Genomic DNA, 57,671 nt, shown 5'->3' on the forward strand with positions numbered 1-57,671 from the left:
CCAGTTTGTTCCAAAAGAATCATGTAACCAACGAAATCCTGGTGGATGTTGTTTATTGTAGACACTATCGTAGCTTTTGCCATGATCTTTATAAGACCACATTTTTTTCCACAGGCTCTCATCATTAGTGGTAACCATTCCACCTTCGCCACCCGTAGTCATAATTTTATCTTGGCAAAATGACCAAGCAGCAATGTGGCCGATAGAACCTGCAGGTTTACCTTTATATTTAGCACCATGCGCTTGAGCACAATCTTCTATGACATATAAACCCTTTTCAGATGCTAGTTGCATAATTGGATCCATATCACACATCCAACCAGCCAAATGAACACAAATGATCGCCTTCGTATTTGGTGTTAATACAGCTTCTATTGTTCGTCTTGAAATATTCTGTGAATCTAACTCAACATCAGCAAAAATTGGATTCGCTCCAGCTGTAACAATCGAACTTGCTGAAGCTAAGAAAGTACGTGAAGTTACAATCACATCATCGCCAGCACCAATTTGTAATGCTTTCAATGCAACATCAAGTGCAACAGTCCCATTTGCTAGAGCAACAGCATATTTTGTATCAGAAAAAGATGCAAATTCCTTTTCAAATTCACGGCATTCTTGCCCTGTCCAATAATTTACTTTATTAGAAAGTAAGACATTTTTAATCGCGTCTGCTTCTTTCTCTGTAAAGCTTGGCCATGGTTCAAATGCTGTGTTTAACATACTCTGATCTCTTTATATTGCGAATAAAATCTATTTTTTCTCTAAAATTCGTGCAGGATTTCCAACGACTGTGGCACCCGCTGGAACACTTTTTGTAACAACAGCTCCCATACCGACCACCGCACCTTTTCCAATCACTAGAGGTTTATTTGGTGTACCTTGCTTAATGACAGCACCAGCACCAATATAAGCATGGTCTTCAATGTGAACATTACCATTACATTTTACACTAGGTGCAAAAGTTACGAAGTCACCAATAATGCAATCATGTTCAACATAGCTATACAGATTCGCATGAAAGCATTTTCCAATTTTAATATTTGAAGTGATCGTAACAAAAGGGCTTAATGCAGCACCATCCCCAATTTTAACTTGATCCATAAATACAGTATTGTCAGCATGAACGGACCATAATTTGATACGATCAATTGATAGCTGATTTGCAATTTTTTCTCTTATATGGCTATTTGCAATCGCAATAAGTACATATTTATTGGAGAAAGGTAATGCCCTGAAAGCTTGATAGTTTACAGCCAAATGACCATTAATTAATTGAGCATCTTGTAAACTATCATCAATAAAATAAAGATCTGCTTGAATACCTAAACGCTGCAAATGTTGCCGAGCTATGGGCATCAAGCTACGACCGCAACCAGAGGCACCATAAATTGCGAAAATACTACTGTTCATCACTTCTTTCCAAGTTCGAACCAGTAAATTTTGTCATTGTTGCTTCACCAGCTTCATTAATATCATCTTTAGCAATCACCTTTTTGACGGTTTTGAACATAATTTTGAAATCTAACCAGACTGATTGATTTTCTACATACCAAGTATCAAGTTTGAATTTCTCATCCCAGCTAATCGCATTCCGACCATTGACTTGTGCATGACCAGTCATACCAGGACGAAGATTGTGTCGTTTCGCTTGTTCAGTATTATAAAGTGGTAAATATTCCATGAGTAATGGACGAGGTCCCACAATACTCATATCACCTTTAATAACATTCCATAACTCAGGCATTTCATCCAGACTTGTTGAGCGTAACATTTTTCCAAAAGCGGTTAAACGTTCGTTATCAGGTAATGGATTCCCTTGTATATCAACTGCATCTTTCATCGTCCTAAATTTAATCATTTCAAAAGGTATCCCATTTAACCCTGGACGTACCTGACGGAAAAGAACTGGAGATCCTAGATTTTTTTTCACTTTATAAGCTACAAAAATATATAAAGGAGATAGAATTACTAATGCAATTGATGCAATCACAATATCAAGTAAACGCTTTATCATTTTTTCTACCTTCAAATGCTTTAACAGCAATTTGATTTACTGAAATAGCATAAATTAATATTAAAAAAATCGGATACCATACTAAGGGTAATCGAAGAATGGATGAAGGCACCCAAACTAACCACGAAAATAAAAGAATAGTAAAAAAATAGAATGTCTTTTGACTAGTATCTAATTTACTAAATACGATAAAGTGACATGACTTAAGAAGAAATGCTAAAAATATAATCAAAGCAAAAAAACCAAATGCCAAATAAATTTCGATAAAAAAACTGTGTGGATTGGTATAACCTAAAGAATAGCTTAAAGGATATTCCTTGAAATATTCTTCATAATTTCTTGGTCCATGACCCAGCCATAACATTTTAAAATTTTCAGCAAATTTTTGATATATTTCCGTTCTGTAGCCAACTGAGTTATCTTCATCTAACGAAAACAGAGCTAATTGGAATCTTTCAACAGAACGTTCTAACCAAGAAAATCCTGATAAAAAGTTTAACAAAGGAATTAATAAAGTTTTATTAAATATAAAAATGCTGAAAAAACTAAAAATAGAAACATAACCTATTTTCATCAGCTTACCTGAGTTTAAAAAGAGTGTTAATAAAACAGTTAACAAATATCCCAATAATGCAGCACGGGAAGCACTAACAAAAATAACAACTCCTAAAAACATTAAAAGCATGTAACCAAACATTCGAATTTTAGTGCGGTTTTCATTTATTATATAGAAAAAACTTATTGCAGCACACAAAGATGTAGATACAACAGCTTGGTCATTTGTATTAAAGAAAAAACCTTTAAAAGCACCCTCAGACACTTCCAATTGATCATTACCATTAACCAATTGAATACCCAATAAAACTTCTGAAAAGAAACCTATCATAATCAAGAATGATAGTACAAAAATAATCAGCCTTATTTTTACAATAGTGTTTTGACGTGTATACAAACCAGTAAAAAGAAAAAGAAAAAGAAAAAAAGAGAAAAAACAGACATCAATAAAAGCTGAAAAAGAAAAATTTAGAACTAATGATAAAAATGCAAAAGAAATTAATAGTAAAAAATAAACTAAAAAGCTCCATTGAACTCGTTCAAGTTTATATAGAAACATCAAGCTTAAATTCAATAAAAGATAAAAAGGCATTAAGCCCGTATCTAATCGTGGTAATGAAAAAATGGTCGATATAGAGGGCGAAATGATTAGTGAAATTAAACCAAACCATAAAAAAAATCCAAATATATTGTCTTTCTTAATATTCATAGTTTAAGACTCTAAAAGAAGTCTATTGATTAATTTTAGAATGCATTTATAAGAAGTTTTACGAAAGAATTTTTCTTCTGCAATTTTTTTATTAATGCTTGACATATTTTCTAAGACACCCATGTTTTCAGCCAAAAATAATAAGTTATCAGCTAAATTATTATGATCATTTGATAGATAGTTCCTCCCCCCTCCCAAAGCAAGTAACATTTTAACTTCTTGATCTTCTTGGCAACTTAAAATTGGTAACCCACAACAAAAATAATCAGAAAGTTTATTTGTAATAGTTGCCGCAGATTGAGCTTTTATAGCATTTAATGCTACATCAGAAGTACATAATATATCCATAGCTTCTTGATACGGTTTTGTTCCCAAAAACTCTACATGATCTCCCAACTGAGTATTTAAGTTTCTTAATTGGCTTTCATTAGGCCCTGTTCCAATAAACTGTATTTTTACTTGTTCATGACACAAAGGAGCAGCTTTTATAACTGTCTCTAAATCATAACTTCCAGCCATAGTACCGATGTAGGTAGCTACTAATTTATCAGAATGATTTTTTTTATTGTGATTAATATAGTGTAATTTATTAGCGCCAATAAAAATAACTTTTTTATGATCTATTGGTAAGTTATTTACATCAGCCCTTTCTAAATAAGTTTTAGAAACAGCAACTAAAGCATCTGCATAAGCATAAGTTTTATTTGCATAATTACTAATAGGAGAAATTAAGATACGACCTAATAAACTACTTAACATTGGAATAGGACCAGTTATTGCTTCTGGCCAGACATCCTGTACATCAATAATAAATTTATAGCCGCGTTGTGTTTTAAGTTTACCAATTATGTTATTTGTTTTTATCAAAGGGTAAGCTGAATAAACAAGATCTATTTTTTTACTGTATGAGGAAAAAAAATTTATAAAGTTATTACAAAAAATTTTATGACTATAAAGTCGTGCAAAACTAACATTTGTATTATACCCAGGTTCATCAATTAGCACTACCTTTACTCCGTCAATAATAGGAGTGTTTTTTCGTTGTTGTTTTAATATATGACAAAACCGACTAGTTACCAATGTAACATCATATTCTAAGCTTAACAATTGAGCAATACTAATAAACCGATTATCACCTGGTTCCTTAGGAAATGTTACGTATGGTGCTACTAATAAAATATTCTTTTTAACCAACATTTTTAAAACCTTTCAGTAAATTTCTTACTAAAAAAAGATCAGATTTCCTAGGTAACAAATTATAAAAAACAGATTCATTTGTTAACCTATTAAAAGCATAGGCTCTCAACAGTAAGTCTGATATATATGCTATAGATGTTGCTATAGCAGCTCCTTTAAAACCCAATTTAGTGATTAATATAACACTTAGAACAATATTAATAGTTAAAACAAAAATTGCATTATTCAAATTAATATTAGCAAATCCTCTAGCTGCCAAATCATTTGCTAAAACTCTTGATGGTGTCCATGCTAAAATCCCAGGCAACAACAATAATGCAATACTTACCGAACTGATATATTTAACACCGAAAAGAATTTTAACAAAAAAAGGTAATAAAATCACAAAAAATAAGGAAATTAATGCAGTAAAAATAAATGTAAGACGAGCAACATTAAGTGTTAATAATGCTGTTGACCCATCTTTTTCATCATTAAGTTGATGTGATAACTTTGGCAATAAAATAGTACTAACAGCTTGCGAGGGTAGCCAAAGTTTCTCAACCAATTGTAATCCAACAGTATAAATACCAACGAAATATGGGTTAGTAAAGTAGCCTAATAAAAATAAAGTAGATCTATAGTTTAAAAGAGTAACTATATTACTTAAATGAGATTGTAAACTGTATGCTCCAAATTTTTTTAAGAACTCTTTCACTGCATAAATTTCTATTTTAATATATTTAAATATACAAAAAATTAAAAATAAAAAACCAATATAGTTTGCAACAGTATAGGCATACAAAACCATATAAATATCTGAAGAAAAGATAACAAGAAGGGCTATTACTAACAGCATAATTAATGGCTGAACAATACACAAAAAATTAAAAATATTAAATTTTTGAGTTGCTTGAAATAAAGAAGGCAATACAGTAAAAAAAAGTAATGGAGGAATTGAAAGAATGGATAAATATATTAAATCAATAGGCACATTAGGGAAAAACTTCTCACCAAAAAAATAAATGACTATATAGCTAAATATAACACTAAAAACAGAAATCAAACCCAATAAAAGCAAATTCACATAAAGCGCTTGATTTTCATTTATTTTTTTCCGACCAATCCCATATATATTTGCACTTTGAAGGCCAAAGCTTAGTATTTGTGATAATAATGTAGGCAATAAAATTGCTAATGTATATTGCCCCATACTTGTTACACCTAATATTCTAGAAAGAATTATCAAGGTGGCTATTTGCAATATGCCAGCTAAAATCTGGCGAATAAAAGTTGTCGAAATCAATCTCAGCATTTAATTATGCCTTTTCCATACAAACTTGATAAATTTTTAGGATTCTTTCAGAAAAAGCTTTTTCGGAAAAACGCTCTAGACATCGACTTCTAATTTTTTCTTGATTAAAAATTTCAGCATTAGCCAGAATATTCTCCATTCCTTCAACCAAAGCATTTACATTATTAACATCAACTAAATATCCATCTTTTGAAGTTAATATTGACTCTGGTCCTCCACATTTTGTAGAGATCACAGGTATACCCTGCGATAATGCTTCAATTACTACAACTCCAAAAGTTTCCACATGACTAGAGACGACATAAAATCGACTTTCTCTCATTAAGTTTTTAACTTGATCACGTTCTAATTGACCCAAAAAGATAACTTTTTCTCTTAAGTTCAGATTAACAGCTAACTCAATTAAACTTTCCTTTTCTGGACCATCACCACCTATAACTAGATTAGTATTTGGATACTTTTTTACAAATATTGAAAAAGCCTGTAATAGTAAATCAAAACCTTTATTATGATGTAATCTAGCCACTGCACAGAAAGTATAAACCTTTTGAGTATTATCACTATCTACTTGAACAAATCGTTGATCTAATAGGTTTGGACAGAAATTCCATTTAGAGTCTATAAATTTTTGTTCCAATAAATCACATAAAGACTGGCTTACTGCTAGGCAAACAGCAGCATTTCTAACAACTTTACTAAATATATCAAATTGCCATTTGCTAATTAAATCTCTGGCAAATGTAGAACTATGTTCTGTTATGCAGTAGGGAATTTGATATTTTTTAGAAATTTCTAAAGCCAGTGGCCCAGCAAAGAAGATGCTTTGAACATGTAGGACATCAGGACGTCCATAAATTTCTATATACTTTTTAAAAAGTTTTAGTCCTGCATTAACCCAACGTCTCAAATCTAAATAAGGTATTTTAGGAAACCAAAATACGTCATGCTTTGAATAAGTGACTACTTTTTCATCTTGCCATATTTGAGTCTTATAGCTACCTTTAATTGCCTTTATGCCTAATCTTAAGGACCTAAATTGTGGTGAAATCACGCCAACTTGGTGACCTAATTTTGAAATGACATGCGCTTGCTCTCTAAAAAAACAACCGTTTAAATCATTTTCATCTAATGGATACCAAGAAGGGAGATATAAGACATGCATTCATAGTCCCTCATACAAAGAAATTAATTTCTTCGCATAATTTTCTGGATCACATTCTTTTACGATTAGACGATATGCATTATCAACTTGTTGTTGTGTTTCGCAATTATTATCAATGGTATCCATAATTGCAGTGACCATAGCTTTAATATTTCTAGGTTCTACCAAATTCCCAGTCTGACCATTAATAACTATCTCGCCTATCGCTGCGGCATCAAATGCGCAAACTGGCGTTTTTGTTAACATCGCTTCAACAATGGCATTCGAAACGCCAGCACCACCATCACCGTCGATAACAATAGGACTGACAAACACATCAATATTTTGCATAAATGCTTCAACGTCCGTAACATTACCGAAGAATGTTACTTTTCCATTAATTCCTAATGTTAAAGCCAACTTTTCTAATTCATGCCGATACGGACCATCGCCGCCGATAATAAATTCGATCTGTTGAGATGATCGATCAAATTTCAAAAGGTCTTCAGCTATTTTCAGGAAAAGATCAACGCAACGGTCTTCTCTTAAAGCGGATAGAGTTCCTATTGTAGTCTTTTCTCTAGACAATTTAGGCCTTGGCGCAGTTTCTGGATTTAATCGATATGCATTATAAACATATGATGTGTGATGTGGATTAAAACCATATTTTAAAAGTTTTTCTTGCTCCAACTTACAATTACCTAACCCTCTTACTCCCATCTTGTTGAAAAGTGGTACGACAGATTCGTAGGTTGAATGATTTAGCCCTCTAGAAGTCCAAAAGATTTTTAGGTTTTTATTCCTAGATAGCTTTTTAGCTAACCATATTAGTGGTATTGGTCTAGCCATCTGCGCATGTATAACATCAATCTTGTTTCTATTAATGACGGCAATCAATCTTATTAAATATTGAATTAATTTAAAGGGATTTTTTGTATGAGCTTCTGCATGGACTTGTTCAACATTCAGTTTTGCTACTGAATCAGATAGCGGACCCTGTTTTCCAAAAACACAAATACTTTGCACATAAGGTTGCAGCTCTTTAGCGGTAATATAAGTGGCAATCTCGGTACCACCAACCTTACCCATATCACTCGCCAAGAGAATATTGTATTTTTTATCCATAACACGTTACCCTTTTAATAACGCAGTAACAATTTTTTCTTGTGCGTCTAAAGATAAATAAGGATGCATAGGCAAACTCATTACTCTTTCTGCAATCGCATCACCTACAGGTAACCATACATTTGTATCAGCAACTGCTGGTTGTTTATTCAATGGAATTGGATAATGTACAGCTGTTGGAACACCTTGTTCTTGTAATTCTTTTTGGACTTCTGCTCGATTATCGACCTGAATCGTATATTGTGCCCATGCGCTGGTATTATACGGCTCTAGGTATGGCGTGGTGTGAACACCAGCTTGATTAAATAACTGATTATAGGTTTCAGCTACTTTTTGACGTGCCTGCATTTCATCATCCAAAATTTCTAATTTTGGCAATAAAATTGCTGCTTGAATTGTATCTAAACGGCTATTAACGCCAACTCGAATATGGTGATAACGACGATCTTGTCCATGGCGAGCAATTTGTCGAATGACTTTAGCTAACTCCTCGTCATTAGTGAAAATTGCACCACCATCGCCATAACAACCTAATGGTTTACTTGGGAAAAAACTAGTACAAGCAACTGTGCTTAAATTACAGCTTTTACGCCCTTTATAAGTTGCACCAAAACTTTGTGCAGCATCTTCAATAACAGGAATTCCATACTTTGCAGCAATCGCATTAATGGCATCAAAATCTGCACACTGACCATATAAACTCACAGGAATAATGGCCTTAGTTCGCGGTGTAATTGCTGCTTCTAGTTTTTCGACATCTAAGTTATAAGTTTTAGGATTTACATCAACATAAACTGGCTTAGCACCTAATAATGCGACCGTTTCTGCTGTTGCAATATAAGTAAAACCTGGAGTAATTACTTCATCACCTGGTCCAATACCAAATGCCATTTGTGCGATTTGCAGAGCATCTGTCCCATTCGCACAAGTAATACAGTATTTTACGCCAACATAAGCAGCTAACTTTTCTTCTAATTCCGCAACTTCTGGCCCTAAAATATACTGACCATGGGTCAATACACTTTGAATACCTGCATCGATCTTATCTTTAATTCGATTTTGCTGTGCTTTTAAATCAATAAAGTCAATCATATTAACTCTGCTTTGTTAATGTCGTTCCATCGAGTTGATAAACTGCTCCTGTATGAGAACAGGTTACTTGTACCTGTCCTTGTAAAGGAAGATCAAGCTGCTCACCAAATTCACTCATCCAACCAATCTGTTTAGCCGGCACCCCTACCATTAAAGCATAGGCAGGCACATCTTTATTTACGACTGCACCAGCTCCAACAAATGCATAAGCACCAATGGTAACACCACAAACAATAGTACAGTTTGCGCCTAATGTGGCACCCTTTTTCACCAGTGTGTCACGATATTGATCTTTGCGTTCTATCAAAGAGCGCGGATTATATACATTGGTAAAAACCATGCTTGGACCACAAAACACACCCTCTTCCAGAACGACATTATCGTAAACCGACACATTGTTTTGAACTTTACAGTGATCGCCAATGACAACGCGGTTACCCACAAATACGTTTTGCCCTAAAGACACGCCTTTACCGATTTTGGCACCACCACATACATGAACAAAATGCCAAACACGTGAATCTTCACCAATTTGTGCACCATCATCAACTATGGCAGTTTCATGCTGATAAAAGCTCATGCCTTTTTCACCTTTGCCAATAATGGGTGTGGATTTGACGGGTTCTCAACAATTGGTGAAACGCGAATCACTTCAACTGTTTCAATCGCAGCACGGTTTTCTTCAATACCGTAGCCTTTACCTTCTAAGACACGCTGATAGCTTTGTGTATGTAGATCGGTGAAACCACCAGAGAATTCAAGCTCTTCATTTTCAATCGTGATACTACGGTAAGTCAGTTTTTCACCTTGCACTGCATTTTCTGGTAAATTATTTGCATCAATTGACAAGAACCAACGTACACGCGCACGCTCATACTCTAAATAACCAGAAGCTGTTTTTTCATCACGGAAATGCACTTCATTTTTAACGATTTTGCCAAAAATAAAATGAAGCATGTCATAGAAATGCACACCAATATTGGTGGCTACACCACCTGATTTATTGTCTACTCCCTTCCATGATTTTAAATACCATTTCCCACGGGAAGTCAGGTAAGTTAGGTCAACATCAAATACTTTATCTGCTGGCGCAGCTTGAACTTTATCACGCAATGCAATAATTGATGGGTGTAAACGTAGTTGTAAAATCGAGTTTACCTTGGCACCATATTGTTTTTCATATTCAGACAGCATATTTAAATCTTCTGAATTCAGCACCAATGGCTTTTCACAAATGACCTCAATGCCATTTTTCAAAGCATATTTCATATGAGGTGCATGTAAATAGTTTGGTGAGCAGATTGCAACATAATCTAGCTTTTCACCTTTTAATTTTTGGTCTTCTACATACGCTTCAAATTCTTCAAACTCAGTGAAGAACTCAGCCTCAGGAAAATGACTATCCATAATTCCTACAGAGTCATTCACATCCATAGCAACAGTTAAAGTATTGCCTGTTTCTTTAATCGCTTTAAGATGACGTGGTGCGATATATCCTGCTGCGCCAATAAGAGCAAATTTTTTCATCATTTCACTTCTTTTCAATTTCTAAATTATAGACGGAATACTGTAAAACCATGTTCAGCTATGATTGTACGATTAAATAGGCCTTTAACATCCGCAAGAACAGGCTTATCGCTGCGCACATATGTTTTTAGTTCGGCAGCAGACAAGTTACGGAATTCATTATGTCCAACAGCGACAACAAGTGCATCGACAGGGTGTTCAGCATTAACAAGCCCCAACTCAATACCATACTCGTGCCTCACTTCCTCAGCATCAGCCCATGGGTCGGACACAACCACTTGAGCCCCCCAAGCCTCAAACTCTTTAATTAAGTCTGCAACTTTACTATTACGGATATCAGGGCAATTTTCTTTAAAAGTTACCCCTAGCACCCCAACTTTTGCACGAGGGACATCGATACCATTTTGAAGCATTTTCTTAATAGTATTACGTGCAACATAACGTGCCATGTTGTCATTGATACGGCGACCAGCCAGAATCACTTGTGGGTGATAACCCACCTCTTCCGCTTTATGTGTTAAATAGTATGGATCAACACCAATACAATGCCCACCGACTAAACCTGGGCGAAATGGCAAAAAGTTCCATTTACTTCCAGCTGCTTCAAGTACATCGATAGTATCGATACCCAAACGGTCAAAAATCACTGAAAGCTCATTGACCAAAGCGATATTTAAATCACGCTGTGTATTTTCAATTACTTTTGCTGCTTCTGCGACTTTGATACTAGATGCTTTATGAGTACCTGCCGTAATAATACTAGCGTAGACGGCATCAACAGTATCCGCAATTTCTGGCGTACTGCCACTGGTTATTTTTTTAATCTTGGTTAAAGTATTAACTTTATCCCCAGGATTTATACGTTCAGGGCTATAACCTGCAAAGAAATCTTGATTAAATTTTAAACCCGATATTTTCTCTAAAATTGGAATACAAACTTCTTCTGTTGCACCAGGGTAAACTGTTGATTCATAAACGACGATATCACCTTTTTTTAAGGCTTGACCTACTGTTTCACTCGCTTTTTTCAAAGGTGTTAAATCTGGACGATTTACTTGATCAACTGGCGTTGGAACTGTAACAATAAAAAAATTAGCTTCTTTTAAATCATGTAAATTCGCACTAAAGTTAAGCTGATATGCTTTTTTAAGGTCATCTGATGAGACTTCTAAAGTATGGTCCTCTCCACGCTTCAGCTCATCAATACGACTATGATTAATATCAAATCCAATAACTGAACTTTTTTTCCCAAACTCGACAGCTAACGGTAAACCCACATATCCCAAACCAATAATTGCTATTTTTAATTCGGCAAGTTTCATAAAATTAGCCTTAATCCCTACAATGTATTTAAAATTCAAATGAAAGAAATAGAAACCATCAATTTTTCTGGGCACAATATAGCAGAGTTTTGCTCGACACTATAACGAAATTGTATAACGTATTTTTCTTTTTAAACGGTTTCACTCATAAATTCTACTAAAATACAATATTATCAATAATTAACAAAATCGCTTGTCCAGTCAGATAAACTTAACATACAAAGCTAAACGATTAATCGGTGATTTTTTAGGATTTTTGAGCTAGAATTGGCAAAATTCTAAGTCTAAACACAGATGATTGTGTCTAAGCTGATATAAATTTTATAAATATTCAAGGGTAAATTGTGAAGCATTATCAATTATTTTCCATCCTTGCGATTAGCTTAAGTGCTGTTGGATGTGCTGTCACTTCTGGTTTACAAACATATGATATTCCTAATGAAGGTGCGTATACTACTGATCTTGGTACACAAGTAAGTGTTATCCAAATCACACAACAAAATTTATCATCAATACAATCTATTCCTAATGATTTTCAAAAAAGCTACTATCAACTTTTCACACCTTCACAATCTTATCGCTTAAATGCAGGTGATGTATTATCGATTCAATTTTGGGCATATCCAGAACTTTCAACAGTTTCTAGCGACCCTAAAGCCGGCTATCGTATTGATCATAATGGGTATATCCATCTTCCATTAATAGGCAACTATAAATCAGCTGGTAAAACCATCGTCCAAATCAATGATGAACTTCGTAAAAAATTCAGTAGTTACTTAAGAAATCCTGATGTTATTGCTCGAATTATTTCTTATGAAAGTCAACCATTTTCTGTACAAGGTGGCGTAAAGAATGGTGGACAATTCTTCCTCACAGATAGGCCAACTAGTATTTATACCGCATTAAGTTTAGCTGGGGGAGTCTCAGAAACTACAAATAATGCATTTATTCAGCTCATTCGTGGTGGTGTTACATATGATCTTAATGCTGTTGAATTAGAAAAAATTGGACTTTCTTTACATAAATTATTAGTACAACCGAATGACACTATTTATGTAGTTCCACGAGAAAATCAGAAAATATACATCATGGGTGAAGCGTTCAGAAATCAAGCAATCACTGTTAGAGACCAAGGTTTAACCTTGGGTGATGCATTAGGCGAAAGTTTAGGCCTAAATCCACTATCTGCAAGTGCAAGTAGAGTCTATGTATTAAGAACAAATAAAAAAGATCATCGGACTGAGCTATATCACTTAAATCTACTCAACTTTGGTGATTATGGGTTAGCAAATCAGTTCCAATTACGCGGAAATGATGTGATTTATGTAGATGCAACAGGATTAGTTAGATGGCAACGTATTATCAATCAAATTGTTCCATTTTCTAATGCGGTCACTAGCTTTGATCGTTTAGGACAACTATAAATGGAGATAAGAAATATTTTAGTTGTTTGTATTGGAAATATCTGTCGTAGTCCAATGGCTGAATATTTATTAAAGAAAGAATACCCGCATTTAAATATTGAGTCTGCAGGTATCTCAGGTCTTTCGGGACATCCAGCTGATGAAAAAGCTCAAATATGTATGAAGCATTTAAATATTGATATGAGTAAGCATATCGCAAAAAAATTAAATGCTGAACATTTAAAAAAAGCTGATTTAATTTTAGTGATGAGCAAAAATCAGCAAGCTCATATTGAACAGGCTTGGTCTTTTGCAAAAGGAAAAACCTTCCGTTTAGGCCACTGGAAAAATAAAAATGTGCCCGACCCGTATCAACATGATCAAGCTTTTTTTGATGATACATGTCAGCTGATCCAACAGTGTCTCACTGATTGGAAAAACTATATTTAACTTTTAGATTTAAGATTATGAGCCAGAATACTAATACAGCAGATTCAATTGACCTCAAAGAACTTTTCTTTGCTCTAATCGCGCAATGGAAACTCATCGCACTTTGTATCATTCTTAGCCTTGTACTTGCTTTATTATATCTACGTGTAACACCAGATATTTATTCTGTAGATGCATTAGTTCAAGTTGAAGATAGTAAAGGTGCAGGAGCTGCAGCTTTATTAGGTGAAGAGTTATCAAAAGTAGTTGACCAGAAATCACCTTCTCAAGCTGAAATTGAAATTTTAAAATCACGATTAGTTTTGGGTTCTGTTATTCAGGCACTTCACTTAGATCTAAATATTACTAGCACAGAAGACTCACTTGGCAATCGCTTATTACGCAAAGAACATCACACATTAAAATATAATAATAAATCGGTTATTTACGAAGATGACGATAAAGCTTTGGTCATTAAATCTTTTGAAATTCCCAATACGTATCTAGACCAAACCCTTTTACTAAATTTTGATAACAAAAAATTAGAGCTAAAAGACTATAAAACAAAAGAACTTCTTTTAACTGCACCATTAAACCAAATCAATAGAATTTCTAATCAATATGGTACATGGAACATCGCTATATTTTCTAATGAACTGCTAAATGATAGTTTCTTAGTAACAAAAAATTCTCTTCCTGCTGCCGTTAAAGCCCTTAGCCTAAATTACTCAGTTATAGAAAAAGGTAAGTTAACTGGTATTTTAGGTTTAAATTATCAAGGTCAAGACAAAGAACATATTACGAAAGTACTAAATGCAATTTTGGCAGCATATAGTGCTCAAAATGTAGCCCGCCGTTCAGCTGAAACAGCTCAAACGCTTAAATTTCTAGATGAACAGTTGCCTGAGTTAAAAAAACAACTTGATGATGCTGAACGTGAGTTCAATAAATTTCGCCAAAAATTTAATACTGTTGATGTAACCAAAGAATCTGAACTTTATCTTACTCAGAGCATCAACTTAGAAACAAAAAAAATAGAGTTGCAACAACAACAAGCGGATTTGGCAGCAAAATACACTGCTGAACATCCAGCGATGCGAGAAATTAATGCACAAATAACAGCAATCAACAAACAGATCGGTGAACTTAATAACACACTAAAACAATTACCTGATTTACAAAGACAATACTTGCAACTTTATCGCGAAGTGGAAGTAAAAACACAGCTCTATACAGCTTTATTAAATTCATACCAACAACTCAGAATCGCAAAAGCTGGAGAAATTGGCAATGTACGTATCGTTGACACCGCTGTAGAACCGGTAGAACCAATCAAACCACAAAAATTACAGATCTTAATTCTTGCTATTCTGTTAGGTGGTTTTTTAGGTACATTAATTGCCTTCTTGCGTAATATGCTTCGTACGGGTGTTAAAGACTCAAGCCAAATTGAACAGGAGTTTGATATACCTGTTTATGCAACCGTTCCTCGCTCGCCTATTCAAGAAACTCGAATTAATATATTAAAGAAAAAGAAGACTATCCCTATCCTTGCTGTTAAACACAACGATGATATTGCGATAGAGAGTTTACGTAGCATTCGAACTGCGATTCATTTTGCGCTCGCAAATGCTAAAAATAATATTATCGTCATTGCAGGTCCGTCTCCTGAGGTTGGGAAATCGTTCATTTCAACCAATTTGGCCACTATTCTTGCACAGACTAACAAGAAAGTTTTGTTGATTGATGCAGATATGCGTCGTGGTTATATGCATAAATATTTTAACTTAGATGTCAATCCTGGTTTAGCTGAGTTTTTAAATCACCAAGTGGAGTTGAATCAAGTAGTCAATTCAACTGAGGTAGCTGGCTTAAGCGTTATTACAAGAGGTAAAAATCCAGCTAATCCGTCAGAAATGTTAGGATCTGAACAGTTTGCGGTATTACTTGAACAACTAAGCCAAGAATATGATCATATTATTATTGATACACCACCTATTCTCGCTGTGACTGATGGAATTATCATCTCTCAATATGCGGGTGTAAACTTACTTGTAGCTCGCTATGCTAAGTCGCAAATGAAAGAACTTGAACTGAGTTTAAATCGTTTTGAACAAGCAAATGTCAAAGTAAATGGCTTTATTTTAAATGATATTCAACGTGCAAGTGCTGGTTATGGATATGGATACAATTATTCATATGCTTACAAAGCAAATAATGATGATTAAAAATCTATCATAACAATCATCTCAAAAAGCCAGATCTCAAAGTCTGGCTTTTTATTAATAAACACATAAACTATATAAAAAATACACGCATTTTTTAGCTGAGTTATTCAATGCTTAAGCTTAGACATGCTAAGATCATGGTCATATTTTTTATTAAAATCTTACCTCGGACATCTCATGAGTAAAGCTTTACCTGTCATTGCAGCAGTCGTTTTAGGTGGCGCAGCCCTTGTTCCTGTTTACTATGCTACTCAGCACCCAACGACTGAACTTGGGTCAAAAGCTGATAAAAATGCAGCCCCTGTTGCAAAAATCAGTTATGCCTTAGGCTATGAAGTTGCAAAACAAACACCACCTGAATTGGAAACAGCTGCATTTATCACAGGTTTCCGTGATGGGCATGCCAAAAAGCCTGCTGCATACACCGAAGAAGAATTACAAGCTGCTTATATGGAATTCCAAAAGGAACTTCAACAAAAACAACTTAATGAAACAAAAAAAGCTGAAACCACAAACAATAGTTTTTTAGCTGAGAATGCAAAAAAAGAAGGGGTGAAAACAACGGCTTCCGGTTTACAGTACAAAATTATTAAAGAAGGTACTGGCAAACAACCTGCCGCAACCTCTGTTGTGAAAGTTCACTATAAAGGTCAATTAACCGATGGTAAGGTCTTTGACAGTTCTTATGACCGTGGTGAGCCAATCGAATTTCCACTCAACCAAGTCATTCCTGGTTGGACAGAAGGTTTACAATTAATGAAAGAAGGTGGTAAAGCAACGCTTTATATCCCTTCTCAACTTGCTTATGGAGAACAGGGTGTTCCGGGTTCTATTCCACCAAATAGCACATTAATTTTTGATGTCGAATTAATCACTGTAAAATAATCAGTACCAAGGAGAGCATAAGCTCTCCTTTATTTTGGAAGAAATAATGAAAAAACTAAGTTTGATTTTAATTGCCTCAATGATGGGGACAGTACATGCAGCGCCAATTACTTTAAAAAGTCCACAAAAAGATCAGTTAGGATATAGTTACGGTTATTTAATTGGTAAGAGTTACGCTGAGACATTAAAAGATCTTGATATTGCAACAATCTCACAAGGTCTAGAAGAAGCCATACAAGGTAAATCCGCATCATTAACTGATGAAGAAATGATTAACCTATTAAGCCAATATAAAAAGCGCCTCGAAGCAAAACAACTAATAGAATTTCAGGAACTTGCTCAAAAAAATGAGAAAATTGGAAAAGCATTTTTAGCTGAAAACACGAAGAAAGCTGAGATTGTAACCACCAAATCAGGTTTACAGTACCAAGTAATCCAAGAAGGCAAAGGCAAATCACCTAAAGCAACTTCAACAGTGAAAGTAAATTACGAAGGACGACTCTTAGATGATACGGTATTCGACAGTTCAATTGCACGAAATCATCCAGTTGAATTCAAACTTAACCAAGTCATTGCAGGTTGGACCGAAGGCGTTCAAACCATGAAAGTAGGTGGTAAGAGTCGTTTCTTTATTCCAGCAAATTTAGCATATGGCGAAGTGGGTTCAGGTGATGTGATTGCGCCAAATAGCACACTCATTTTCGATATTGAATTACTCGAAGTCCATTAAAGCAAATATTTGATTCTTTTATTTAAAAGGATCAATAAATATCCTAATGTGATTGATGCAGATAGTACGACCGTTGTAAATACTATCGTATTGTTTGCATCAAATTTTTTCGCGACCTCAAACATGATCATGGGGTGAATGAGATAAATTGCCGTTGAAAGCGTTGCAATATTTTTGCTATGACTTCGAATATCTTTATTAAGCGTAAAAATAAAAATTGCTGGTGCAACGAGCAATAAAACTGCAAGTAAATCAAGAGATTCTTTATGACTAATAAAATAGTAATGGATAAATGATTCAAATATTAACAATAAGAATAAGCACACTATTAGATATATATTAATATTTATTTTGTGATTTATTTTATATTTATTAATCCAAAACCCGATCATCATAAATGGAAAACATACCATCAAAAAATTCCGATAGTTTCTAGATTCGTTCATTAATTGATCTATTCCTCTAGGATATACATGTAAATTTCCTATTATCTGTATCGTGTACCCTGTAAAAAAACATAGAGCTACCAAACCAATCTGAAACGCTAGTGAGTAATTGCGCAGCCAGTAAACCAACAATCCACCAAAGAAAGTTCCTATAAGATACCAAAGTACAAAATAGCCCCAAAATAGGTTCTTTATGTTCTCAGCTAAAGATGAAGAAAACCAAAACGAAGAATACAATATCATCCAAATTAGATAAAGAATAAGGAGTCTTTTACCCCACTTAATTAATTTTTTAAAATCATTGATATAGAAAAAATAATAGCCAGAGATTACTAGAAAAACTGGAACGGCTATTCGACATATACCATTCACAGTTACGTAATATAAAGAAGCATTTACGTCTTTGAATAAACTACAATGCAGCATGACAACAAGAAGAGACAGACAAAGCTTTAAAATATCTATTGCTACATTTCTGGCCATTTTCTTAATTCAACTACTCAAATATATCTTAAGCTTTTAAATTTTTTGGTCTAAAACCTGTAATCAATAATCCAATCACATACGCCACCACACCAGTTACACATAAACCAGCCACTTCAGCGATGCGTAACCATTGTGAAATATCGCCTTGATACCAACTTAAACCATACCAAAGCGCGACAATCATAGTGATGTTCGCAATTGCATATTGGAACGCTAGTTTCTTCCAATGCGCACCAAATCGATAAATATTCCGTTTATGTAAATAAAAATATAGCATACCCGCATTCACCAAAGCTGAACCTGATGATGCTAAAGCTAAAGCCATGTGTTCTGCATGCCAATCAATTAATTTAAAGAAACCGATAAAAACGACGTTTAAAATCGCATTCGCAGCCACCGCCATCAAACCGACACGAACTGGGGTTTTGGTGTCTTGCTGAGCGTAAAAACCAGGTGCAAACACTTTGATCAACATAAATGAAATAACCCCTGCACTCATACATTGCAGAGCTAATGCTGTCATTCGTGTATCTTCCAACGTAAATTCACCACGTTGGAACAACGCTTGAATAATCGGTGTAGACAGCATAAATAATGCAATGCTCGAAGGAATACCAACAAGCATGATGATTTTAGCAGCCCAATCGATCATGCTCTTAAATTTAGCTTGGTCTTGTTCTGCATGACGCGCTGATAACGAAGGTAAAATCACTGTACCGATTGCTACGCCAATTAAACCCAATGGTAGCTCTGTCATACGTTCAGCACTATATAACCATGACACAGAACCATCTTGCATGAATGAAGCCCAAATCGTATTCAGCAATAAGTTGATCTGCGTGACTGAAACACCAAATAAAGCAGGTAACATCAGTTTTAAAATACGGTCGACACCTTCATGTTTAAAATCAACTTTTGGGGGAATCAGTAAGTTTTTATTCCATAATTCAGGAATCTGAATTGCGAGCTGTAAAACGCCTGCAACAACAACAGCCCAGCCTAATGCCATAATGGGCTCTGCCATATACGGCGTTAACCACCATGCACCTGCGATCATTGCGACATTTAGTAGTACAGGCGAGAATGCAGGTGATGCAAATGAACCATAGCTATTGAGAATACTGCTGGCAAAAGCCGTTAATGACATGAACATCAGATAGGGAATCGTAAGACGAAACATATCAACAGCAAGGTCAAATTTCTCAGGATCGTTATGAAATCCGGGTGCGTAGATATAAATAATTGCAGGTGCAGCAACCATTGCGACAAACGTCAATAATGACATTGCTGTGAGTAGACAACCAAAAACTCGACTGATGAGAATCTGAACTTCGGCATGCGCACGACTGGTTTTATATTCTGTTAGAACAGGAATGAATGCTTGAGAAAAAGCCCCTTCTGCGAAGAGTCGCCGAAAAAAATTGGGAATACGAAAGGCAACGACGAAAGTATCGAAGTCCTTGCCCGCACCAAATACATTGAGTAGCACAACATCACGCACTAATCCCAAAATTCGGGATAACATCGTCATTGCACTGACAATGACAGTCGATCGCCACAATGCCATCGCATTCACCTACGGCTTATCTTTTAAAAAGCGTTATTGTAATGAAAGTCAAAATAGATTTCGTTGTGAAATCATAAATTCGACGAAGTTTTTTTAGATAGTAATTGACGGAATAATTGCCAATCAAAATATAACCCAGGATCAGTTTTACGTTTTGGGGCAATATCAGAGTGACCTGCAATATGATTCTGAATTTTTGGATAAGCCTGTCGCAGTACCGTTACGACTTCTACGAGAGCCTGATATTGTTCAATTTCAAAAGGTAAATCATCGCTACCTTCTAATTCGATGCCAATCGAATAGTCATTACATTCTTTTTGAGCAAGATAACTGGAACGTCCTGCATGCCATGAACGGTCATTAAAGTTTACAAATTGAATGACCTCTCCCGTACGCAAGATCAGCAAATGTGCGGATACCTGCATCCCTTCAATGGTCTGAAAATATGGATGGATAGACCAATCTAATTTATTTTGAAAAAACTGCTGAATATAGCCTCCACCAAACTGTGAGGGTGGCAAACTAATATTATGAATAACAATCAGTTGAATATCTGTATCAACAGGACGAGTATTAAAATTAGGTGATGCAATCTGGGTCGCACCGATTAATTTTCCAGCTTGCACTTGAGTAAATTTAGCCTGTTGCATTATGACCCGAATTCGCAATTTAATGTTTATCTACTGCATTCTGACATGCTTTATCACGAATAATCGAGATGAAATACTTATTTTTTATGAGGAGGGTGCTAATATATCGCACAAGTTTTTTGGTCATAAATATACTGGAACGGGTATGAGTATTCCTCAATCTTTGCTTGAACAATCTATTCAAATCAATATTCAACAAGCATTACAAGAAGATATTGGGGATGGTGATATTACCGCAATGCTTACCCCTGAAGAAGAGCAAGCAACCGCAACGATTATTACCCGTGAAGACATGGTTTTAGCTGGTCAACCTTGGGTCAATGCGCTGATTCAAACGTATGATGACTCAGTACAAATCACATGGCTTAAACAAGAAGGTGAGCATGTTGCAGCAAATGAGGCTTTTTTAAAACTCGCGGGTTCTGCGCGTAGTTTACTGACTGTAGAACGCCCTGCTTTAAACTTTATTCAAACTCTTTCTGCTGTGGCGACTAAAACTGCAAATTATGTGCAACAACTTGAGGGTTTAAACACCAAATTGCTTGATACACGTAAAACCTTACCCGGTCTACGTATTGCACAAAAATATGCAGTTGCTGTGGGTGGTGGACAGAACCATCGTTTAGGTCTATTTGATGCATTCTTAATTAAAGAAAACCATATCATGGCAGCTGGTGGTATTGCTCAAGCAATTGCTAAGGCACATGATATTGCACCGGGTAAACCTGTCGAAGTAGAAGTTGAGACTTGGGACGAGTTAAACCAAGCACTTGAAGCTGGTGCAGATATCGTCATGTTAGATAATTTTAGCCAGCAACAAATGATTGATGCGGTCAAGCATGTTGCGGGGCGTTGTAAATTAGAGGCTTCTGGCAATATTACAATTGAAAACTTGCGCGAAGTTGCAACCACAGGCGTCGACTATATTTCAATGGGCGTACTCACTAAAGATGTTCGCGCTGTAGACTTATCTATGCGTTTTTAATGCTTAAATATTCTAAGCATCATCATCCGATGGCTGTGTTTTAAGTACATCAGAAGTCGAAATTTTTGTTGTTTCGACTTTCTCAGTCCATGCTGATTTAGCTTCAGCTGAATCAGTAGGTCGTGGATCTGCTGCCATTAGCACAAAAGTCACCACAGTTAATAACACTAGAAAAACTTGTACCATGTTCCCCTTCCTTATTTATTCTTAATTTTTCGAGTCTATCAATCCAAAATGAGAAAAAATTGAGTGTTGTGTTACCGCATGCAAATACTCTGTGAGCTATTGTTTACAATCATATGATGATATTTAGTTTCATTTTTAACCGAAAAGACCAGTATGCTCAGTAGCTCAATTTATTCAAATAAGAATGATAGACACGCTCTATTTCGTATGTGCTTTAACATCATTCACGATCGGCTATAGGGTTGTACATTGTTCTTGTTTTAGACAACAGATCGATCATCCTGCAGAAGTATTTCTTTTTGGTTTTCCCACTCTGATGCTAATTCTATTCTATATATTGATTTTTACTGTGATAATTTCAGCCTATAAGAAAGCGGCTAAAGATTGCTCTTGAGCCGCTTTCTTATCAGTAGATCGAAATCCTATACGCCTATCACACCCATATATGGATCAGAAAATGAGTCTTCGTTAGTCTCAATACGACCCGCAAACCGGCGACTAAAACTTGGTTCATTTTGAATCGTCACTGTAAAGTCATACCAACCACCAAATTCAGACATATCCCAACTCAACTCTTTTTCAGCTGTAGTCGTTTCAATCTGCCATGTCTTATTCGGTAAATAAGCATTCGCTTTTACAACCAATTTTGCTGTTTGTGCTCCATCATTGCGTACCTTCAAGAACAATTTCGGATTACATTCTTCCATACACACACGGATTTCTGGCAAAGCTTCAAATTGACTTGCTTGAGCAACATTACCCGTAAAGCTACGATGGAAACCATTGGGACCCAAGACCCATAAATCATATTGGTTATCTTTGGTCTTCCAAACATCATCAAGTTGTTTGCCTGCTTCCACCATATAACGGCGTGGGATAGCATCTAAATTCAACTTATCATAAACATGAAAGACAGCAGCATGTGTTCCTGTATTAGAGAACATCAATTTTACCGTTTTCTTTGCAGCATCCACTTTGGCACTGGTATGCAAAATATAAGGTAATGCTCGTGATGGTCGAACACCAATTTCTTGTACAGGATAAGATTGGCTTAAAGGACGAATGACTTGTGCCATCCCTTCCTGTGCTTTACGAATTGCATCGGCTTCGGATTTACTCTTTTTACCCGATAGATTATCCAACGGGAGAAGATTAGGCGTTTTAAAGTTAAAAGCTGAGGTTAAATCACCACAGACCGCTCGACGATATGGGCTAATATTCGGTTCTTGCACTCCAAAACATTGTTCTAAGAAGCGGATCACCGAAGAGTGATCAAAGACCTGTGAATTCACCCATCCACCACGGCTCCAAGGCGAAATAATGTACATCGGAACGCGGATACCAGGTCCATAGACACCAACACCATTACTTACTTTAGGATCAGTAAAATTTGGCTGCCCTGCAGAAGCTTTCGCATGCGTCGCATACTCATACGACATTTGTTCTTTTGTTAAGGTTGATTTACCACACACTTCACCAGACACATCAATCGATGGCGCACTTGGAGAAGGAACATGATCAAAGAAGCCATCATTCTCATCAAAATTAATCAAGAAAACGGTTTGGCTCCACAATTCTGGTCGTTCAGTTAAAGCATTTAATACTTCCTGAATATACCATGCCCCTTGAACAGGGCTTGAAGGACCAGGATGTTCACTATAAGTTGCTGGTGCAACCAACCAACTCACTTGTGGCAATTGACCTTTAGCAATATCTTCTTTGAATGTTCCTAAAAAACCGCCATCAGGCATGGTATTGGCAATCCCTTTATACAACGGTTGTGTCGCATCAATCGCAGGATCATAAGCAGGACAGTCTGAATTATTGTTCACAGGTTTACCAGACAATTCATTGGCACGGCGGTACTGTTTAAAACCTGCCAATGGGTTATCGGTAAAGTTATCAGGCATATTTTGATAAACTTTCCACGTAACGCCTGCTTGCTGTAAACGTTCTGGATATGTTGTCCAATCATACCCCACGGTTGACGGGCCAATATCATCTAAATCATTCACCACACTCGCAACATTTGCCGCAGTTGGACCGTTGGTGCCCGTCCATATAAACATCCGATTTGAGTTTGTTCCCGTATGCATCGCGCAGTGGTAAGCATCGCAAAGAGTAAATGCATTCGCTAAAGCAAACTGAAAATCAACTTCCTGCTGTTTATAATATCCCATAGATTGTGGCTGCTTATACTGCACCCAATTGCCCATACGACCATGATCCCAAGCAAACTGACCATCTGTCCATGAATGCGGTGTACCACTGACACGCTGTGCGTTACCACGACTGCTGTCTAGGTGATAAGGATAAACTTTATTCTTATTGGCATCATATTGTTCCCATACCTTACGTCCTTGAGTTAAAGGAATGGTAAAACGATCGCCAAAACCGCGGACGCCTTTCAAGGTCCCAAAATAATTATCAAAGGAGCGGTTTTCTTGAGTCAGAATCACCACATGTTTCACGTCTTTAATGGTACCCGTTTCAACTTTGGCATCAATCGCAAGCGCTTTTTGGATGCTCATTGGGAAACTGGTGAGTGCAGCTGTACCAAACAATGCTTTGGTTGAATTTAATAAAAAATCACGACGATTCATTTTTCTAATTTCCTTATTTTTATCAATTAGGGAGCACAATGGATTTTACAATTTGATGTAGGCGGCTTTGGATCTGGCGTGGGCGTATTATTATTGGTGTTATCACTATCGTTACACGCACTGATGAAGAAGCAACTGCTGGTCAGCACTGCCAAAAGGAAATTTCGCATTTTACTATCCGTTAAATATTCGTGCAGATAGTCAATACAAAATAAGTGACAATTCGATGATGATTTGATCGCAATTCGATGACAAAAATAGATAAAAAAAAGGCGGTCTAAACATACCAGACCGCCCGCACTATCAACTGGAGATTACCAACCGAGTGCCTGCTGTTGCTTCTGAATCAATTCTGCGATTCCTTTTTCTGCAAGCTCTAACATGGCATTAGACTGCTGGCGAGTGAACGGTTTCTCTTCTGCCGTTCCTTGAATTTCAATAAATTCGCCCGCTTGTGTCATCACCACATTCAAATCCGTTTGGCAATTTGAATCTTCTTCGTAACACAAATCGAGTAGGACTTCGTCTTGGTACATTCCTACTGAGATTGCTGCCACGAGACCTTTTAATGGGTCTTGTTTAATCTTTTTATTGCTCAGTAACACATTCATGGCATCGACTAAAGCCACCGCTGCGCCTGTAATGGCTGCTGTACGGGTACCGCCATCTGCTTGAATGACATCACAGTCAATCGTAATCGTGTTCTCACCCAACTTCTTCAAATCCACCATGGCACGCAGACTACGACCAATGAGACGTTGGATTTCTTGGGTACGTCCTGTTTGTTTACCGCGCGCTGCCTCACGGTCACTACGTGTATGCGTCGAACGTGGCAACATACCGTATTCAGCAGTCACCCAACCTTGCCCTTGACCTTTCAAGAAACGTGGAACTGAATTATCAATACTTGCTGTACACAACACTTTGGTATGACCAAACTCAACCAAAACTGAACCTTCTGCGTAACGGGTATAGTTACGTGTGATTTTTACTTCACGTAATTGGTCTAATGCTCTTTGGTCAATACGCATAACGATTCCTTAAAACTATGGCACAAATATGATTGCGCCATAGTATAGCTCAATTACACGTGCTTTCAGTTTTACTTATTCGTTACAATTCCACGAATACGCAATCCTTTAAGCAAATTTAAATCTCGCTTTTAAATTTGTCCAACCTTGCGCCAATTGTGCCGACATATCATTTGGCAATGAACATTTTGCTAAACGTACCCAAACTGTCCAAAATTGCTTCATGAAATTAGCTTCGTTATAGTTCACGCCATATTCAGCACATAAAGCTCTGATCTGTGGTGCCACTTGCTCATAACGATTTGCTGGCATATCTGGGAACAAATGGTGCTCAATCTGATGGCTTAAGTTACCACTCATAAAGTGCATCCACTTACCACCTGTGAAGTTACTCGAGCCACGGATCTGGCGTAAGTACCATTCTGCCTTGGTTTCGTTCTCAGTATTATCGGCTTCAAAGGTTTCTGCATCTTCAGTAAAATGACCATTAAAAATCACTGCCGAAGACCATAAGTTACGAATCACATTGGCTACAGCATTACCTGCCAATACTGGGATAAAGTTAATCGTCGCAATCGCAGGGAAAAACACATAATCTTTGAGGACTTGGCGAGTCGCCTTTTTACGAAACTCGGCTGCATCCGCCCATACTTGTTTCCATGTTTTGGTTTTATACACTAGTGCATCTTCCAAATGTAGGTTTTGTACGCCCACATACCATTGGAAAAAGAACATTAACTGTAATGCCAATGGAATATTTGCCAAATGACGAACTTCCCATTTTTGATCTTCCGTGACACGTAAGATGCCATAACCAACGTCATGGTCTTTGCCCACAATATTGGTATAAGTATGGTGCATATAGTTATGGGTAAAACGCCAATCATTCCCTGAACACGTATTGTCCCAGTCATAATCTTCACCACGTAAACTTGGGTCATTCAACCAGTCAAACTGACCATGCATGACATTGTGTCCAAGTTCCATGTTTTCGACGATCTTAGATACGCCTAACATTGCTGTACCCACTAACCATACTGGTGGAATCCAGCCACCGAACATCAACATACCGCGTGATGCGATTTCGGTATAACGCACAAAATTACGGACTTTATAAATATACTTTGAATCTTCTTCGCCTAAATTTTGCATAACAGCCAAACGAATCTCTTCTACGCGACGACCAAATTCTTCAACTTGCTCTGGCGTTAAATGTGCTGACTTTGATGCTGCTTTAAATTCTAATGCCATATTCATTTCAATTATCCTCAATATTTGTTTTTATAGGTCAATCGTGACTGGGCTAAGGGCTTGGCTTACACATAACTTGATCGCACGATTAGGCTGATCATCAATCTCACCCGTAATCACGTTCTGTGTTACACCACTAACTTTAGTACAGCTACAGCGATTACATACCCCCATACGACAACCATGCTGTGGGCGTAACCCTGCTTGCTCCGCACTACTTAATAGATTGGTCGTTGCAATAAAATTCTGTTGCGCACGACGGAAAGTAATTGGTTGAGCTTCGTTAGACTGCTCAATTTGTACAGGTTGGAAAAATTCTTGATGAAAATTTCCTACTGCATCGTGTTGAGCATAAATCTCTTGTGCTTGGCGCATCATACTGTGATGACCACAAGCATATGCCTGTAATTCTTTAAAATTCGGAACTAACTTTTCTAATAAAGCGGTATCTAAATGCTGCTTTTGCTGTGCTGTATTAAAAAAGTGATATTTCAGTTGTGGATATTGTTCTGCTAAAGCCAATATTTCCTGATGGAACACTTCAGCACGGTTAAAATACACGACATGAATTTCTTTAAGCTTTTGAGCAACTGCTTGTTTTAACAATGAGTAAATTGCAGTAATCCCAGAACCAGAAGCAATCAAAAGTGCAGACTGTTGTCCTTGATGTAGCACGAAATCGCCTTGTGCTTGAGAGATTTCAAAACGATCCCCTACACGCAATTGTTGTGCTGCTTTTGACACTAAGCCTTGAACTTTAATGCCTAATCGTATTTCACCATTTTTAGTAATATCGACAATTGAATAACTACGTTGGTGATAAACCCCATTGATCATTAGCGTGATCAAAACACTTTTACCTGCTTCAACTTCAATTAAATCAAAGTTGTGGTTTGGTTTTATGGTGAGTAAAACCATATCTGAGCTTAACGACTCTACAGCAGTAACTTCTGCAAGAATGCGTTTCCAAGCAAACGTTGGCTTTATTTTTTGCAAAACAAAATCAACAAAATCTTCGCGAATCCAATGTGGCTGATAACTTAACTCTGCGTTCATACGTTCCTCGTTTTGTATCTGGCTATTTATTTTGAGTGAACAAATGTTCGTGTAGTGAACATATGTACACTATATTTATTTGTGTTCACTGAGTCAACACTTGTTCACTATTTTTTGAATATTTTTTATGCTTTTTTATAAGTAATTAGAAATATTAATAAAATAATTATTCTTAGGCTTCACCACTCCAAAAGCGATTCCTCATATTTCTTTGTCTAATTGAAAATGTGTCTGATTTAGCTATGGATTAGGGCTAAAAAAATGATGTTTTTTTTGCTAGACTCTACAGTATGGTTTTAATGGATCTTATTCATGTCGATTAGAGATGAACGAAAACAACAGAGTCGTCAGGCTTTACTTGATGCAGCGCTCCACCTCAGTACTTCTGGACGTTCATTTAGTAGTATTAGTTTGCGTGAAGTTGCACGTGAAGTTGGCTTAGTCCCAACGGCATTTTATCGTCATTTCCAAGATATGGAGGCATTAGGTCAAGAACTGGTTGACCAAGTGTCTTTGCATTTAAAGAGCCTGATTCATCAATTAGGACAAAGCTATTTACAACATAGTGGTACGGCTAAGACACGTACCAGTATTGAATTGTTTGTACAGGCAGTAAATCACAGCCCGCAACAATGGCAATTTATGATTGCTGAGCGCTGGGGTGGTTCTGAAACCGTTCGTATCGCAATTGCACGAGAAATCGAATTTTTAATTGAAGATCTCGCAATCGATTTATGCAAACTTGAGACCTTTAAACACATTCAAGAAGCCAAAGATTTACAAGTGTTATCAACGATTTTGATTAATATGTCATTTACATGGGCAATGACGTGGATCAACTTACCGAAACAATTTCCAATTGATCGTTTGTTAGAACAACAAAACTTATTTATTGACAATGCAGCGACTCAAGTCCGCCTACTTTTCCGAGGTATCTCGAACTGGGAACCACAAAACGCCTGATCCTATCAAAGCTAAAGTTTGATATATAAAAGCATTGCTTAGCGTTATGATTGATAACACACTAATGCAAATGCCGTTTAGAACACTATGAGGAGCCTATAAGCATCATGAATCCTGATCGTCATACTCAGTTCTTAATTCGTAAAGAAAAAATTTTGCAGGTTGCAGAAAAACTTTTATTAGAAAACAACCAAGAAATGACCTTGGATGAACTGGTTGCCGAGCTAGATATTGCTAAAGGTACTTTATATAAACATTTCCGCAGTAAAAATGAATTACTGTTGGAACTGATTATTCAAAATGAAAAAGAAATCCTCAAGATTTCAGAAAAATATAACACTGATGTTAAAGAATATGCGCCTCGCTATATGCTTTATCATTTAACCTCACCGAGTCGTACGATTTTACTGCATCAGTTAGAAGAACATCTGACCATGACTGAGTCCAAGCTCAAACATCTGTTCGATGAGCTTTATGCAATCCGCCAACAGCGTATTATTTCGCTCAAAGATATGACTGAAAAATATTTAAAATCACAGAATTATGATATGTCGATTCGTGATTATCTTTCTTATATTTGGTCTCTGACTTACGGCGCAGCTTTGCTATTGAATTCAAGCTATTACCAGCGTTCAATTGGTTCTCGTGAGAAGCTGATTAATCTCTATGTAAACCAAGCTCTGTCTTTACCGACACAAAAAGTTCAAATCGATTTAAAAGATTTACAGATCGATCAAAACTAAATAAAAAAGGACTGCTACCGCAGTCCTTTTTTATTGCTCATAGTATGAACTATTTCGCTTTGCGTTCTTTTTCTAATAAATAATCAACAACTTGTGTCACTTTTCCATCTTCACCTTGTACAACATACTTACCGTTTACAACAACGGCAGGTACGCCCGTAAGTTGATATTGCTGTGCCAATTTATTTGACTCAGCCACTTTTGCAGTGATTGGGAAAGAGTTAAACATACTGTTAAATTTCTGTTCAGGCACGCCATAACGGGCAAAGAATTTTGCTTGTGATGCTTGATCAAAAATTTGTTGTCCGCCGTCATGGATGGCATGGAATAATGGAATATGGGTTTTCTTACGTACACCTAGTGCCTCAGACACATAGTAACCTCGAGCACCCTGCTCCCATACTTTATTCATAGCTGCTGGCGTACGGAGGAAATATACATCGCTTGGAATCTTCTTTAACCACGTTTGCATATGTGGTTCAAGCTTAAAGCAGTGCGGGCAACCGTACCAAAAGAATTCACGTACTTCAATTTTTCCCGCTGGCGCAGCTGTTTTACCCGGATTGGCAACCACGGTATAGTCTTTACCAGCAACAAAATCAGCAGCCATTGCATTCATCGAAAATGCCATTACAGCTGCACTTAAACCACCTAATACTAACTTTTTCATTGAGTTTGCTTTTCCTCTAAGCATTTTTCGTAAGTTTATATGCTAAATATAAATCAAACACGACTAATTCGTTTTGCTTGTGTGAAGTTTTTTATTGGATTTATCGCTTTTTTTTCAAGAAGCGCTACACTAACAACAGATTAAACCGAAATAATCATCCTAATATAGAGGTATTTCCATGTCACAATTGAATGTTGACCCACAAGAAATCGCAAAATTTGAAGCATTGGCTGCCAAATGGTGGGATCAACATTCTGAGTTCCGCCCACTTCATCAAATCAATCCTTTACGTTTAAATTGGATTGACGAACGAGTTGGTGGCTTAGCAGGTAAGAAAGTGCTTGATGTTGGCTGTGGTGGCGGTATTTTGGCAGAAAGTATGGCTCGTCGTGGCGCTGATGTTTTAGGGATCGACATGGGTGAAGCACCGCTGGCTGTAGGACGCTTACACGCACAGCAAGACAATGTGCAAAATATTGAATATCGTCAAATCCCAGTCGAGGAGTTGGCGCAACAACAAGCAGGACAATATGACGTAGTGACCTGTATGGAAATGATGGAACATGTTCCTGATCCAGCCTCAATTGTAAAAGCCTGTCAAACACTGGTTAAACCGGGTGGACACGTCTTCTTTTCGACCATTAATCGCAATCCAAAATCCTATTTATTCGCAATTATTGGCGCAGAATATGTCCTACGTTTGTTGCCAAAAGGTACGCATGATTATCATAAATTTATCCGTCCATCAGAAATGGCGCATGATATTCGTAACGCAGGCTTGAGTCTAAAAGAAATGACAGGCTTACATTACAACCCTATCACTAAGCATTATTGGTTAGCGCCCAACGTAGATGTGAATTATATGGTTCATACCACAAATACAGGTGCTTAATGAAAGCCGTTTTATTTGATCTTGATGGTACTTTGATCGACACTGCTGCAGATTTTATTCGCATCATTCAACAAATGTGCCGCGATGAACAGCGTCCTGTTGTTGATGCAGCAACCATTCGCACTCAAGTGTCTGAAGGCGCACGGGCAATGGTCAAATTAGTGTATCCAGAATTGGATGTGACCGATCCCATCTTTCTAGCCCATCGCCAGCGCTTTTTAGATGTATACGGTGACAATATTGTGGTGGATACGGATTTATTTGTTGGGATGTATCCTCTGCTCGAAGAACTTGAAGCAAACCAGATTCCTTGGGGAATTGTGACCAATAAACCACGTGGTTTAAGTGAATCATTATTGGCTGAATTAAATTTAACTGAACGCTGTGCAGTTTTGGTTTGCCCTGAAGATGTCACGCATACCAAACCCGATCCTGAACCGATGTATTTAGCAGCTCAACATCTCGGTATCGACGCAGAAGAAATTATTTATGTGGGTGATCATCCACGTGATATTGATGCAGGTCGAAATGCAGAGATGTATACCATTTTGGCAGCTTACGGGTATTTACCAATAGAATCTCGTGATGATCTGAACGCTTGGCAAGCAGATGCAATTATCCAAACTGTGACTGAGTTACATCAACTGCTCAAACAGAAAATCTCTGCTTTATCAGAAAATCAGGGTATGATGAGCTAAACATTCAACATAAGAACTAGGAGGCATAACAATGAACTATTCAGAATATCAACCTCGTCCAGATCTACTCAAAGATCGTATCATTCTCATCACGGGTGCAGGTGATGGAATTGGTCGAGCTGCTGCTCTTAGTTATGCCCTTCATGGTGCAACTGTGGTTTTGCATGGACGTACCCTCAATAAACTTGAAGTCATTTATGATGAAATTGAAGGTTTAGGCGCACCACAGCCTGCAATATTGCCATTACAGCTTTCAACTGCATCGAGTCATGACTATGAATTATTGGTCAATACACTTGAACAGCAATTTGGTCGTCTGGATGGAATTTTACATAATGCGGGCATGCTCGGTGATCGAGTTGAATTAGCGGATTATCCTGTTGATGTTTGGGATGATGTCATGGCTGTAAATTTACGTGCACCTTTTGCATTAACTCAAGCATTACTACCATTGCTTGAAAAATCTGAGCATGCTTCGGTGGTATTTACCAGTTCGAGTGTAGGTCGTGAAGCTCGTGCTTTGTGGGGAGCATACTCTGTTTCTAAAGTTGCAACCGAAGCAATGAGTAAGATCTTTGCAGCAGAAAACATCTATCCAAACATTCGTTTTAACTGCATTAATCCAGGCGGCACCCGTACAGCAATGCGGGCGAAGGCTTATCCTGAGGAAGATCCAAAAATTCTTCCAACGCCGGATAGCATTATGCCTGCTTATCTTTATTTGATGGGTGATGATAGTTTAGATATGAATGGGCAAAGTATTGATGCTCAATCTTAACTAATTGAATATAATAAATTTAAACAATATTAAATACGGGCTTCGATGATACTTTTCTAGAGAAATTGCTTAAGGATCTCCATCTTTTTAATGGAATAATGAATTGATCTTCACAGTTTCTCTGCATTTTTAAGGTACAGTTTTCACATGAGAGACATCCGAAGTCCATAAGGTGCATCATGAAAAAAATTTTCATTATCTTGGTTTTAGGTTCAACAACCCTATTGAGTAGTATGGGTAGTTTTGCAGGTCCACATTTTGATGGTGATGATGACTCACGCGGTGGGGGCTGGCAAGGTCGTAACTTTGATCGTCCAGATGATGAAAACCGTATGCGTGAACGTCGTATGCGTGAAGAACGTGGTGTCGAGCGTTTAAAACAACATCGCTGGCAAGCAGGTTACGTCATGCCGCAGCATTATCGCGGAAACGGCTACAAAGTTGATTATAAAGATAATAATCTCCCACGTCCCGGTCGTAATGAGCAATGGTATAAAATCAATAATGATTTTATTTTAGTCAACTCTGACGATAATAGTATTATCCGAATCATGGGGTTCTAAACACATTCTCAGAGAATGACTGTACAAAGTTGAAGCGTTGTTTTAGGAATAGATTTATCTTTTTATTTTTTTCGTTAGAATCAGATAAATTGATGTATATCTGAGATGAACATGGCGAACCAAATGACTGAAACTTCACATAGCACAACGCAAGATTATGTGCATTGGTTTCGCCACTCAGCACCATATATTAATGCCCATCGTGATAAAACCTTTGTGCTTATGTTTGGCGGTGAAGCCGTCTTACACCAGAACTTTCAGCATATTATTCATGATATTGCCCTATTGCATTCTTTAGGGATTCGTTTGATTTTGGTGCATGGCGCACGCCCACAAATTAATCAAAATCTTCGTGAAAGCCAAATTGAAACGCCTTTTCATCAAAGTCGTCGTGTGACAACTCGTGCATCACTACGTAGTGTCATGAATGCAGTTGGATCGATTCGTTTAGAAATTGAAGCTCTTCTATCAATGGGCTTAGCAAATTCACCCATGTATGGTGCTCGCATTGATGTCGTTTCGGGTAACTTTGTAACGGCTAAACCCTATGGCATTCGGGATGGGGTTGATTTCCAACTCACAGGTGAAGTCCGTTCAATTGATACCGATGCGATTCAACGTCACTTAGATAATCACAATATTGTGTTACTAGGACCTACAGGTTATTCAACCACTGGAGAAGTATTTAACTTATTGGCGGAAGAAGTCGCGACCAAAACAGCAACTGCATTACAAGCCGATAAATTGATTTTCTTGGGTGAAAAACAAGGCTTAATGAATGAGCAACAACAATTATTACGTGAATTAAGCTCGTATCAACTTGAACCTTATATTCAACAATACCAAACACAATATCCAGAATTCGCCTTACACCTCAAACAAGCTCAACAAGCTTCATTGTCTGGGGTGCATCGTGTTCACCTCATTTCATATACTTATGATGGTGCTTTGATTGAAGAACTATTTACACGCGACGGGATTGGTACTTTAATCACAGATGCCCACTATGAAGAAGTACGCATTGCCAATATTCATGATGTCGGCGGTTTAATCAATTTATTACGTCCACTCGAACAGGAAGGTATTTTAGTCTATCGTTCACGTGAACGTCTTGAAAGTGAAATAGAACAGTTCGCGGTGATTGAACGAGATGGCATGATCTTAGCCTGTGCAGCGCTCTATCCTATTCCAGCTGAATCAGGTGAAATTAAATCTGCTGAAATTGCCTGTGTCGCTGTCGATTCGAGTTATCGTAAATCGAATCGTGGTAGCCAAATTTTGCAATTTTTGGAAACCAAAGCAAAACAACAAGGTATTCAACAACTGTTTGTTCTCACGACCCGTACAGCACATTGGTTTTTAGAGCAGGGTTTCAGCCCAGCAAGTGTTGATGATTTACCGAATGCTCGACAAGCGCTGTACAATTATCAGCGTAATTCCTTAGTCTTCAAAAAAGTTTTGTTCTAGTTATATTTGACCTGAAGATATCTTTATTTCTGATAAAGATATCTTTTGATCTCTTTCTTTTCTATTTTTATTCAGCTCACTAGAAAAATAAGCGCACTGTTTTTTAAAAATAAAAATATAAAACAAAAACTTAAGTTCTAATTAAATTTCAATACTTATTCATCTTCTCAATAACATTATCTATTTTTCTATTTTGCACTTTTCATCATAAGCAAAGCCCTATTATTTATTTTTTATGCATTAAAAAAAGTTTTAACTTAATTGCTCAACTTATTTAGATCTTGTAATTTTCTGGGGAGCACAATCAACATGGCTATTTTTATCAATCGCTCATGGGCAACTTCAACCATCATCGCAGCAACTATTGCTGGCGTAATGGGCGTTGCAGGTTGTGCAAAAAAACCTGAGCAGCAAGCAACACCAAAACAAGAAACCACCACATTAAATATCGGCTTTCAAAAGTATGGCATTTTGCCGATTGTCAAAGCAAAAGGTGAATTAGAAAAGAATCTTGCTGCTCAGGGCGTCAATGTAAAATGGGTTGAATTTCCAGCCGGCCCCCAACTTTTAGAAGGCTTAAATGTAGGTAGTGTCGTATTTGGCGAGGCCGGTGAAGCGCCTCCGATCTTTGCTCAAGCAGCAAATCCTAACTTGGTCTATGTTGCAAATCAGCCACCAGCACCTACCGCAGAAGCCTTAATCGTTCAAAAAGATTCACCAATACAATCTGTACAAGACCTGAAAGGTAAACGTATTGCATTGAACAAAGGCTCAAACGTTCATTATCTTTTATTGAAATTACTAGAAGCCAATAATTTAACTTTAAATGATATTCAGCCTGTTTATTTACCACCATCAGATGCTCGCGCAGCATTTGAAAAAGGTGCAGTCGATGCTTGGGTGATATGGGATCCATTCTTCGCAGCAGCAGAGCATCAAATCCATGCACGTGTGATCGCAAACGGCGAGCATTTGGTCAGCAATCATCAATTCTATTTAGCTGATCGTAAGTTTGCGGAAGGACATCCCGAAGTTCTAAAAATACTGGTGACAACATTGAATCAAACCACAGATTGGGTAAAGACCCATCCTGATGATGCTGCAAAATTACTCGAAAAACCAACCGCACTTGAACTCGATGTTTTAAAAACTTCAATTTCTCGCATGGGTTTTGGCGTTCAGCCAATTTCTGAAAAAGTCGAAAAAGAACAGCAGTACGTAGCTGATGCCTTTTTTGCTCAGAAATTAATTCCAAAGCAATTGGTCATTGCAGATGCTGTATTAAAAAACCAAGTTCAATAATTGAGAGTCTACTTTAGGTAATTTCTCATCGGTTTTGATTGTGATCAATCAAAGTGCTTTATCCCCCATGCAGATTGCAATCTAAAACACGATGCAATCTGTCTCATTCACATGATCTCATTCTTCATAAGGAATATCGACATGAATATTTTCTGGTTCATCCCCACTCATGGTGACAGCCGTTACTTAGGCACCAGCAAGGGCGCACGTCAGGTCGATCATGCTTATATGAAACAAATCGCCGTTGCTGTCGACAACCTTGGTTATGCTGGCGTATTGATTCCAACAGGTCGTTCTTGTGAAGATCCATGGATCACAGCAGCCAGCCTCATTGATGCAACCAAACAATTAAAGTTTTTGGTGGCGCTACGTCCCGGAATTACGACACCAGCATTGGCGGCGCGCATGGCTGCTACCTTTGATCGCCTATCCAATGGTCGTATTTTACTCAACCTTGTAACAGGTGGTGATGAGCAGGAACTCAAGGGCGATGGTCTATATGAAGATCACAGCACTCGTTATCAGACTGCCTCTGAATATGTCAAAATTTGGCGTGAGATTCTGACTCGTTCCCATACAGGCGAATCTTTTACTTTCCATGGCGAACGACTCAGTGTTGATGAAGCAAAATTACTTTATCCGCCTGTGCAAAAACCCTATCCTCCCTTATGGTTTGGTGGATCATCAACAGAAGCAACTGAACTCGCCGCTGAACAGGTTGATACTTATTTAACTTGGGGTGAACCACCTGCTGCGGTGGAAGAAAAAATTAATCATTTACGTGCTCAAGCAGCAGCCAAAGGACGTACTCTAAATTATGGTATCCGATTGCACGTGATTGTTCGTGAAACCAATGAACAAGCTTGGGCTGCCGCTGATGAACTCATTCAATATTTAGATGATGAGACTATTGCAGCAGCGCAGAAAAAATTTGCACAAATGGACTCTGTCGGTCAGCAACGCATGGCGGCTTTACACGGCGGGCGTAAAGATCAATTAGAAGTCTCACCAAACTTATGGGCAGGTATCGGTTTAGTTCGTGGCGGTGCAGGTACGGCTTTAGTGGGCGATCCAGAAACTGTTGCTGCTCGTATTCAAGAATATGCTGACTTGGGGATTGATACCTTTATTTTCTCTGGCTATCCACATTTGGAAGAATCGATCCGCTTTGCTGAATTAGTATTTCCACTTCTGCCACTCAAAACTCGTGAGAAACTGGCACAACCACATCTCACAGGTCCTTTTGGTGAAATCATTGCCAATAACTATGTGCCTGAGGTCAAAACACCGAAAGCGTTGGTTAAGGAGGAGGCATGAGTGCAACGCCATTTCTAAACAATGTTTCACGTGGAACACAAAAAATAGGCAAAGGTCTCCTGCCGTGGTTGTTTCCAGTTTTATTGCTGCTGATTTGGCAAGCTGCTTCAAGTTCAGGTCTATTACAAAGCCGTGTATTACCTGCTCCAACTGCTGTAGTGAGTGCTTTTTGGCACTTACTGATCAGTGGTGAACTTTGGCATCATGTCAAAGTCAGCGCAGGTCGTGCCCTGCTTGGTTTATTGGTCGGTGGTGGTCTCGGACTGCTTTTAGGACTACTTAATGGTTCATCGCGCATTGCATCGACCTTACTTGATACCACATTGCAAATGATCCGCAATATCCCTGCACTAGCACTCATTCCACTGGTAATTTTGTGGTTTGGTATTGATGAAACAGCCAAACTCTTTTTAGTAGCGGTAGGTGTATTTTTTCCAATCTACATAAATACCTATCATGGTATTCGCTCAGTAGACCCTCAGTTGATTGAAATGGGTAAAAGTTATGGACTCAATCGCTGGCAATTGTATAAAGAGATCATTCTACCCGGTGCAATGCCTTCTATTTTAGTGGGACTTCGCTTTGCTTTAGGTTTGGTTTGGGTACTGCTTATCGTGGCAGAAACAATTTCCGCTCAAGCAGGGATCGGCTATATGACCATGAATGCACGTGAGTTCTTGCAGACCGATATCGTTTTGGTCGGTATTTTACTTTACGCGATACTTGGAAAATTAGCAGATGTGTTGGCACGAGCGCTAGAGCGATATTTATTACGTTGGCATGCAGGCTATCAAAAATAAAAAGGTCAACTATATGAGCAATCTAAATTTAAATTTCTATGAAAATCCCTTGATTCAACCCATTGGTGAATCTGAAGCATCGAATACTCCAAGCAATAGCAATGGTGCAAATATTCTGATTGAACAACTGTATAAGTTTTATGGTGAAGTCAAAGTGCTTGAGGACTTAGACTTAAATATTCAAGCAGGTGAATTTGTCGCAATAGTAGGTCGCAGTGGTTGTGGTAAAAGTACCCTACTCCGCTTAATCGCCCAACTTGAAAAACCTAGCTATGGCGAGATTAAATTTCAGTCCACAAGAAACTTTCGTGAAGGCATTACAAACGATGATATTCGCATTATGTTTCAAGATCCACGCTTACTTCCGTGGAAAAATATTTTACACAACGTGCAATTAGGTTTACCAAAAGATCAACACCCACTTGCTGAAAATTTATTAGAAAAAGTAGGCTTAAAAGACAAATCCACACAGTGGCCAACTCAACTCTCTGGAGGTCAACGTCAACGTGCAGCATTAGCCAGAGCACTGTCTCACGCACCACGTATTTTATTACTGGATGAACCCTTAGGTGCACTAGATGCTCTAACGCGTTTAGAAATGCAAAGCTTGATTGAACGCCTTTGGAAAGAACAAGGCTTTACTGCAATTCTGGTCACACACGATGTCAGTGAAGCGGTACAATTGGCAGATAGAATTATTTTGCTAGATCAAGGACATATTGCACATCAATTTCAAGTGAATTTACCACGACCACGTAAGAAAACTATTGCATTTGCGCAGTTGGAACAACAAGTGTTAGATGCGGTTTTAGCAACTTAAAACCGCACTATGATCATAAAACCCACTGGATATGAATCAAAAAATGAGCTTATTCATCAGCATTTAACACTGAATTGTTTACAAAATATGTAATTCATTTTTTAGATTTCAAGTATTATCAATTAGATCGCTTCAATTCATCTTAGAACTGCGTATTTTTCGACAAAAAAACTGTGTTATTGTGCACAAATCGGACAATTTATCTTACAATGTCAATGACATTTTTTGAATCAAGCTCGCAGATGGAACAGAAAAAAAGTACACAAAAGCGCAATCAACTGCTGAATGCTGCCCTCGATGTTTTTTCCGTCTATGGATTCAGTGGTGCTAGTCTGGATGAGATTGCCCAGCTCGCAAATATGCATAAATCCAATATTTTCTATTATTATGAAAATAAAGAGTCACTTTATGTTGAAGTACTGACAACCGTACTGCAAAAATGGCTCGCTCCTTTACAAACCTTAGAATCAGAACTTGAGCCAACTGAAGCTCTGACTCACTATTTAATTCAAAAAATTGAAAGCTCACGTGATCAGCCAAAGGCTTCTCGTTTATTTGCCCTCGAAATTATTCAAGGTGCGCCGCATATTTTACCGATCTTAAAAGGGCCATTAAAAAAACTGTTTAAGCGTAAAACCAAGGTGATTCAAACTTGGCAAGAGCAAGGTAAATTGTCGGCAGAGATTGACCCTGAATTGTTGATTATCAATATTTGGGCAATTACCCAGAATTACGCTGATTTTTCGACGCAAATGGAAATGGTTACGGGCAAAACTTTGCGTAACCGTAGCATGTTTCAACGTACGATTGAGCACACTGTGCATATGATGTTGTACGGCGTATTACCACGTTAAATTTTCTTCAGCTGAAAGCCCTAATTTTAGCGACTGAAATACACTAAAAAGCGACTTTGTGAGTCGCTTTTTTTGTTAAATAAGTGAGAAAATTATTAAGTTAACCTAAACAAAATTATGGGGCATAAGCCATCATAGAAAAACCGTTCTAGTGCTATAAACTATAGAACGGTTTTGAATGAGATATTGATACGAAATACAAAATCTCAAACATTCCGTATAAAGCGTATTATGTTAATTTTAGAGAAACTAAACTGATCCAGACTTAAAAAAATAAAATCCATTAAAGAGAGAAATAATGCAGAAAAATATAGTAGTCTCTTTATGTTTGGTTTTTCTCACTGGATGTTTTCAGCGAGATAAGCCCGAGATTCTCCAAGAGGGAGATATCGTGACATGGAAGCAAAATGATCATTTGGTTGTTAAGGCTAAGTTAGGACCAAGGCGTATTCACATTCCAGATACACATTGTAAAAGATGTGAAGCAGAATTTTATCGACCAGAACATGAACATTATTTGGGACAGTTTCCAATAGATTATGTACCCGAGACATTTCCGCCTATTAGTCATGAAGAAGCAACTATGTTAACCCCACCATATGCAATTAATCAGCTTGAATTTAACTTGATGCTGAATGGTTCAACTGTTAAGGCAACTGATAAATCTTTTTACTCTAATCAACCATTAGATGATATTAGTCAAGTTAAGGTTTTTGTTGAGAATGAAAGTAAAATAAATTACACAACCAAAGAGACATATAAGAAGTTTTTGGAAAGTAAAAAAGGACACTTTGAAAAGAATATTTCTGAGGAGTATGGCTTGTCCTGTTACTCGATAGAAGCTAAAAACCTTTGGTGTTTTGGTGAATCTAATAATAAGTTGATATCAGGACTTTCATTCAATTTTGAAGATAAGAATAAAATTGTAGTTAATTCATGGGAGCATATTTATGCTGGGGTAAAAGTTTATTGGGTGTTTGACCGAAGTGAATTAAAAAATTGGAAAAAAATAGAAGCTAAGATATGGGAGCTTCTTGATAAATGGAATGTATCTCCACTTTCAGATTCAAGTCAGTAAAGTAGTAATTGGTCATTTAGCATAATAGGCGCCATACGAATAAAAAATAATAATATTTAATTTAAAAAACCTACCAACAATATAAAGTTTACCTGCATACACTACAGCGTTAGACCTTTGCATTTAAAAATGAGCTTGATACAACGCCAGTAATTTTTGTGCACCAACTAGTAGATTTTCTTCCCAATCCAGATGCGCAGTATCATTGGCACCATCAGTAATATATTTGACTGAAATCAAACGTACACCCAATTTTTGGCACACTTTAGCTAAAGCATAGGCTTCCATATCGACGAGATTACAACTGACCTTTGGAACGCCTGTTTCAAACGAATCACCCGTGCCGCAGACCCCTTTGGGTAAAAGCTCAAAATGGGCTTGGGTATGGATCTCCGCAGGAATCTCATCATCCATCGGTGTCACGCCTACGGCAAAACCTAAGGGAGACACATCCATATCGCGCTGTACAAAAGTTACCACCTCAACCAGACTGTGCGCGTCGAAATGTGAACTGCCTGCACTGCCTAAATTAATCAAAGTCTTACAACCTGTTTTTTGAATCACCTCAAAAGCCTTGAATGCCGCATTAATCTTGCCAATTCCACTGTAATGGACTTCAATGCCTGCTTGCTCAAATAAACCTTTAGATTCATTCGGCAAAGCCATAATCAGAGCAACATCAGCATTCATATATAAAAACTCAATTTAGATAAGACCAATTACAGATAAAAAGCAGTGACCATACAGCTTAGATATTATTGTATCTTCTGCTGCAAGTTGATCAAACAAGGAGAGAAAAATAATTGACCACTATACGCCCCTGCCAGTGTTTTTTTCATTACCAATGCCCATAGGCCCACCAACAACAGACTTAAAACCACCGCCACATACTTTAAGAAGTCGATATGTAACTGATGTGCCAAGTTAAAGATCGCCAAGATAAACACACCAAATGGGAAAGTCAGTCCCCACCACCCCAAGTTAAATGGAATACCTGTTCGTGCATGGCGCAGTGTGGTTAAAATCGCAATTCCAAACCACCATAAGCCAAAACCTAATAGCCCTAGACTGGCGACAATGCCCAAGGCTGGAAGTAATGTTGCTAAGCCATCGAAACCCATCGCCTGCATAATGCGTGGCGCTTGTTCACCCAGTAATAATAACGCTAATGCTCCTGTACCAATCGGTCCTAAACATAACCAGCTAGAAATCGCGACTTCTTTTTCAGGTAACTGGTGTAAAGCTAAACGTAACATCAAAATGGTTAAGATCGCAAAAGCAGGTAGTACAGAAATGCCCCACAACACATAGCCTGTGATCAAGATTGTTAATGCATGTTGATCTGCTGCTAAATGTTGTAATAGCAGCCCCGCAGAGCTGGCAGCGACTTCACAGGCCACGATCGGGAGTAACCATACTGCCGTCATCCGTTGTAATTGATGATCTTGGCAGCTAAACATACAAAATGGCACCACCCACGCAATCACTACTGCAAGAACAACATCGATATACCAAAGGTAAGTGGCAATCTGAACGGCAATATCGCCATATAAATGGGTACCGAAACTGAGAAAACCATTGGCAATCGTCGCTAAACCCATCGGAATTGCACCGAGGAATAAGCTCATGTTGGGGTGAGTAAAAATCTGCTTGGCTTCAGCCGGAAATAAAATCCAGCGTAAGATATAAAGCACACTAAAAGTGCTAAATAACAAAATATTAAATTGCCATAATTTGGTCGCAAGCATAAATAAGACAGATGAAGCAAAAGGCAACTGTGCTAAAATCATCGCCACCACACCTGTTCCCATGGTTGCAGTAAACCAGTTCGGGGTAAAATGGCGAATCACATCGGTGCTCTGCTCTAGCTGATAAAACGGCTTTTTCATCTCTTTCTCAATATCAAGCGACTATGCAGCTATTTTAGGTCAATCTTTAAATAAGAAAAATTGATTTATTTTTATTTAATGAATCAATTTAATTGATATAAAATTTCTAAATATTGAAATTTTTCTGTGTAAAAACACAACAACAAGACGAAACGCTGAGAATATGGCAATATATAGCCTTTGCAAAATCACTGTATTTAACGCCCATGAAGTTGCTTCGTCTCAACGCTTTATCGCCAGATTTTCAGTTACCTCCAACTGCGGTAACGATTGGCAATTTTGATGGTGTCCACCTCGGCCATCAAGCGATGATTGCCCAACTCAAAACGTTGGCTGAAGCGCAAGGCTTAAAAACATTAGTGATGATTTTTGAGCCACAACCACTTGAATTCTTTAAAGGTTATGATGCGCCTCCACGCATCAGCTCGCTCAGAGAAAAAGTAGAATATTTAACAGAGCTCGGTGTGGACTACATTGCTGTTGCGAAATTCGACCAATATTTTAGAAGCTTAAATGCCACTGAATTTGCTGAACTACTTAAATTAAAACTCAATGCACAAAGCCTAGTCCTCGGCGATGACTTCCATTTTGGCAAAGACCGCCAAGGTAACAGCGAATTTTTACGCGACTATGGTTTTGATGTCACCAATTTAAATACTGTCGCTTTAAATGGTGAACGTGTCAGTTCGACCCGTATTCGTCAGGTTCTGCAGGAAGGTGATCTGGCATTAGCAGCCAAACTCTTGGGTCGCCCTTATAGCATCACAGGCCGAGTGCAATATGGCGATCAGATTGGCCGCACCCTTGATTTTCCAACCATTAATGTGCGTTTAAACCGTCATAAACCCTGTTTAAACGGGATTTATGCGGTGGATGTGGTCTGTGAAAATGCATCATTGAACGCAAAAGTAAAACATTCAGATCCTGCCCTCAACGGGATTGCAGGCTATCAAGCTGACAGTTTATTTGGTGCAGGTCATGTCGGAACACGTCCAGCCATCAAACAAGAACATCCAGAGTGGCGATTAGAAGTACATTTTCCTGATGTTTCTGCTAATCTGTATGGCTTATTGATGCGGGTAACCTTCCTTCACTATCTACATGGTGAACTGAATTACCCTTCGCTTGAAGCACTCAAAGCTGGAATCGATGATGATGTGCAAAAATTACGAGACTATCGTGAACGCACACCAGAATTTCCTTTTTAAATTTAAATTTCATTTGTAATACATGTCAGTTTAGACTGATAAAACTGGAAGAAAACTTGCATGAGCGATAAGCAAACTCCTGAAAATGCAGTGGATTATAAAGCCACACTCAATTTGCCTGATACTGAATTTGCCATGAAAGCAAATTTGGCTGTGCGTGAAGCCAAATGGTTAGAAGAGTGGTATGCCGACAACATTTATCAGCAGATTCGCACATCGCGTATTGGTAAGAAAAAATACATACTTCATGACGGCCCTCCATATGCCAATGGTCAAATCCATTTAGGTCATGCAGTCAATAAAGTCTTAAAAGATATCATTATTAAAAGCCGTATCATGGATGGCTTCGATGCGCCTTATGTACCAGGTTGGGACTGCCACGGTCTGCCAATCGAACTTAAAGTTGAAGAAAAAGTCGGTAAAGTGGGTGTCAAAGTCGATGCATCAACTTTCCGTAAAGCGTGTCGTGAATATGCATTGACGCAAGTCGAATTACAGAAAAAAGACTTTGTGCGCATGGGCGTATTTGGTGACTGGGATAATCCATACCTCACCATGAACTTTAAGCAAGAAGCGGACATTGTTCGTTCGCTTGGCGCAATTGCCAAAGCAGGTCATATCGAACCGGGCTTAAAACCGGTGAACTGGTGTTTAGATTGTGGTTCTGCACTGGCTGAAGCAGAAGTTGAATACGAAGATAAAAAATCAGATGCGATTGATGTTGGCTTTACGGTTGTTGATCTTAAAGATTTAGGCGCACGTTTAAATATCAACGTGCAAGATGTAACGGACATCGTGATTTGGACAACAACGCCTTGGACGCTGCCTGCAAACCAAGCAGTTGCAGTACATGCCGATATTGATTATCAACTTGTGCAAGTTACAACTGACCGCGGCTCGCAAAACTTTATTCTTGCCAAAGATTTAGTTGAATCAGCAATCGAACGTTATAAGCTCGAAAATCCAGTCGTACTGGCTGATTTTAAAGGCGCTGTGATTGAAAACCTATTATTGCAACATCCTTTAATTACTGATCGTCAAGTCCCAGTGATTGTCGGTGAGCACGTGATTGCAACCAGTGGTACGGGTGCGGTACATACTGCGCCTGGACACGGTGTGGACGACTATAAAGTAGGTTTGCAATACAATCTAAAAGTCGATAATCCAGTCGGTGGCAATGGTGTGTATTTACCGACTGCACCTATTTTTGCGGGTGAGCACATTTATAAAGCTAATCCAAAAATTATTGAAGCATTAGGTGCTGTGGGTCGTTTATGGGCGCATCAACCGATCAAACACAGCTATCCACATTGCTGGCGTCATAAAACCCCGATTATTTTCCGTGCGACACCACAGTGGTTCATCAGCATGGATGCCCAAGGCTTGCGTCAAACCGCACTGAATGCAATTGAAAATGACATCGAGTTTGTCCCAGATTGGGGTAAAAATCGTATTCAATCGATGATTGAAGGACGCCCTGACTGGTGTATCTCACGTCAACGGACTTGGGGTGTGCCAATTCCATTCTTTGTACACAAAGATACCAATGCTTTGCATCCTCGTACGCCTGAATTGATCGAAGAAGTGGCTCAACTGATTGAACAAGAAGGGATTGATGGTTGGTATAACCGTGATGCTAGCGATTTTATTGGTGCGGATGCTGAACAATACAATGCTGTACGCGATACGCTAGACGTTTGGTTTGACTCTGGCACAACACATTACGCAGTATTGCGTGAACGTGAAGAATTACAAGATCCAGCAGACTTATATCTTGAAGGTTCAGACCAACATCGTGGCTGGTTCCAATCATCGTTGTTAACTTCAATTGCGATTAATCAATGTGCACCATACAAAGGTCTTCTCACCCACGGTTTCGTGGTGGATGAGAAAGGTCGTAAAATGTCTAAGTCATTAGGCAACATCATCACCCCACAAGACATTATCAAAGATATGGGTGCTGATGGTTTACGTTTCTGGATTGCTTCGGCTGACTATCGCTATGAAATGACCGCAGGTAAAGAAATCTTTAGCCGCGCGTCTGATGGTTATCGTCGTATCCGTAACACTTTACGTTTCTTGTTGGCAAACTTAAATGGTTTCAAACCATCGACAGATGCATTACCAGTCAATGAATTGATTGCATTAGATCAATACATCTTACAACGTGCTGCTGATGTGCAAAAAACCATTCAGCAAGCCTATGAAGAGATGAATTTCCACATTGTCACCAACGCATTGACCAACTTCTGTATCAATGATTTAGGTGGCTTCTATCTCGACATCATCAAAGATCGTCAGTACACCACCAAAGCGGATTCGCAAGCACGCCGCTCTGCACAAACTGCGCTATATCATATCGTGCAAGCTTTTGTTCGTTGGATGTCACCGATCTTGAGCTTTACTGCTCAAGAAGCTTGGCCATTGATTCCTGAGCAAACAGGTAAATATGTGTTCACGGCTGAGTGGTATGATATTCCAACCGCATCAACAGCAAACTTACTGTCTGAAGCAGATTGGCAAACATTGATTAGCGTAAAATCAGCAGTAAATAAACAGATTGAAGCAGCTCGTAACGCTAAACTCATCGGTAGTAACCTATCTGCTAAAGTTGAACTTTGGGCAGATGAAGCATTACAAACATTGTTAAACCAATTGGCTGATGAATTACGTTTTGTCTTGATTACCTCTCAAGTCATCGTTCACCCTTATGCTGAACAAGGCGAAAGCACAGACCTCGAAGGTCTGCGTGTGCAAGTTTCGGCGGCAGATGGTGAAAAATGTGTACGTTGCTGGCATGTATTGCCTGATGTAAATACACACGTTGGTCATGCTGGTTTATGCGCTCGTTGTATTATCAACGTCACTGGCAGTGGCGAAGTGAGAAAATATGCATAATTCTGTGCAAACTAGCCCAGCAAAAAAAGGCTTATTCCAATTTTATCCGCATAACCTGCTTTGGCTTGGACTTTCAGTCCTTGCCATTGTGCTGGACCAATGGACCAAATGGATTGCCAGTTCACATTTAAATTATGCAGATCCTGTTCCTGTACTGCCCTTTTTAAATTGGACGCTGTTGCATAACTATGGTGCAGCATTCAGCTTTTTGTCGGATGCAGGTGGCTGGCAACGCTACTTCTTTACCTCATTAGCAGGTTTTGTTTCGGTGATTTTTGTTTTCTGGCTGATGCGCATGCCTAAGAAAATGATTGTATTACCGATGGCAATTGCCTTGATTCTTGGTGGAGCAATTGGCAATCTGATTGACCGTGTCAGCTTAGGCTATGTAGTCGATTTTATTCATGTTTATTATCAAAACAGCCATTTTCCAGCCTTCAATCTTGCAGATAGCTCAATTACCCTAGGCACGATTTTGCTGCTGATTGATACTTTCTTCTTAGAGAAGAAACGCAACCAAAATGCGGATGCATAAGATGAACGAAATTATCCAACCAAACGAAGAAATCCGTATTCAAGAAGGCTCAAAAGTCGACTTACATTTTTCTGTGTCGGTTGAAAATGGTGTTGAAATCGACAATACCCGTGGTCGTGAAGAACCAGTCAGTCTTGTGATTGGTGATGGCAACCTGTTACCAGGGTTCGAAAAGGCTTTATTTGGTTTACGTGCAGGCGACCGTCGTACTGTACATTTACCACCTGAAGATGCTTTTGGACCTTGGAATGCCGAAAATATCCAAATCTTTGATACGGTTAAATTTGAACAACGCCCAATCGTGGGTCATATGATTGAGTTTGAAGACAAGGCCAAAGCGACACTGTTTGGCGTTGTAAAATCAGTTAATGATGACACCACAGAAATCGATTTTAATCATCCACTGGCAGGCAAAAATATTACTTTTGAAGTGGAAATCTTCAAAGTCACTCCAGCAGGCCAGCAAGGCATCAAATTGATGTAACAAAAAAGCTCTCAAATGAGAGCTTTTTTTATCGCTAAAAAAAAGTATAAGATCATTTAAAGGCATTCATTTTTAAAATCAAAGCAATAACATAGGAATTTAAACATGCTCATTTATATTATTGTTGGTAGTGTTCGGGAAGGTCGTACAGCAATCAAAGTCGCAAATTGGGTACAACAAGCAACGACTGAACTCGCGCTAAAAGATATTCAAACTGAAGTTGTTGATCTTAAGGAATGGGACTTACCGCTATTTGCAGGTTCTCATCCACCAGCAACAGGCATTTATGATCAACCTAAACAACAGCAGTGGGCAGATAAAATTGCGCAGGCACAGGCGTTTATCTTCATTAGCCCTGAATATAACCACGGCTATAGTCCAGCACTCAAGAATGCATTAGATTATGTCGGTAAAGAATGGCAAGGCAAACCTGCGGCTTTTATCGGCTATGGTTCAACCAATGGCTCACGCTCAATAAGTCAAATTCGCCAAGTAACCTCAAGCTTAGGTATTGTTGATCCCAATGCCATAATTGAAATTCGCGACATCTTTAAACGTAATAAAGACGAGAACTTTGATGCCAATGAGTTTGAAGTGAAAGGCTTAGCAGCACTGATTGCCAAACTACAGAAGTATCATATCGCTTAGTTGTAAACCTAAGCGTACTTTGATTAGGTCGATTTACGTCTGTTCCGCTTTCGGCTTGATCGCTAATATATGAAGAGTAGAGAGACAGGAAGTCTCATTGAGAATAATAAAACACACAGGACGTGGTCGTTAATAGGATATCAACGACATAAACTGAATATGAAGAAGCCCCGTCAGGATGATGGGGCTTCTTTTTATCTATTCTTTCTCTAACAACTGCTGGATTCTCTTTTGATAATTATTTAAAAAATCCTTTGTTACCCGAAAATGCTCTGTTTCTTCATAAGATATTTCTTTAATCCCTGAATCCGAAAACTGATAAATTTTGGCATTTGGATAAGCCAATAAAATGGGAGAATGGGTAGCAATAATAAATTGAGATTGCTCCCGACATAAGCGATCCAAAACCGATAAAGTTGTCATCAACATTGTTGGAGACAAGGCTGCTTCTGGTTCATCCAATAGATATAAACCTTTCCCTTTTAATTTCATTGTTAATAATTTTAAAAAAGCCTCTCCATGCGAGCGCAAATGTATATCGCCCCCATACTCCACCAAATAGTTTACTTGCTTCATATAGGTTGCAACGTTATAGAAGCTTTCGGCACGCAAAAAGTAATAATCTTGGGGCTTCTTATAGCTTTTTATCGTTCGAAGCGCCTGATACAAATCAGAAGCTGTTGTCGCTGTATTTAATTGTACATTCCGTGTTCCACCTTCTTCTGAAAAACCCAAAGCAAGCGCTAAAGCTTCAAGAATGGTCGACTTTCCTGAACCATTTTCTCCGACAAAAAAAGTGACTTCTGGATGGAACTCGATACTTTCTAAATCATTAACCGCAGGAACGACATAAGGATAACTGGCCCAATCCAAGGACTCAGGTGATTTAAACTTCACAGCTCGAATGTAGGGTCTTTCTTGCATAAAATATTGGCAAAACGATTTGTTATAGCATGCTAGATTTTTAGTTTGAATAATACCTTAATTCATTGATAAACGTCTTGAACTGTCGCTTTCTTAATTATTTCAGATTTTTATATGAAAAAAGAAAGGCGATAAAAAACACCCCCACTCTTTCGAATGGGGGTGTTTGAATTTAAAAGCTGGCGATGACTTACTCTCACATGGCAAACGCCACACTACCATCAGCGCTAAGAGGTTTCACTTCTGAGTTCGGGAAGGGATCAGGTGGTTCACTCTTGCTATTGTCGCCAGCAAACTGTTTTGGCTTTCGGTGGTCTTACGTTTTTTGCCACTTATTACCGAAAGAGTTATTAACGGATTAGATTATTGGGTCTGTATTGTAACTAGTTTTCACACTAAATCAAGTTATGTATTGAATTTATCTTGAATACAACAACTGTTTGGGTGTTGTATAGTCAAGCCTCACGAGCAATTAGTATTGGTCAGCTTCACACGTCACCGTGCTTCCACACCCAACCTATCAACGTCCTAGTCTCGAACGGCTCTTTAGAGGAATAAATTCCTAGGGAAATCTTATCTTGAGGTAGGCTTCCCGCTTAGATGCTTTCAGCGGTTATCCCTTCCGAACATAGCTACCCGGCGATGCGACTGGCGTCACAACCGGTACACCAGAGGTTCGTCCACTCTGGTCCTCTCGTACTAGGAGCAGATCCTCTCAAATTTCCAGCGCCCACGGTAGATAGGGACCGAACTGTCTCACGACGTTCTAAACCCAGCTCGCGTACCTCTTTAAATGGCGAACAGCCATACCCTTGGGACCTGCTTCAGCCCCAGGATGAGATGAGCCGACATCGAGGTGCCAAACACCGCCGTCGATATGAACTCTTGGGCGGTATCAGCCTGTTATCCCCAGAGTACCTTTTATCCGTTGAGCGATGGCCCTTCCATACAGAACCACCGGATCACTAAGACCTACTTTCGTACCTGCTCGACTTGTGGGTCTCGCAGTTAAGCGCGCTTTTGCCTTTATACTCTACGCGTGATTTCCGACCACGCTGAGCGCACCTTCGTACTCCTCCGTTACTCTTTAGGAGGAGACCGCCCCAGTCAAACTACCCACCAGACATGGTCCTCGCCCCGGATTACGGGGCAGAGTTAGAACCTCAACATTACCAGGGTGGTATTTCAAGGACGGCTCCATTGGAACTAGCGTTCCAACTTCAAAGCCTCCCACCTATCCTACACAAGTAAGGTCAAAGTTCAATGTCAAGCTGCAGTAAAGGTTCACGGGGTCTTTCCGTCTAGCCGCGGGTACACTGCATCTTCACAGCGATTTCGATTTCACTGAGCCTCTGCTGGAGACAGCGCCGCCATCATTATGCCATTCGTGCAGGTCGGAACTTACCCGACAAGGAATTTCGCTACCTTAGGACCGTTATAGTTACGGCCGCCGTTTACTGGGGCTTCGATCAAGAGCTTCGCTTACGCTAACCCCATCAATTAACCTTCCAGCACCGGGCAGGCATCACACCCTATACGTCCACTTTCGTGTTTGCAGAGTGCTATGTTTTTAATAAACAGTTGCAGCGGCCTGGTTTCTGTGGCTGCCAATAGCTCAGGGAGCAAGTCCCATCACCGTCAGCAGCGTACCTTCTCCCGAAGTTACGGTACCATTTTGCCTAGTTCCTTCAGCAGAGTTCTCTCAAGCGCTTTGGTCTACTCGACCTGACCACCTGTGTCGGTTTCGGGTACGATTCCTGTGTAACTGAAGCTTAGAGACTTTTCCTGGAAGCATGGTATCAGCCACTTCACTGTACAAGTACAGCTTGCTATCAGTTCTCAGCATAGAGTACCCCGGATTTGCCTAAGATACATGCCTACAACCTTCCACCTGGACAACCAACGCCAGGCTGACTTAACCTTCTCCGTCCTCTCATCGCATTACACAGAAGTATTGGAATATTAACCAATTTCCCATCGACTACGCCTCTCGGCCTCGCCTTAGGGGTCGACTCACCCAGCCCCGATTAACGTTGGACTGGAACCCTTGGTCTTTCAGCGAACGGGTTTTTCACCCGTTTTGTCGTTACTCACGTCAGCATTCGCACTTCTGATACCTCCAGCATACTTCTCAATACACCTTCATCGGCTTACAGAACGCTCCCCTACCACTTGACTAATGTCAAATCCGCAGCTTCGGCACATAGTTTTAGCCCCGTTACATCTTCCGCGCAGGCCGACTCGACTAGTGAGCTATTACGCTTTCTTTAAAGGGTGGCTGCTTCTAAGCCAACCTCCTAGCTGTCTATGCCTTCCCACATCGTTTCCCACTTAACTATGATTTTGGGGCCTTAGCTGGCGGTCTGGATTGTTTTCCTCTTGACTACGGACGTTAGCACCCGCAGTCTGTCTCCCGGATAGTACTCATTGGTATTCGGAGTTTGCATCGGTTTGGTAAGTCGGGATGACCCCCTAGCCGAAACAGTGCTCTACCCCCAATGGTATTCGTCCGAGGCGCTACCTAAATAGCTTTCGGGGAGAACCAGCTATCACCAGGCTTGATTAGCCTTTCACCCCTATCCACAAGTCATCCCCTGGCTTTTCAACGACAGTGGGTTCGGTCCTCCAGTTAGTGTTACCCAACCTTCAACCTGCTCATGGATAGATCGCCTGGTTTCGGGTCTATACCCAGCAACTAAACGCCCTATTAAGACTCGATTTCTCTACGGCTCCCCTATACGGTTAACCTCGCTACTGAATATAAGTCGCTGACCCATTATACAAAAGGTACGCAGTCACCGAACAAGTCGGCTCCCACTGCTTGTATGCATGCGGTTTCAGGATCTATTTCACTCCCCTCACAGGGGTTCTTTTCGCCTTTCCCTCACGGTACTGGTTCACTATCGGTCAGTCAGGAGTATTTAGCCTTGGAGGATGGTCCCCCCATATTCAGACAAGGTTTCACGTGCCTCGCCCTACTCGTCATCATTGTGTGTGCCCTTTCGTGTACGGGAATATCACCCTCTACGTTCGCACTTCCCAGAGCGTTCCACTAGAACACACACAACTTAATGGGCTGCTCCCCGTTCGCTCGCCGCTACTAAGGGAATCTCAATTGATTTCTTTTCCTAAGGGTACTGAGATGTTTCACTTCCCCTCGTTCGCTTCATAAGCCTATGTATTCAGCTTATGATACCCGCCTTATAGCGGGTGGGTTCCCCCATTCAGAAATCTCCGGATCAAAGGATATTTGCCGCCTCCCCGGAGCTTATCGCAGGCTATTACGTCTTTCATCGCCTCTGACTGCCAAGGCATCCACCACATGCACTTAATTACTTGACTATACAACCCCAAACAGTCGTTAACACATACAAGTGAGTGTTAGCGTTGCAAACTTAATTGCTACTATTCGTTGTCTGTGAACTTAATCACCATACAGCTTCAATCTAAATTCATATACCAAAACGCTTGATTCAGTGTTTTTGCTAGTTCTCATTTTGTTCTTTCGAACAAATGAGTGAACAATTTATTTCAGACTCAATTTTCTAATCTGTTAATGATTAACTACCACCTCGTCGGTGAGCAGTAAACTGTGATAAATCACAGAGATTAATAAACCAGTCAACTTGGACTGTATTCACTAAACTCTATAATCTTCTTAGCTTTGAATTAAGTTCGTTTTTACAAACTCTTTTAATTCATGGTGGAGACTAGGAGAGTCGAACTCCTGACCTCCTGCGTGCAAAGCAGGCGCTCTACCAACTAAGCTAAGTCCCCAGCTTATCACTTAATGAACGACATATCTTTCAATCTAAGCTACTACAATCAGATTTGGTGGGTCTGACAAGACTTGAACTTGTGACCCCACGCTTATCAAGCGTGTGCTCTAACCAACTGAGCTACAGACCCTCAGATACATCTTCGAAGAACAACTTGTTGTGGATTCTTACCAGTCACCAATCTTTCGTTAAGGAGGTGATCCAGCCGCAGGTTCCCCTACGGCTACCTTGTTACGACTTCACCCCAGTCATCGGCCACACCGTGGTAAGCGTCCTCCTTGCGGTTAGACTACCTACTTCTGGTGCAACAAACTCCCATGGTGTGACGGGCGGTGTGTACAAGGCCCGGGAACGTATTCACCGCGGCATTCTGATCCGCGATTACTAGCGATTCCGACTTCATGGAGTCGAGTTGCAGACTCCAATCCGGACTACGATCGGCTTTTTGAGATTAGCATCCTATCGCTAGGTAGCAACCCTTTGTACCGACCATTGTAGCACGTGTGTAGCCCTGGCCGTAAGGGCCATGATGACTTGACGTCGTCCCCGCCTTCCTCCAGTTTGTCACTGGCAGTATCCTTAAAGTTCCCATCCGAAATGCTGGCAAGTAAGGAAAAGGGTTGCGCTCGTTGCGGGACTTAACCCAACATCTCACGACACGAGCTGACGACAGCCATGCAGCACCTGTATCTAGATTCCCGAAGGCACCAATCCATCTCTGGAAAGTTTCTAGTATGTCAAGGCCAGGTAAGGTTCTTCGCGTTGCATCGAATTAAACCACATGCTCCACCGCTTGTGCGGGCCCCCGTCAATTCATTTGAGTTTTAGTCTTGCGACCGTACTCCCCAGGCGGTCTACTTATCGCGTTAGCTGCGCCACTAAAGCCTCAAAGGCCCCAACGGCTAGTAGACATCGTTTACGGCATGGACTACCAGGGTATCTAATCCTGTTTGCTCCCCATGCTTTCGTACCTCAGCGTCAGTATTAGGCCAGATGGCTGCCTTCGCCATCGGTATTCCTCCAGATCTCTACGCATTTCACCGCTACACCTGGAATTCTACCATCCTCTCCCATACTCTAGCTTCCCAGTATCGAATGCAATTCCCAAGTTAAGCTCGGGGATTTCACATCCGACTTAAAAAGCCGCCTACGCACGCTTTACGCCCAGTAAATCCGATTAACGCTCGCACCCTCTGTATTACCGCGGCTGCTGGCACAGAGTTAGCCGGTGCTTATTCTGCGAGTAACGTCCACTATCCAGTAGTATTAGTACTAGTAGCCTCCTCCTCGCTTAAAGTGCTTTACAACCAAAAGGCCTTCTTCACACACGCGGCATGGCTGGATCAGGCTTCCGCCCATTGTCCAATATTCCCCACTGCTGCCTCCCGTAGGAGTCTGGGCCGTGTCTCAGTCCCAGTGTGGCGGATCATCCTCTCAGACCCGCTACAGATCGTCGCCTTGGTAGGCCTTTACCCCACCAACTAGCTAATCCGACTTAGGCTCATCATTTAGCGCAAGGTCCGAAGATCCCCTGCTTTCTCCCGTAGGACGTATGCGGTATTAGCATTCCTTTCGGAATGTTGTCCCCCACTAAATGGCAGATTCCTAAGCATTACTCACCCGTCCGCCGCTAAGATAAGGTGCAAGCACCTCATCTCCGCTCGACTTGCATGTGTTAAGCCTGCCGCCAGCGTTCAATCTGAGCCATGATCAAACTCTTCAGTTTAAAATCATTAGTAGCTTATGGCTACAAATCTTGGCTCATCAATTTTCTGACTAAAAATTCGCTCAAATAAACTTCGAGAAATTTCTACCATTCAATCAATGAAATATTTTCGATCGATCAACCAGTAAAAATCCACACAAGTTGTTCTTCTATTCTCTTAATGATCTTTTTACTACCTCATCAGTAGCAAATCAACACAATAAATATTCAACAACTTAACCACAAAAGCTAAGTTATTTTTGCTTCATCGCGTCGGGATGTGAGCATTATAGGAGATTTTTTTTGGTGTGCAAGCTTTTTTAAGCTCTTGTTTTATCGAGTGTTCTTTTTTTACACATCAATATACATGCAATTTTACCAACCTAGCTATAAGTAATTAATTTTAAAGCAGAAATATTTAAAAATATTTCTGCTTTAATTTTTACTTCTTGTTCTTTATCTGAACACTGATGATTTTAATCGGCTGTTTAGGGACATTTTGGTGCATTCCATAATTACCTGTAGGAACACCAACAATCTTATCAACGATTTCCATACCTTTTGTCACTTTACCAAATACAGCATAACCCGCATCCATAGATGATTTATTCAAAAAGTTATTATCTGCGACATTGATAAAAAATTGACTAGTAGCCGAATTAGGGTCGCTTGTACGAGCCATTGCCAAGGTACCGCGCGTATTTTTCAAGCCATTGCTTGCTTCATTAATAATAGGGGCTTTAGTTACCTTCTCAATCATATTGGCATCCATCCCCCCGCCTTGAATCATAAATCCTGGGATGACTCGATGAAAAATAGTTCCAGCATAAAAGTTGCTTTTTACATAGCCTTCAAAATTTTTTGCTGATACAGGTGCTTTATCATTAAAAAGTTCAATTTCAATATTTCCCATACTGGTTTTCATATCAACCATTGTGTTGGCAAATAAATGGCTGCTTACTAATAGTAGACTGGTTGTCATCAACAACTTTTTCATGATTGATTTTCTCTGATTTTTTAACAAGTGATTTGTTGTACTTCATAATATTAGTTTTACAAATTTATTTTTGCTATTTCTATTTGTTATCTACAAATAAAAAAACCTATGTTCCACGTGAAACATAGGCTGATTAATTTAATTGTGTTTATCCCAAAACTTTCTGAAGTTTTTAGCGATTTCGATTGTATTGCGTTTAGCTTTACTCGAAATCGGTGTGAGATTAATAAATCCATGCGTTTGATCTGGATAATCTACATAATGCACTTTAACACCATTTTGTCTTAGTTTATGGCTATAAATCTCACCTTCATCATGTAATAAATCATGCCCTGCTGTTACCACAAATGCTGGAGCTAGTTTTTTAAGACTTCCGTACGTTGGTGAGATTAATGGATCATCTAAAGCAACTTGATGCTGTGTTGAATAATATTTAGTGACGTAATCTACATCTTTACTGGTTAACACCAGACCCTGACCATAGGCATAAAAGGAAGGATGTCTACTTTTAAAATCTACAACAGGATAAAACAACAACTGAGCTTGTGGCGCATATGGTTTACCAACAGCATGCTGTGCAACTACAGTACTAATATTTCCTCCTGCACTATCTCCAGCAACAGCGATACGATTTTTATAAATTTTCAACTGACGACGATTTTGATACACCCATGCTAATGCGTCATCACAAGATTTAATGAGTAACTGCGGAGATGCTTCTGGTGCAAGCGGATAATCGATACTCAGAACTTGTACTTTTGCGTACTTCGCAATGAGTCGACAGGCTTCATCATGCGTATCTAAACCACCAACGACGAAACCACCACCGTGATAGAACACGATCATCGGTAATTTTTTATTAGGTGCAGGATGATAATGTCTTGCGAAAACAGTGCCACTCTGTAAAGGCAGACGTATATCTTCTACCGATTCTATAGAAGTCGATTTATTTAAAATCGCTAACATTTGTGTATCAAATTGACGACGAGACTCGATCGGATCATCTCCAATAAAACCAACACGCCCTTGTTTAATTTGAACTGCCATTAAGCATTTTGTAAAAGCATCCAAATCTGGATATTGATATGGGTAGCCTAAAACTTTAGCCAATGATTCTTGTACAATCTTAGGCAGCTTATCTAGCGCTCGTGCAGCAGGACCTTGTCCTTTATCTAAAATCGTTTGAATTTTTTGAGGTAATGCTGACACGTTCTTCCCCTTTTTCGCTCTGTCCATAGTTCTTGTTCATATCGACTATATGCTGTTATAAAGTCGTAGATCAAGATAAAGAATTCAAAATCATGCTGTAACCTAAATGGCTTATCTTAAAAAGTCATTAACCATTTTGCTAATCACTACTTGCCTTTTATGCCAATAGCCAAGCTCAAGCACAGATAAAAGAGGTATTTTCTAATTTTTTAATATTTCTAATCAAAAAGACATTTAATAAAAAATGCAGCTTTCGTTCAGATCTTTTCATTGTTCAATCTATTCATTAGTTTGATCTGATTTATCGAATAGATAGTAGATGAACATTCTAATCACTTTATGGTCTTATAATTTGTTCGTTTATTCATATTTGCTTTAGAAAAGACGAGCGCAAAAAAATTTAATTGCCTAAAAACGAGAATCAAAGGCTTGACTCTCGTTTTTCAATTCTTAAATCATGAATCAGGTTTAACACATCATATATAGCAGTATATGTAAAAATTAGGGGTTGGCATCGGTATCCTAATCTATCGTGCTA

50 protein-coding genes, 2 tRNA genes and 3 rRNA genes (1 of these 55 only partly in view) are annotated in these 57,671 nt (G+C 38.8%); 24 read left to right on the forward strand and 31 right to left on the reverse strand.

Features of this window, described 5'->3' with window-relative positions; genetic code table 11:
* The 12 genes in view from AC0JIQ_RS15950 to tviB are tightly spaced (at most 30 nt apart) and all read right to left on the reverse strand, a layout consistent with a single transcriptional unit that may run on beyond the window.
* On the reverse strand, nt 1-720 hold the 5' portion of the coding sequence (locus AC0JIQ_RS15950) for a DegT/DnrJ/EryC1/StrS family aminotransferase (protein ID WP_474202199.1). The gene continues 456 nt to the left of window position 1, outside the view; 720 of the gene's 1,176 nt are visible here — the first part of the coding sequence; the start codon lies at nt 718-720; its stop codon lies beyond the left edge, outside the window.
* Nucleotides 721-750: 30 nt separating this feature from the next.
* Nucleotides 751-1,410, reverse strand: coding sequence for a NeuD/PglB/VioB family sugar acetyltransferase (locus AC0JIQ_RS15955; protein ID WP_474202200.1), 660 nt, complete (start codon nt 1,408-1,410; stop codon nt 751-753).
* On the reverse strand, nt 1,400-2,014 hold the full coding sequence (locus AC0JIQ_RS15960; RefSeq protein WP_474202201.1) for a sugar transferase: 615 nt from the start codon (nt 2,012-2,014) through the stop codon (nt 1,400-1,402). Before AC0JIQ_RS15960 ends, AC0JIQ_RS15955 begins: the two co-directional genes overlap by 11 nt.
* On the reverse strand, nt 1,995-3,278 hold the full coding sequence (locus tag AC0JIQ_RS15965; protein WP_474202202.1) for an O-antigen ligase family protein: 1,284 nt from the start codon (nt 3,276-3,278) through the stop codon (nt 1,995-1,997). The genes AC0JIQ_RS15960 and AC0JIQ_RS15965 overlap by 20 nt, the downstream gene beginning before the upstream one ends.
* A 3-nt stretch (nt 3,279-3,281) precedes the next feature.
* Complete coding sequence (locus AC0JIQ_RS15970; RefSeq protein WP_474202203.1) at nt 3,282-4,475, reverse strand: glycosyltransferase; 1,194 nt, start codon at nt 4,473-4,475, stop codon at nt 3,282-3,284.
* A complete protein-coding gene (locus AC0JIQ_RS15975) occupies nt 4,465-5,769 on the reverse strand; it encodes an oligosaccharide flippase family protein (protein ID WP_474202204.1) in 1,305 nt (434 codons plus the stop codon). Before AC0JIQ_RS15975 ends, AC0JIQ_RS15970 begins: the two co-directional genes overlap by 11 nt.
* Before the next feature lie 4 nt (nt 5,770-5,773).
* A complete protein-coding gene (locus AC0JIQ_RS15980) occupies nt 5,774-6,931 on the reverse strand; it encodes a glycosyltransferase (RefSeq protein WP_474202205.1) in 1,158 nt (385 codons plus the stop codon).
* Entirely contained in the window at nt 6,932-8,035 is a 1,104-nt protein-coding gene (locus AC0JIQ_RS15985) for a glycosyltransferase (RefSeq protein WP_474202206.1), read from the reverse strand.
* Nucleotides 8,036-8,041: 6 nt separating this feature from the next.
* Nucleotides 8,042-9,127: a DegT/DnrJ/EryC1/StrS family aminotransferase gene (locus tag AC0JIQ_RS15990; protein WP_474202207.1), complete on the reverse strand. Its 1,086-nt coding sequence runs from the start codon at nt 9,125-9,127 to the stop codon at nt 8,042-8,044.
* 1 nt (nt 9,128) lies between these two features.
* Complete coding sequence (wbpD, locus tag AC0JIQ_RS15995) at nt 9,129-9,707, reverse strand: UDP-2-acetamido-3-amino-2,3-dideoxy-D-glucuronate N-acetyltransferase (RefSeq protein ID WP_474202208.1); 579 nt, start codon at nt 9,705-9,707, stop codon at nt 9,129-9,131.
* Nucleotides 9,704-10,654: a Gfo/Idh/MocA family protein gene (locus AC0JIQ_RS16000; protein ID WP_474202209.1), complete on the reverse strand. Its 951-nt coding sequence runs from the start codon at nt 10,652-10,654 to the stop codon at nt 9,704-9,706. The genes wbpD and AC0JIQ_RS16000 overlap by 4 nt, the downstream gene beginning before the upstream one ends.
* A gap of 26 nt (nt 10,655-10,680) precedes the next feature.
* Nucleotides 10,681-11,976: a Vi polysaccharide biosynthesis UDP-N-acetylglucosamine C-6 dehydrogenase TviB gene (gene tviB / locus AC0JIQ_RS16005; protein ID WP_474202210.1), complete on the reverse strand. Its 1,296-nt coding sequence runs from the start codon at nt 11,974-11,976 to the stop codon at nt 10,681-10,683.
* Between the two features lie 344 nt (nt 11,977-12,320).
* Here tviB and AC0JIQ_RS16010 point away from each other — a divergent pair, with 344 nt between their 5' ends.
* The 5 genes from AC0JIQ_RS16010 (at nt 12,321) to AC0JIQ_RS16030 (ending at nt 17,651) form a co-directional block, all read left to right on the forward strand.
* Nucleotides 12,321-13,400: a polysaccharide biosynthesis/export family protein gene (locus AC0JIQ_RS16010; RefSeq protein WP_474202211.1), complete on the forward strand. Its 1,080-nt coding sequence runs from the start codon at nt 12,321-12,323 to the stop codon at nt 13,398-13,400.
* On the forward strand, nt 13,401-13,829 hold the full coding sequence (locus tag AC0JIQ_RS16015; protein ID WP_474202212.1) for a low molecular weight protein-tyrosine-phosphatase: 429 nt from the start codon (nt 13,401-13,403) through the stop codon (nt 13,827-13,829).
* A 17-nt stretch (nt 13,830-13,846) separates the two neighbouring features.
* Nucleotides 13,847-16,036 carry a polysaccharide biosynthesis tyrosine autokinase gene (locus AC0JIQ_RS16020; protein ID WP_474202213.1) on the forward strand — a complete coding sequence of 730 codons (2,190 nt, stop codon included), beginning with the start codon at nt 13,847-13,849 and terminating at the stop codon, nt 16,034-16,036.
* Between the two features lie 177 nt (nt 16,037-16,213).
* The gene (locus tag AC0JIQ_RS16025; protein WP_474202214.1) at nt 16,214-16,921 is read left to right on the forward strand and encodes an FKBP-type peptidyl-prolyl cis-trans isomerase; all 708 of its coding nucleotides are present in this window, start codon (nt 16,214-16,216) and stop codon (nt 16,919-16,921) included.
* Nucleotides 16,922-16,967: 46 nt separating this feature from the next.
* Nucleotides 16,968-17,651 carry an FKBP-type peptidyl-prolyl cis-trans isomerase gene (locus AC0JIQ_RS16030; RefSeq protein ID WP_474202215.1) on the forward strand — a complete coding sequence of 228 codons (684 nt, stop codon included), beginning with the start codon at nt 16,968-16,970 and terminating at the stop codon, nt 17,649-17,651.
* On the opposite strand, the gene AC0JIQ_RS16035 is transcribed toward AC0JIQ_RS16030, so the two are convergent.
* The 3 genes from AC0JIQ_RS16035 to ampD form a co-directional block, all read right to left on the reverse strand.
* The gene (locus AC0JIQ_RS16035; RefSeq protein ID WP_474202216.1) at nt 17,648-18,580 is read right to left on the reverse strand and encodes an acyltransferase family protein; all 933 of its coding nucleotides are present in this window, start codon (nt 18,578-18,580) and stop codon (nt 17,648-17,650) included. The two genes, AC0JIQ_RS16030 and AC0JIQ_RS16035, sit on opposite strands and share 4 nt — an antisense overlap.
* 28 nt (nt 18,581-18,608) lie before the next feature.
* Nucleotides 18,609-20,159 (reverse strand): murein biosynthesis integral membrane protein MurJ, encoded by a 1,551-nt coding sequence (gene murJ / locus AC0JIQ_RS16040; protein ID WP_474202217.1) that lies wholly within the window; start codon nt 20,157-20,159, stop codon nt 18,609-18,611.
* A 62-nt stretch (nt 20,160-20,221) separates the two neighbouring features.
* On the reverse strand, nt 20,222-20,800 hold the full coding sequence (gene ampD / locus AC0JIQ_RS16045) for a 1,6-anhydro-N-acetylmuramyl-L-alanine amidase AmpD (RefSeq protein ID WP_474202218.1): 579 nt from the start codon (nt 20,798-20,800) through the stop codon (nt 20,222-20,224).
* Nucleotides 20,801-20,945: 145 nt separating this feature from the next.
* On the opposite strand from ampD, the gene nadC reads away from it, so the two are divergent.
* Nucleotides 20,946-21,785 (forward strand): carboxylating nicotinate-nucleotide diphosphorylase, encoded by an 840-nt coding sequence (gene nadC, locus AC0JIQ_RS16050; protein WP_474202219.1) that lies wholly within the window; start codon nt 20,946-20,948, stop codon nt 21,783-21,785.
* A gap of 12 nt (nt 21,786-21,797) precedes the next feature.
* On the opposite strand, the gene AC0JIQ_RS16055 is transcribed toward nadC, so the two are convergent.
* The 5 genes from AC0JIQ_RS16055 to AC0JIQ_RS16075 all read right to left on the reverse strand — a co-directional run bounded on the left by AC0JIQ_RS16055 (nt 21,798) and on the right by AC0JIQ_RS16075 (nt 27,912).
* A complete protein-coding gene (locus AC0JIQ_RS16055; protein ID WP_474202220.1) occupies nt 21,798-21,971 on the reverse strand; it encodes an ABZJ_00068 family colistin stress protein in 174 nt (57 codons plus the stop codon).
* Nucleotides 21,972-22,393: 422 nt separating this feature from the next.
* Nucleotides 22,394-24,574: a phosphocholine-specific phospholipase C gene (locus AC0JIQ_RS16060; protein ID WP_474202221.1), complete on the reverse strand. Its 2,181-nt coding sequence runs from the start codon at nt 24,572-24,574 to the stop codon at nt 22,394-22,396.
* A 314-nt stretch (nt 24,575-24,888) separates the two neighbouring features.
* Nucleotides 24,889-25,605, reverse strand: a complete 717-nt coding sequence (gene rph / locus AC0JIQ_RS16065) for a ribonuclease PH (RefSeq protein WP_004665354.1) — start codon at nt 25,603-25,605, stop codon at nt 24,889-24,891.
* A gap of 108 nt (nt 25,606-25,713) precedes the next feature.
* Nucleotides 25,714-26,856, reverse strand: coding sequence for a fatty acid desaturase family protein (locus tag AC0JIQ_RS16070; RefSeq protein WP_474203284.1), 1,143 nt, complete (start codon nt 26,854-26,856; stop codon nt 25,714-25,716).
* A gap of 30 nt (nt 26,857-26,886) precedes the next feature.
* Complete coding sequence (locus AC0JIQ_RS16075; RefSeq protein ID WP_050041998.1) at nt 26,887-27,912, reverse strand: ferredoxin reductase; 1,026 nt, start codon at nt 27,910-27,912, stop codon at nt 26,887-26,889.
* 312 nt (nt 27,913-28,224) lie between these two features.
* Here AC0JIQ_RS16075 and AC0JIQ_RS16080 point away from each other — a divergent pair, with 312 nt between their 5' ends.
* Together AC0JIQ_RS16080 and AC0JIQ_RS16085 are read left to right on the forward strand one after the other, a co-directional pair.
* On the forward strand, nt 28,225-28,875 hold the full coding sequence (locus AC0JIQ_RS16080) for a TetR family transcriptional regulator (RefSeq protein WP_004665357.1): 651 nt from the start codon (nt 28,225-28,227) through the stop codon (nt 28,873-28,875).
* Between the two features lie 107 nt (nt 28,876-28,982).
* Entirely contained in the window at nt 28,983-29,618 is a 636-nt protein-coding gene (locus AC0JIQ_RS16085; RefSeq protein WP_004665358.1) for a TetR/AcrR family transcriptional regulator, read from the forward strand.
* A gap of 49 nt (nt 29,619-29,667) precedes the next feature.
* Here AC0JIQ_RS16085 and AC0JIQ_RS16090 read toward each other — a convergent pair whose 3' ends face one another.
* On the reverse strand, nt 29,668-30,288 hold the full coding sequence (locus AC0JIQ_RS16090) for a thiol:disulfide interchange protein DsbA/DsbL (RefSeq protein WP_005163611.1): 621 nt from the start codon (nt 30,286-30,288) through the stop codon (nt 29,668-29,670).
* Nucleotides 30,289-30,466: 178 nt separating this feature from the next.
* On the opposite strand from AC0JIQ_RS16090, the gene ubiG reads away from it, so the two are divergent.
* From ubiG to AC0JIQ_RS16145, 11 genes are all read left to right on the forward strand, one after another.
* The gene (ubiG, locus tag AC0JIQ_RS16095; RefSeq protein ID WP_005163612.1) at nt 30,467-31,180 is read left to right on the forward strand and encodes a bifunctional 2-polyprenyl-6-hydroxyphenol methylase/3-demethylubiquinol 3-O-methyltransferase UbiG; all 714 of its coding nucleotides are present in this window, start codon (nt 30,467-30,469) and stop codon (nt 31,178-31,180) included.
* Nucleotides 31,180-31,878 carry an HAD family hydrolase gene (locus AC0JIQ_RS16100; protein ID WP_004665361.1) on the forward strand — a complete coding sequence of 233 codons (699 nt, stop codon included), beginning with the start codon at nt 31,180-31,182 and terminating at the stop codon, nt 31,876-31,878. Before ubiG ends, AC0JIQ_RS16100 begins: the two co-directional genes overlap by 1 nt.
* Before the next feature lie 31 nt (nt 31,879-31,909).
* Nucleotides 31,910-32,656 carry a YciK family oxidoreductase gene (locus AC0JIQ_RS16105; protein ID WP_474202222.1) on the forward strand — a complete coding sequence of 249 codons (747 nt, stop codon included), beginning with the start codon at nt 31,910-31,912 and terminating at the stop codon, nt 32,654-32,656.
* A 179-nt stretch (nt 32,657-32,835) separates the two neighbouring features.
* The gene (locus AC0JIQ_RS16110; RefSeq protein ID WP_046738022.1) at nt 32,836-33,219 is read left to right on the forward strand and encodes an RcnB family protein; all 384 of its coding nucleotides are present in this window, start codon (nt 32,836-32,838) and stop codon (nt 33,217-33,219) included.
* Between the two features lie 111 nt (nt 33,220-33,330).
* Nucleotides 33,331-34,686 (forward strand): amino-acid N-acetyltransferase, encoded by a 1,356-nt coding sequence (gene argA, locus AC0JIQ_RS16115; protein ID WP_050041999.1) that lies wholly within the window; start codon nt 33,331-33,333, stop codon nt 34,684-34,686.
* 309 nt (nt 34,687-34,995) lie between these two features.
* Nucleotides 34,996-35,988, forward strand: coding sequence for a sulfonate ABC transporter substrate-binding protein (locus AC0JIQ_RS16120; RefSeq protein WP_474202223.1), 993 nt, complete (start codon nt 34,996-34,998; stop codon nt 35,986-35,988).
* Nucleotides 35,989-36,129: 141 nt separating this feature from the next.
* Nucleotides 36,130-37,305, forward strand: coding sequence for an FMNH2-dependent alkanesulfonate monooxygenase (ssuD, locus tag AC0JIQ_RS16125; RefSeq protein WP_005218978.1), 1,176 nt, complete (start codon nt 36,130-36,132; stop codon nt 37,303-37,305).
* On the forward strand, nt 37,302-38,105 hold the full coding sequence (ssuC, locus tag AC0JIQ_RS16130) for an aliphatic sulfonate ABC transporter permease SsuC (RefSeq protein ID WP_005218980.1): 804 nt from the start codon (nt 37,302-37,304) through the stop codon (nt 38,103-38,105). Before ssuD ends, ssuC begins: the two co-directional genes overlap by 4 nt.
* Nucleotides 38,106-38,118: 13 nt before the next feature.
* Nucleotides 38,119-38,925, forward strand: coding sequence for an ATP-binding cassette domain-containing protein (locus tag AC0JIQ_RS16135; RefSeq protein WP_474202224.1), 807 nt, complete (start codon nt 38,119-38,121; stop codon nt 38,923-38,925).
* A gap of 242 nt (nt 38,926-39,167) precedes the next feature.
* The gene (locus AC0JIQ_RS16140; RefSeq protein ID WP_474202225.1) at nt 39,168-39,779 is read left to right on the forward strand and encodes a TetR/AcrR family transcriptional regulator; all 612 of its coding nucleotides are present in this window, start codon (nt 39,168-39,170) and stop codon (nt 39,777-39,779) included.
* Nucleotides 39,780-40,170: 391 nt separating this feature from the next.
* Nucleotides 40,171-40,857 carry a hypothetical protein gene (locus AC0JIQ_RS16145; protein ID WP_474202226.1) on the forward strand — a complete coding sequence of 229 codons (687 nt, stop codon included), beginning with the start codon at nt 40,171-40,173 and terminating at the stop codon, nt 40,855-40,857.
* Between the two features lie 123 nt (nt 40,858-40,980).
* Here AC0JIQ_RS16145 and AC0JIQ_RS16150 read toward each other — a convergent pair whose 3' ends face one another.
* Together AC0JIQ_RS16150 and AC0JIQ_RS16155 are read right to left on the reverse strand one after the other, a co-directional pair.
* Nucleotides 40,981-41,547, reverse strand: a complete 567-nt coding sequence (locus AC0JIQ_RS16150; RefSeq protein ID WP_474202227.1) for a phosphorylase family protein — start codon at nt 41,545-41,547, stop codon at nt 40,981-40,983.
* A 65-nt stretch (nt 41,548-41,612) separates the two neighbouring features.
* On the reverse strand, nt 41,613-42,746 hold the full coding sequence (locus AC0JIQ_RS16155) for a TDT family transporter (RefSeq protein ID WP_474202228.1): 1,134 nt from the start codon (nt 42,744-42,746) through the stop codon (nt 41,613-41,615).
* 206 nt (nt 42,747-42,952) lie between these two features.
* Between AC0JIQ_RS16155 and ribF the strand changes: the two genes are divergently transcribed.
* The 5 genes from ribF to AC0JIQ_RS16180 all read left to right on the forward strand — a co-directional run bounded on the left by ribF (nt 42,953) and on the right by AC0JIQ_RS16180 (nt 48,519).
* The gene (gene ribF, locus AC0JIQ_RS16160; protein WP_474202229.1) at nt 42,953-43,954 is read left to right on the forward strand and encodes a riboflavin biosynthesis protein RibF; all 1,002 of its coding nucleotides are present in this window, start codon (nt 42,953-42,955) and stop codon (nt 43,952-43,954) included.
* A 60-nt stretch (nt 43,955-44,014) separates the two neighbouring features.
* A complete protein-coding gene (gene ileS / locus AC0JIQ_RS16165; RefSeq protein ID WP_474202230.1) occupies nt 44,015-46,852 on the forward strand; it encodes an isoleucine--tRNA ligase in 2,838 nt (945 codons plus the stop codon).
* A 4-nt stretch (nt 46,853-46,856) separates the two neighbouring features.
* Nucleotides 46,857-47,387 (forward strand): signal peptidase II, encoded by a 531-nt coding sequence (gene lspA, locus AC0JIQ_RS16170; protein ID WP_171494338.1) that lies wholly within the window; start codon nt 46,857-46,859, stop codon nt 47,385-47,387.
* Between the two features lies 1 nt (nt 47,388).
* The gene (locus AC0JIQ_RS16175) at nt 47,389-47,871 is read left to right on the forward strand and encodes an FKBP-type peptidyl-prolyl cis-trans isomerase (RefSeq protein ID WP_005154218.1); all 483 of its coding nucleotides are present in this window, start codon (nt 47,389-47,391) and stop codon (nt 47,869-47,871) included.
* Nucleotides 47,872-47,976: 105 nt separating this feature from the next.
* A complete protein-coding gene (locus AC0JIQ_RS16180) occupies nt 47,977-48,519 on the forward strand; it encodes an NADPH-dependent FMN reductase (protein WP_336939122.1) in 543 nt (180 codons plus the stop codon).
* Between the two features lie 198 nt (nt 48,520-48,717).
* Here the strand turns inward: AC0JIQ_RS16180 and AC0JIQ_RS16185 are convergent, their stop codons facing one another.
* The 8 genes from AC0JIQ_RS16185 to AC0JIQ_RS16220 all read right to left on the reverse strand — a co-directional run bounded on the left by AC0JIQ_RS16185 (nt 48,718) and on the right by AC0JIQ_RS16220 (nt 57,133).
* Nucleotides 48,718-49,443 carry an AAA family ATPase gene (locus AC0JIQ_RS16185; RefSeq protein WP_474202231.1) on the reverse strand — a complete coding sequence of 242 codons (726 nt, stop codon included), beginning with the start codon at nt 49,441-49,443 and terminating at the stop codon, nt 48,718-48,720.
* Between the two features lie 177 nt (nt 49,444-49,620).
* A 5S ribosomal RNA gene (gene rrf, locus AC0JIQ_RS16190) occupies nt 49,621-49,735 on the reverse strand.
* 159 nt (nt 49,736-49,894) lie between these two features.
* A 23S ribosomal RNA gene (locus AC0JIQ_RS16195) occupies nt 49,895-52,785 on the reverse strand.
* A 359-nt stretch (nt 52,786-53,144) separates the two neighbouring features.
* Nucleotides 53,145-53,220: transfer RNA gene (locus tag AC0JIQ_RS16200), tRNA-Ala, on the reverse strand.
* A gap of 55 nt (nt 53,221-53,275) precedes the next feature.
* Nucleotides 53,276-53,352: transfer RNA gene (locus AC0JIQ_RS16205), tRNA-Ile, on the reverse strand.
* A gap of 59 nt (nt 53,353-53,411) precedes the next feature.
* Nucleotides 53,412-54,948 (reverse strand): 16S ribosomal RNA (locus AC0JIQ_RS16210).
* The 16S, 23S and 5S rRNA genes sit together here with 2 tRNA genes alongside, the layout of an rRNA operon.
* A 421-nt stretch (nt 54,949-55,369) precedes the next feature.
* Nucleotides 55,370-55,924, reverse strand: coding sequence for a peptidylprolyl isomerase (locus AC0JIQ_RS16215; RefSeq protein ID WP_474202232.1), 555 nt, complete (start codon nt 55,922-55,924; stop codon nt 55,370-55,372).
* 138 nt (nt 55,925-56,062) lie between these two features.
* A complete protein-coding gene (locus AC0JIQ_RS16220; protein WP_474202233.1) occupies nt 56,063-57,133 on the reverse strand; it encodes an alpha/beta hydrolase in 1,071 nt (356 codons plus the stop codon).
* Between the last annotated feature and the right edge of the window lie 538 nt (nt 57,134-57,671).

The organism is Acinetobacter sp. FB (genome assembly GCF_056033405.1).

Excerpts from the sequence above, each read along its gene's own strand:
- AC0JIQ_RS16085 (WP_004665358.1), top strand. The coding sequence starts at position 28,983 with ATGAATCCTGATCGTCATACTCAGTTCTTAATTCGTAAAGAAAAAATT.
- AC0JIQ_RS15980 (WP_474202205.1), bottom strand. The coding sequence starts at position 6,931 with ATGCATGTCTTATATCTCCCTTCTTGGTATCCATTAGATGAAAATGAT.
- ribF (WP_474202229.1), top strand. The coding sequence starts at position 42,953 with ATGAAGTTGCTTCGTCTCAACGCTTTATCGCCAGATTTTCAGTTACCT.
- AC0JIQ_RS16215 (WP_474202232.1), bottom strand. The coding sequence starts at position 55,924 with ATGAAAAAGTTGTTGATGACAACCAGTCTACTATTAGTAAGCAGCCAT.
- AC0JIQ_RS16070 (WP_474203284.1), bottom strand. The coding sequence starts at position 26,856 with ATGGCATTAGAATTTAAAGCAGCATCAAAGTCAGCACATTTAACGCCA.
- AC0JIQ_RS15965 (WP_474202202.1), bottom strand. The coding sequence starts at position 3,278 with ATGAATATTAAGAAAGACAATATATTTGGATTTTTTTTATGGTTTGGT.
- AC0JIQ_RS16100 (WP_004665361.1), top strand. The coding sequence starts at position 31,180 with ATGAAAGCCGTTTTATTTGATCTTGATGGTACTTTGATCGACACTGCT.
- AC0JIQ_RS15955 (WP_474202200.1), bottom strand. The coding sequence starts at position 1,410 with ATGAACAGTAGTATTTTCGCAATTTATGGTGCCTCTGGTTGCGGTCGT.
- AC0JIQ_RS16150 (WP_474202227.1), bottom strand. The coding sequence starts at position 41,547 with ATGAATGCTGATGTTGCTCTGATTATGGCTTTGCCGAATGAATCTAAA.
- ampD (WP_474202218.1), bottom strand. The coding sequence starts at position 20,800 with ATGCAACAGGCTAAATTTACTCAAGTGCAAGCTGGAAAATTAATCGGT.
- AC0JIQ_RS16075 (WP_050041998.1), bottom strand. The coding sequence starts at position 27,912 with ATGAACGCAGAGTTAAGTTATCAGCCACATTGGATTCGCGAAGATTTT.
- AC0JIQ_RS16120 (WP_474202223.1), top strand. The coding sequence starts at position 34,996 with ATGGCTATTTTTATCAATCGCTCATGGGCAACTTCAACCATCATCGCA.
- AC0JIQ_RS16135 (WP_474202224.1), top strand. The coding sequence starts at position 38,119 with ATGAGCAATCTAAATTTAAATTTCTATGAAAATCCCTTGATTCAACCC.
- AC0JIQ_RS16105 (WP_474202222.1), top strand. The coding sequence starts at position 31,910 with ATGAACTATTCAGAATATCAACCTCGTCCAGATCTACTCAAAGATCGT.
- AC0JIQ_RS16180 (WP_336939122.1), top strand. The coding sequence starts at position 47,977 with ATGCTCATTTATATTATTGTTGGTAGTGTTCGGGAAGGTCGTACAGCA.
- AC0JIQ_RS16055 (WP_474202220.1), bottom strand. The coding sequence starts at position 21,971 with ATGGTACAAGTTTTTCTAGTGTTATTAACTGTGGTGACTTTTGTGCTA.
- AC0JIQ_RS16110 (WP_046738022.1), top strand. The coding sequence starts at position 32,836 with ATGAAAAAAATTTTCATTATCTTGGTTTTAGGTTCAACAACCCTATTG.
- AC0JIQ_RS16020 (WP_474202213.1), top strand. The coding sequence starts at position 13,847 with ATGAGCCAGAATACTAATACAGCAGATTCAATTGACCTCAAAGAACTT.
- AC0JIQ_RS16175 (WP_005154218.1), top strand. The coding sequence starts at position 47,389 with ATGAACGAAATTATCCAACCAAACGAAGAAATCCGTATTCAAGAAGGC.
- AC0JIQ_RS15970 (WP_474202203.1), bottom strand. The coding sequence starts at position 4,475 with ATGTTGGTTAAAAAGAATATTTTATTAGTAGCACCATACGTAACATTT.
- AC0JIQ_RS16030 (WP_474202215.1), top strand. The coding sequence starts at position 16,968 with ATGAAAAAACTAAGTTTGATTTTAATTGCCTCAATGATGGGGACAGTA.
- rph (WP_004665354.1), bottom strand. The coding sequence starts at position 25,605 with ATGCGTATTGACCAAAGAGCATTAGACCAATTACGTGAAGTAAAAATC.
- ileS (WP_474202230.1), top strand. The coding sequence starts at position 44,015 with ATGAGCGATAAGCAAACTCCTGAAAATGCAGTGGATTATAAAGCCACA.
- AC0JIQ_RS16035 (WP_474202216.1), bottom strand. The coding sequence starts at position 18,580 with ATGGCCAGAAATGTAGCAATAGATATTTTAAAGCTTTGTCTGTCTCTT.
- ssuC (WP_005218980.1), top strand. The coding sequence starts at position 37,302 with ATGAGTGCAACGCCATTTCTAAACAATGTTTCACGTGGAACACAAAAA.
- wbpD (WP_474202208.1), bottom strand. The coding sequence starts at position 9,707 with ATGAGCTTTTATCAGCATGAAACTGCCATAGTTGATGATGGTGCACAA.
- AC0JIQ_RS16185 (WP_474202231.1), bottom strand. The coding sequence starts at position 49,443 with ATGCAAGAAAGACCCTACATTCGAGCTGTGAAGTTTAAATCACCTGAG.
- AC0JIQ_RS15985 (WP_474202206.1), bottom strand. The coding sequence starts at position 8,035 with ATGGATAAAAAATACAATATTCTCTTGGCGAGTGATATGGGTAAGGTT.
- AC0JIQ_RS16080 (WP_004665357.1), top strand. The coding sequence starts at position 28,225 with ATGTCGATTAGAGATGAACGAAAACAACAGAGTCGTCAGGCTTTACTT.
- ubiG (WP_005163612.1), top strand. The coding sequence starts at position 30,467 with ATGTCACAATTGAATGTTGACCCACAAGAAATCGCAAAATTTGAAGCA.
- AC0JIQ_RS16090 (WP_005163611.1), bottom strand. The coding sequence starts at position 30,288 with ATGAAAAAGTTAGTATTAGGTGGTTTAAGTGCAGCTGTAATGGCATTT.
- AC0JIQ_RS16025 (WP_474202214.1), top strand. The coding sequence starts at position 16,214 with ATGAGTAAAGCTTTACCTGTCATTGCAGCAGTCGTTTTAGGTGGCGCA.
- AC0JIQ_RS15960 (WP_474202201.1), bottom strand. The coding sequence starts at position 2,014 with ATGATAAAGCGTTTACTTGATATTGTGATTGCATCAATTGCATTAGTA.
- AC0JIQ_RS16060 (WP_474202221.1), bottom strand. The coding sequence starts at position 24,574 with ATGAATCGTCGTGATTTTTTATTAAATTCAACCAAAGCATTGTTTGGT.
- AC0JIQ_RS16140 (WP_474202225.1), top strand. The coding sequence starts at position 39,168 with ATGGAACAGAAAAAAAGTACACAAAAGCGCAATCAACTGCTGAATGCT.
- AC0JIQ_RS16155 (WP_474202228.1), bottom strand. The coding sequence starts at position 42,746 with ATGAAAAAGCCGTTTTATCAGCTAGAGCAGAGCACCGATGTGATTCGC.
- ssuD (WP_005218978.1), top strand. The coding sequence starts at position 36,130 with ATGAATATTTTCTGGTTCATCCCCACTCATGGTGACAGCCGTTACTTA.
- nadC (WP_474202219.1), top strand. The coding sequence starts at position 20,946 with ATGAGTATTCCTCAATCTTTGCTTGAACAATCTATTCAAATCAATATT.
- AC0JIQ_RS15975 (WP_474202204.1), bottom strand. The coding sequence starts at position 5,769 with ATGCTGAGATTGATTTCGACAACTTTTATTCGCCAGATTTTAGCTGGC.
- argA (WP_050041999.1), top strand. The coding sequence starts at position 33,331 with ATGGCGAACCAAATGACTGAAACTTCACATAGCACAACGCAAGATTAT.
- tviB (WP_474202210.1), bottom strand. The coding sequence starts at position 11,976 with ATGAAACTTGCCGAATTAAAAATAGCAATTATTGGTTTGGGATATGTG.
- AC0JIQ_RS16000 (WP_474202209.1), bottom strand. The coding sequence starts at position 10,654 with ATGAAAAAATTTGCTCTTATTGGCGCAGCAGGATATATCGCACCACGT.
- AC0JIQ_RS15990 (WP_474202207.1), bottom strand. The coding sequence starts at position 9,127 with ATGATTGACTTTATTGATTTAAAAGCACAGCAAAATCGAATTAAAGAT.
- AC0JIQ_RS16015 (WP_474202212.1), top strand. The coding sequence starts at position 13,401 with ATGGAGATAAGAAATATTTTAGTTGTTTGTATTGGAAATATCTGTCGT.